The organism is Advenella mandrilli, from assembly GCF_016595155.1.
GTDB lineage: Bacteria > Pseudomonadota > Gammaproteobacteria > Burkholderiales > Burkholderiaceae_B > Advenella > Advenella mandrilli.
In genome coordinates, this window is the sequence record NZ_JAENGP010000015.1 from 56,869 (window position 1) to 106,743 (window position 49,875).

Consider the following 49,875-nt stretch of genomic DNA (forward strand, 5'->3'; position numbering starts at 1 on the left):
GGCTGTTCTGTTCGACCTTGGCGCCCGAAAATTTTATCTTTTTGGTATGGTATTGTGGCCGCAAGATGTATTTTATATGGCCGTCATACTTATTATTTCCGCTTACGGCCTGTTCCTGTTTACGGCACTGGCCGGACGCCTGTTTTGTGGATATGCCTGTCCGCAAACGGTCTATACCGAAATTTTCATGTGGATAGAACGCAAGGTAGAAGGTGATCGGGTAGCCCGTATTCGCCTCGACGAAGCGCCTTGGTCGTTCCGTAAATTTCGTATCAAGGCAACCAAACATATTTTATGGATCGCTATCGCCTGGTGGACAGGTTCCACCTTTATTGGTTACTTTGCGCCTATCCGTGAATTGGGCTCCGACCTTATCAATTTGGAACTGGGTCCATGGCAATGGTTCTGGATAATTTTTTATTCAGTGGCAACCTGGGGTAATGCGGGTTTTCTGCGCGAAGCAGTCTGCAAGTACATGTGTCCTTATGCCCGCTTCCAAAGCGTAATGGTAGACGCCGATACCTTTGTGGTTACCTATGACAAAATCCGTGGTGAACCTCGTGGCGGACGTTCACGCAAAGTAGATCACCATGAACTTGGTCTCGGAGACTGTATCGACTGTACGGTCTGTGTACAGGTCTGTCCAACCGGTATTGATATCCGTAACGGCCTGCAGTATATGTGTATTGGCTGTGGCGCCTGTATTGATGCCTGTGACCAGATTATGGATAAAATGAATTATCCCAAAGGCCTTATTCGTTATACGTCTGAAAACGGCATGCTTGAGGGCCTTGATAACAAACAGGCTAGAAAGCGTCTGTTCAAGCCTCGTGTTTATGTTTACCTCACATTATTGGCGTTTTTTGTCATCGCCTTTGTGGTGTCTGTAGCGATGCGTACGCCATTGCGTATGGATATCATGCGTGATCGCGGGGCATTGGGCCGTGAAGTGCCGGGGGGCTTAATTGAAAACGTGTACCGTATACAAATTATCAATATGACCGAAGGGCCACTTGAGCTCGAAATTACTGCTAAAGGCAAAGATATTGAACATGCCCGGGTACGTGTTGGTGATGCCGATAAGGCAGTGGTCAATGTTGACGCATTTGCCAATGAATGGGTACCGCTGGTTATCCAGGTTCCACTTGAAGAAGTCAAGCCGGGGCTGTACGATCTTGAGCTAAAAGCCGAGACGCTGGAAAATGAGAATGTTAAGCTTAAAGCAGATGGTAAAACAAGCTTTTATGTTCCTAATTAATTTTTAAGCTGGAAATTTACATGTCTACTTACAATGATGATGATCTGGATGTCAACCCTTGGTATAAGGAGCCTTGGCCATGGATTTTAATGGCCGGGCCGGCACTGGCAATAATTGGTTGCATCATTACAATTGTGCTGGCATTATCAACAAATGTAGATCAGCAAATCAAGTTGGATGGCGTCAAACAAGGGCTTTTTGTTAGTAAAGATGGCAAAGATATTCCCGGGTTTGACGCAAGGAAAGACGTGGAAGAAAGAAAGCTCAAATAACAACGGGGGTGATATGCGTACCATAATGTGGATTTTATGGCCGTCATTTTTGGCGGCCGGGCTGTTAAGCGGTGTGGTGTTCGCGTTAGTAGAGCCTGCGGATATAAGTATTTTTGGATATATCCCGGTTAGTATTGAATGGGTCTATGCTGGCGGTTTTTTTCTGTTCTGGATGATGGCCGCATTTTCCAGTGTTTTAAGTTTGTTCATGGTTAATTCACGGGGAAACAACAAACTGTTTGGAAATGAAGAAGAACTCTAGTTTTTATTATTAATGTCTGGCAATAAAAAGTACGAAAGAAATTTCGTGCTTTTTTTATTTTTTCTTGCTGTTTTGTTCGTGTTTGATCAGGTCATTTAAGCCCGATTTGCTTAATAATTGAACCTGGCGCTGATGGATGCGAATTAATCCTTCTTTGGCAAAGCGTGAAAGCAGGCGACTGACGGTTTCAAGTGTAAGTCCCAGATAGTTGCCGATTTCTTCCCGGCTCATGCGCAGAATAAATTCGTTGGGTGAATAACCCAGATTTGTGAATCGTGTTGATAAATTCAACAGGAATGAAGCCACCCGCTGTTCTGAGCGCATGGCACCCAAAGATAGCACCAGATTGTGTGAGCGTGAAATTTCTTTACTGAGGATTTTCCAGAATTGATGCTGCAGGGCAGGGATTTCATGGGTTAGGGCATCAAGATCGCTAAGTTTTAGAACGCAAACTTCGGTATCTTCCAGTGCAATGGCATTAGATAAGTGTGCGCCTTCGCTAAATCCATCAAGACCCAGTAATTCTCCGGCAAGAAAAAAGCCGGTAATTTGTACGTGTCCACTTTCATTTTCGAGTTGTGTTTTCATGGAGCCCGAACGAATACTGTAAATGGCCGTCAGCGGATCGCCAACCTTGAAAAAAAGCGTGCCTTTAGGGATGCGTATGCGTTCTTTGATCAGTTCGGTCAGCCTGTGTGTTTCAGAGGGTGTTAAGCCGCCAGGGACACATAGATGTCCCAGCATACAGGTTGAACAGTGAATTGATTCTTTATTTAATAAAAGGTGTTTGAGCATCCAATCTTTTCCTTATTGCTATGCTCAAGTAGCAGAGATAGCAGCGTACATTGTAGCCGTTAAAACATATTAAAATTGTTATTGTTTGGCATATATCAATTATTTTCTTAAGTCATTTATTTACTGTTTAAATAAAAAGACTTGAATATTGTTTCTTTTTTCGAGGGTGTAAATAATTCTGTGTAACCGTCTGGATTATACATAATCGCTGATGCGATCTTCGAACTCAATAATAAACCGATTCAGTGCAAGCTTCCAGTTGCGAATTGGCATGGTCCATTTTTTGGACGCATCCATGATGGCAAGGTAAATAACTTTTCTGGCTGAATCGTCTGTCGGGAACAACTTGCGCTTGCTGATGGCCTTGCGAATGACACTGTTCAGGGATTCGATGGCATTGGTGGTGTAAATGGCTTTTCGAATGTCCTCCGGATAGCGAAACAGGGTATTCAGGTTCGGCCAGTGGGTACGCCAGCTACGGCTGATCTGTGGATATTTGTCATCCCATTGCTGAGCAAACAGCTCCAGTTCCCGCAAGGCTTCCTGCTCGGTGGCAGACTGGTAAATACGCTTGAGTCCAGCAGCAACTGCCTTGTAGTCCTTGTAGGGCACATACTTCATCGCGTTGCGTACCATATGAACAATGCACAGCTGGATTTGGGTCTGCGGATACGCGGCACTGATCGCATCCGGGAAGCCTTTGAGCCCATCAACGCAGGCAATGAGGATGTCTTTGACGCCACGGTTTTGCAACTCCGTGAGCACGCCTAACCAGAACTTGGCGCCCTCGTTCTCAGACAGCCACATGCCCAACAGTTCCTTATGGCCTTCTAAATTGACCCCCAGCGCTAGATAGAGGGCTTTGTTGATGACTTGCCTGTCCTGTCGGATCTTGACCACAATGCAGTCCAGATAGACGATCGGGTAAACCGATTCCAGCGGGCGCGATTGCCACTCATCAACCTTGTCGATCACTGCTTCGGTGACTTTGGAGATCAGGGTGGGTGAAATGTCGGCACCGTACATTTCCTTGAAGGTTGCCACGATTTCGCGGGTCGTCATGCCTTTGGCGTAAAGGCTCAGGATCTTGTCATCCATTGAGGTAAAACGTGTCTGGCCCTTTTTAACCAGCCTGGGCTCAAAGCTGCCGTCACGATCCCGAGGCGTGTTCAGCTCGAATTGTCCATCTTCTGTCTTGACCGTCTTGGCAGTGTAACCATTGCGGTTGTTGGTGTTGTCCGAAGACTGATGCCGCTCGTAGCCCAGATGCTCATCAAGTTCGGCATTCAGGGCAGCCTCTACCGTAATCTTGGTTAGCATCTGGCTGAATTCATTCAGGTCCTTTTCAGTCTTCAAGCCTTTGGCTGCCTCGCGAGCAAACGCTTCCAGTTTCTTTTTGTCCATGTGATCTATCCTTTACCCTGTATGGGTGTAATGATAGACGGTTTACACAGTTTAATTTACAGGCTCCTTTTTCTTCTAATTGATATGTATAGCTATGTTGAAAATATTGTAATCATAATGTTACAGCATTAATGTATCATTATTTCCAGTATTTTTTTTGTGTATACGTGTTTTTAAGCAATTCAATAAAACTCCTGGTTCTTTGGGGTAAATGTTTTCTGTCGGGTAACATCGCATATATTCCATTTGCAGGTGTATTGTATACATCCAGTATAGTGACTAATGTCCCCTTTTCAATCTCACTGCGTACTTCCCACATAGAACGCCACGACAAACCAAAACCGCTTAAAGTCCATTTAAGCAGTACTGAACCGTCTGAGCAAGATAATCGTGCTCTTGGCTTAAAAGCAATAATCTGGTTGTTTTCCTTGAAAAGCCAGCCCTTATGCTGGTTACCCTGGGTACCAAAGGACAGGCATTCATGATGCTGGAGTTCGTCAGGATGTTGTGGTGTGCCGTGTATTTTCAGGTATTCCGGAGAGGCCACAACAACCCGGTGGTTTTCAGCCAACCTGATGGCAATGAGTTGTGAGTTTTCCAGGTCACCAATGCGTATGGCGCAATCATATTGTTCTTCCACCAGGTCAACGACCCGGTCGGTCAGGTCAAGCGAGACCTGGATGTCCGGGTATTGTTCGCAAAATACGGGAATAAGTGGGGCAACATGCTTTCTCCCGAAACCGGCCGGCGCCGTAATGCGCAAAGGGCCACTGATTTTGACCTTTCCTTGGGTAATCAGGCTTTCGGTATCGGCCAGGTCTTTCAGGATTCTTTGTGCCTCTTCCAGAAAAATATGTCCTTCCGGAGTCAGCGACAGTTTTCGGGTTGATCGTATGATTAATTTTACGCCCAGGCGTTCCTCCAGGGCATCAATGCGCCTGCCCATCATGGCCGGGGCAACATTTGCCTGTCGGGCTGCGGCAGACAAGGTACCTAACGTTGCCACCGCTACAAAACTTTCAAGTTGAGTAAATCTGCCCATTAAAACCCTCTTGTAAAGTACTTAAGATTTAAACTGCCTATTGTCCAGGCAGTGAGTGCTTTTTTTGTCTACTTTCGTCTGCCCGCTAGATGACAGGATCAAGCTGCCGTTCCTGTTCCTGCAGAACCAGTTTGTTAAGCCGGAACAGCCTCTCGCGCTTAAGCACGGTTTCCAAAGGTTCAGCCGCGCGTCCTATTGTGAGGGCGTCTTTTGGAATTAGCTCAAACAGGGTCTGCATGCAGGGTTGATGGTGTTCCCAGCACATAACCAGAAACTGGTCGGGATCATACAGGTATAGTCCCAGGTTCCTGATTTCGGCTCGATGAAAATCCTTGATATTGCGGGTTAGAATACAGACCGTGCTTTCGGGATGTTTTTGCTGTACGGCCCGCGCTGCCGCAATAACATGCCAGTCTTTTTTATCACTGCGTTTAAGGCCTTCCTCAAAAACGGCCACATCGCCCATATTGGCCAGCGGGAACTGCTCTTGCAGTATCTGCCATTCGGTATCCAGTATTTCGGGGGCAACGTTCCAGATGCGGCTGGCATTGCGTCTCCATTCCACGCCTATGTATTCTGCCCAGACTGGCTGAAAATGGCCGGCCTGCGCCATGCGCAGCAGCAAGTGCCGTAGTATATTGGACATCAGGACACAGGTGTCAATCACAATATGGCGGGGAAATCGTGTGGGAAGGGAAGCTGACATTGAAAACCGGTAATGAAACAAGACAATTTGCCTGCGACAATTGTTTTGTCTTGTTGAATGGGTAAACTGCCATTTTAACATCTGAATTTATATCTTGAAATTTGATGGTTCCAGCACTATATAAGTAGTATTGAAAAATAACCCGAGCAGATACGCTCAACCATTTTATGGGAAAGAATGATGCGATTTGATAAGTTAACAACAAAGTTCCAGCAGGCTTTAGCTGATGCGCAAAGTCTGGCAACCAGAAACGACAACCCTTATATAGAACCCGTCCATGTGCTGTCTGCCTTGCTAGCTGATGCCGAAAGTGGTTCTGGCAGTTTGCTGGCACGCTCAGGCGTGGCGGTTAACCGTGTGTTGCCGGCGCTTGAAAAGGCAATCAAGGAAATTCCGCAAGTGCAGGGTGCCGATGCCAATATCCAGATTGGCCGGGAGCTGAATGGGCTGCTGAATAAAACCGACAAAGAAGCGGCAAAGCGTGGTGATGCTTTTATTGCCAGTGAATTATTTTTGCTTGCATTGGCTGATGATAATGGTGCGGCCGGCCGTATTTTACGTGAAGCCGGCTTGCAGAAAAAAGCCCTCGAGGCAGCGATTGAAGCTGTGCGTGGCGGAGAATCCCTAACCGACCAAGAGGGCGAGTCCAATCGCCAGGCACTTGAAAAGTACACGACTGACCTGACCGAGCGCGCGCGCCAGGGCAAACTGGATCCGGTCATTGGTCGCGATGATGAAATCCGTCGGGCCATCCAGATTTTGCAGCGCCGTACCAAAAACAACCCCGTGCTTATTGGTGAACCCGGTGTGGGTAAAACCGCGATTGTCGAGGGGCTGGCCCAGCGTATTATTAATGATGAAGTCCCAGAGTCATTGCGTGGCAAACGGGTACTTTCACTGGACTTGGCCGCTTTGCTGGCGGGTGCCAAATATCGGGGCGAATTTGAAGAGCGCCTGAAAGCGGTCTTGAAAGAGTTGGCCCAGGATGATGGCAATAATATTGTCTTTATTGATGAGATCCACACCATGGTGGGGGCCGGCAAGGCAGAAGGTGCGATGGATGCCGGCAATATGCTTAAACCGGCCCTGTCACGCGGCGAGCTGCATTGCATTGGTGCAACCACGCTTGATGAGTACCGCAAATACATTGAAAAAGATGCCGCGCTTGAACGACGCTTCCAGAAAGTAATTATTGATGAACCGGATGTTGAGTCTACCATTGCCATTTTGCGTGGTTTGCAAGAGCGTTATGAAATTCACCATGGGGTGGATATTACCGACCCGGCCATTGTGGCGGCTGCTGAACTTTCCAATCGTTATATTACCGACCGCTTCCTGCCCGACAAGGCGATTGACCTGATCGACGAAGCCGCGGCCCGCATCCGGATGGAAATCGACTCCAAGCCTGAAGTGATGGACCGGCTTGATCGGCGTATTATTCAACTGAAAATTGAACGTGAAGCCGTGATCAAGGAAACGGACGAGGCCTCCCAGCGTCGTTTGAAATTAATTGAAGAGGAAATGGAACAGCTTCAGCGTGAGTATAACGATTACGAAGAAGTCTGGAAGGCAGAGAAAGCCGCCGTGCAGGGTTCAAAAGCCATCAAGGAAGAAATTGATCGCTTGCGGGCGCAAATGGCTGAGTTCCAGCGCAAGGGGCAATTTGATAAACTGGCAGAGTTGCAATATAGCAAATTGCCCGAGCTGGAAGGTCGCTTGAAAGCCGCCGAAGCAGGGGCGGAGCAGGCTGAAAAACCTAAATTGCTACGCACCAAGGTAGGTACAGAGGAAATTGCGGAAGTGGTTTCCCGTGCCACTGGCATACCCGTTTCTAAAATGATGCAAGGCGAGCGTGCCAAATTGTTGGCCATGGAAGATGAGTTGCACAAACGGGTGGTTGGCCAGGATGAAGCGGTTACGCTGGTTGCCGATGCGATTCGCCGTTCACGGGCCGGTTTGTCTGATCCCTCCCGGCCGTATGGGTCTTTCCTGTTCCTGGGGTCAACTGGGGTGGGTAAAACTGAATTAACCAAGGCGCTGGCCGGATTTCTGTTTGATTCTGATGAACATATGGTCAGGATTGACATGAGTGAGTTCATGGAAAAACATTCGGTTGCCCGTCTGATTGGCGCGCCTCCGGGGTATGTGGGCTATGAAGAAGGGGGTTACCTGACTGAAGCGGTACGCCGTAAGCCTTATAGCGTGATTTTGCTTGATGAGGTTGAAAAAGCGCATCCGGATGTTTTCAATGTGCTGTTGCAGGTACTTGATGATGGCCGGTTGACTGATGGCCAGGGCCGTACGGTTGATTTTCGCAATACGGTCATTATTATGACTTCCAACCTGGGGTCGCATCATATTCAAAGTATGGTGGGGCAGTCTTATGAGGCCATTAAAGAAGTGGTGTGGGAAGATGTTAAACAGGCCTTCCGCCCAGAGTTTCTGAACCGGATTGATGAAGTGGTTGTATTCCATGCCCTGAGTAGCAAGCATATTGCATCGATTGCAAATATCCAGTTGAAGCGTCTTGCGCAAAGACTGGAGGAACAGGAAATGAAATTGGAAGTATCCGAAGCAGCCCTGGCCTTAATTGCCGAGAGTGGATATGATCCGGTTTTTGGTGCTAGACCTTTAAAACGTGCTATTCAACAACACATTGAGAACTCGATTGCAAAACAGATTCTTGAAGGAAAGCTGGGGCCAAAAGATACTATTTTGGTAGGTTTACAAGACGGCAAGTTTTCATTTTCAAAGAAGTAAGCGCTTAAATCCTTAATATATAAAGGTAAATGCCTGATATTACAGTCTTTTTGCATGTCATAAAAGATTTGTGTTTCAGGCATTTTTTTTTACATTTAAGGAATTTACATATAAATTAGGGTAAATGCCCGGTAAATTTTTGTTGACACGATTGTCAATAGTCGTCATAGTACGTACATAAGATTTTCAAGTTCGTTGATTTTTGCTAGATTCTTTGCTCATGCAGTATCGTTGTGCTTTTGTCTACTCCTTGATGGTCTTGTGTTTTTTTGGTCTATAAAGACCGTAATTTTAAGGAAATTCAAATGTCAACAGAATCTGGCATCGTTAAATGGTTTAACAACGAAAAAGGCTTCGGCTTTATCAAGCCCGCTTCAGGTGGTAAAGACCTGTTTGTACACCACACCGACATCATCGGTTCAGGTTACAAATCTCTGCAAGAAAACCAGGAAGTTACTTTCGTGGTTGCAGACGGTCCTAAAGGTCCACAAGCTAAAGAAGTATCAGCTAAGTAATTAATACTAGCTACCAAAATACCGCCGCAAGGCGGTATTTTTTTGTCCAGTGCGGTCAGCATGGACGCACTTCTGCGAACCTGCATGCCAGGTGGTGTGAGAGGGGCGCACTCTACAATAATTGTTCTCTCTCCTGATGTGAAAAGACAAGCATCCCTCTTTTAAGTTTTTTTGTCGTCAATTCTTCCAGACTAGCGGTATTGTTGGTCTGTCTTTTCTGTCTTGCTGATTCTTTTTGATCGCTATCAAAATTCGACGTTTTGACACTGTTTTTAAATGTCAGGTGATGTGTAGTGAACGGTCGATATTGTTTTTTATTGGTTATTTTTGTTTTGTTAGTTTTATATAAACTAGATTTTTAGGCGGGTTGTGTTTTAGCAACGACAGCAGATAGAGATGTTTTGTGTTGTTTTTTAATAAAAATCAATTACTTGAAAGTTTTTTCAAATTATTTTCATTTTCATGAGGTTTTATGTGATAATTACAGTTGATTTTAATAATGAGAATCATTACCATTAATCTCTTTGAGATAAAATAGCAATGCACGGGAAAATAAAACATGTGTCTATGGGCCAAGGGAAGTAAAATTGCTTGCCGAACATATGGCCGTCTATCCCGGAACCAGCTTGCATCGCGTTAATCCGGTTGCCTGTGGAGCCCGGATCAGTTCGTTTTTCTGGACTCAAAGTATGGTTCGTGAAGATGCGTAAATAGCCATGTTGCCCGAATTTGTTGCGTCGCTGGGCTAATCTTTACTATTAGTAGGTAGTTATCATGGGTCATTTGTGGCCAAGCGTTTTAAATAAACAGTATGAATAAATCTTCAAACTTAATCCCGACAGTACCTTTCTCAATTCGCCTGGCGGGTGCTGTTACTGCTGCGGGTATTCTTGCTGGTTTGGGATTTCTATCCACCTTGAATGCTTCGGTTGCCACGGTACAAGTTGAAGAAACGCCCGTGTTTGTTTCCATTCTTGATGAGCCGGTTCCCGAGGCGCCGAAAGGTGAGGCTATGCCCGAGGCTGTTCCGCCCCAGGAATCTGTCGTAGAAGAAGTGCCGCCAGAGCCAGAGCCTGTGGTTGAGCCAGAACCGGAGCCAGAGCCGGAGCCAGAACCAGAACCAGAACCAGAACCTGTGGTTGAGCCGGAGCCGGAGCCAGTCATGCCGATCAAGCCGCCAGAGCCCAAGCCAAAACCTAAGCCTGTCAAAGAGGTTAAGAAAGAAGTTAAACCCAAGAAAAAGGTTCAGCAAGATAAGCCCAAATCCCAACCGGTCCTGAAAAACCAAAAAGTTTCAGAGCTGGCGCCTCCGGTAACAAAACCCATTGGCATTGCCCAGGGTAATCCCAATGTGAAGGCAGGATCAACGGCTAATACCGGGCCCGTTAAGATTTCCCAGCCCAATTACAGGGTACGGCCCAAACCGCAGTATCCAAGAGTTGCCCAGCGCCGTGGAGAAAAAGGTACGGTTGTGGTGCGTGTCCTGATTGGTCTGGATGGAACAGCTAAAAAAGTAATACTGCAAAAGGCAACGCCTTATGCAGATTTGAATGAGGCGGCTTTAAGTGCCGTACGCCGGGCACGTTTTAAACCCTATATGGTCGATGGTGTGCCACGAGAAGCTCAGGCAGACATCCCAATTAAATTTGAATAAAAGGAAATAGCATGATTTCTTCATTGCTGACGTTAACATACGGTTCATTGGCACAAATTGTGACTGATCCGACAGGAAATATTAACCCGGCAGCGGCAGCGGTTCCCGAGTCTGCAGGTGCGGTAGCTGCCAATATGACTCCAGTAAGTACTGCGGTAGCCGGTAATGTGGCCGAAGCGACCAGCGCTGCTGCCGTGGCTGTTCCCGGTGGGGCCAGCGAGGTTGTCAGTAATATGGCTGCCAATGCGGCAACTGCAGTTGCCACCGATACCGGTGCCTCACAAATGCTGGGCTTTCTGATGCAAAGCGATATGGTTGGGAAATCTCTGTTTGGAATATTGGTTTTCATGTCTTTGCTTACCTGGTATCTTATTGTGGTCAAGGGTTTGCTTAACATGCGTGCCAGCCGGCACAGCAAGGCGTTTCTGTCCCGTTTCTGGAACTCTTCTTCACTGGAACAGGTAGACAAGGACTTGCATAAATATGGTGCCGGTGATCCGTTCTCCCGGCTGGCTAACCAGGCTTTTCATGCGCGTGAGCATCATGCCAAATACGGTGCTACCAATTTGTCGGAAGTGGGTTCAAATGCAGATTTTGTTACGCGTACCATGCGCAAGGTTATTGATGAAGAAACCGCCCATTTGGAAAATGGCCTGACTGTTTTGGGCTCGGTGGGTTCAACCGCCCCCTTTGTGGGATTGTTTGGCACGGTGTGGGGCGTTTATCATGCGCTTATCAATATTGGCATGTCCGATGGTGTCTCTATTAACAAAATTGCCGGGCCGGTGGGTGAGGCCCTTATCATGACCGGGCTGGGTCTGGCGGTTGCGATTCCTGCCGTATTGGCTTACAACGCCTTTGTGCGCCGTAATCGGGTGGTGCTGGCTTCGTTAGATGGTTTTGCTTATGATTTATTTGCTTTTGTTACCACAGGCCAGCAAGTGGAAGTGTCGTCCGGCAAGGTACGTGCCTTGCGCAGTAATGGCACACATCATTAAGGCTGCGGAGTAAATAATGGCATTTGGAAGCTTCGACCAGAAAAACAATTCCAATCATATGGTGTCGGAAATCAATATGGTTCCGTTAATTGATGTGATGCTGGTTTTGTTGGTTATATTTATTATTACTGCGCCCTTGCTGGCGCACTCTATTAAAATTGACATACCCCAGGTAAGCAGCACCCCTGTGACAGAAGACCCCAAATCGATTGATTTGGCCATTGATGCCAATGGGGGCATTTTTTGGAATGAGTCACCCATTGCCGAGGGGGATTTGCGTGAAATGTTTGTTTCGCATGGAAAAGAGGTTCCTCAACCGGAAATCAGGATTCGTGCCGATGCCAATACACGCTATGAGCAGCTGGCCCGGATCATGGCAATGGCCAAAGGGTCGGGTTTGAAAAAACTGGGTTTCATCACGGCTCCCGGTTCGCAAAACCAGGCAGATACGGGGGCGCCTGCCCAGGCGGATCCGGCACCTGCGCCTGCCTCTGTTTCCGGTCAGGCACCGGCGCTGTAAGCAAACAAGATACAAGGTAAAAGGCCTGATCCGTATTGGTCAGGCCTTTTCTTGTCTTGCGATTAACTTAATTTTTCTCTTCGTTGCTGTAATAATTGACGCCAATTTTAATTCGTTCGCGTCCTTGGTTTTGACGGTGGCGGTTGGTGTCTCGCAGTGAATACACACAGCCGCAATACTCCTGCTGGTAAAACTCTTCGCGCTTGCTGATTTCAATCATGCGGGCCGAACCGCCGCCTTTGCGCCAGTTGTAGGTCCAGTAAACCAGTTCAGGGTAACGGGCCGCTGCACGTTCTCCGCAACCGTTAATCTGGTTCATGTCTTTCCAGCGGGAAATACCCAGCGAGCTGGTAATGGTGTCAAACCCGTGTTCGTGCGCGTACAGGGCAGTACGTTCAAAGCGCATGTCGAAACAGGCAGTGCAACGTTCGCCGCGTTCGGGCTCGTTTTCCATGCCCTTGACACGTTCAAACCAGTTGTCTACGTCATAATCTACATCAATAAACGGGATGTTATGTAATTGGGCAAAGCGAATATTTTCTTCCTTGCGGATTTCGTATTCCTTGACCGGATGAATATTTGGGTTATAGAAAAAAATAGTGTAATTAATACCCGATGCGAGCATTGCTTCCATGACTTCGCCAGAGCAGGGCGCGCAACAGGAGTGCAGAAGCACTTTACGGTGTCCTTGGGGTAATTCAAGGACAGGTCTTTTGATATCGGTGACGGTAACCATGGCAGTGGAATAAATAAATATTTTAAAAGATCATTTTAGAGTATTTTTGAATGATTTTGCCCTGAACTCGGGGCTTTGGCTTATTGTATCGCATTGCTTTGCTGCGCCCGGGTACCGGGAAAGACGGTTTCCCACAGTTTATTCACCACCTCGCGTTCGGTAAGCAGCAAATGCTTGTCTATTCGTGCCTTTTCCTGGCCACGCAGTCTTACCGCATGTTGTGTTTTGCGCAACGTCCGGTAGGCATCAGCCACTTCACGGGCCAGTTCTTCGGGAATAAAACCACCTTCCGCAGCAATGTTAAGCAATGTAATATTACCAAGGTTATCCAGCAGCCTGGGGTATTGATACGAATAGGCCAGCACCAGATATTGAGTAATGAATTCAATATCCACCATACCACCGGTATCATGTTTTACGTCAAACATGCCAGAATTGTTGGGGTGACCGGCCCGCATTTTGGCTCGCATGTCGATAATATCCTGCCTGAGTTGTTCCCGGTCTCTTTCTTTAAGCAGGATATTACGGCGGATCTGTTCAAACCGTTTGCCTATAGCTTTGTCGCCCGCACAGAAGCGGGCACGGGTCAATGCCTGGTGCTCCCAGGGCCAGGCGTGCTCAAGCTGGTATTTTTCGAAAGTATCAACCGAGATGGCCAGCAGGCCGGCGTCGCCATCGGGTCGCAGGCGCAGGTCAATTTCGTACATCCGTCCTGAAGAGGTCATGCTGGAAAGCCAGGTACTTAGGCGTCGTCCCAGTTTTGCGTACACCTCAAGCGCGTAGTCGGCCGGGTCATCAAAAAGCAGCACCAAATCAAGGTCAGAGGCATAGCCCAGTTCTTTGCCCCCCAGTTTGCCATAGGCGATTACGGCAAAACGCGGATAGTCTGGCACTTCGTCAGCCGTTTTTTCCGGTTTAGGTTTAACGGCGGGCCAAATGCGTTTCAGGCTTTCTTCCAGTAACAGATCGGCCAAGGCAGACAGGTGATCGGCCAGTTTTTCTACCGACAGGCCGCCAGACAGATCCTGGGCCAGTAACTGGAAGCTGATCTGTTTTTGTATATCACGCATGATGTTCATTTGTTGTTCGACATCAGGCTGTCCGTCTTGCAATACACAGGCATCCAGGTCTTTACTTAACTGCGTGGCCACATGAGAAAAATCCACGGTTTGCATTAAGGTTTGCCAGTCGATCAGTCCATCAAGCAAAATCGGGTTGCGGATCAGGTAACCGGCCGCCCAATGACTGGCCGACATGATACGGGCCACTCTGGCCAGGGTTTCGGGATACTCGGCCAGCAGGGCAATATAGGCACTGCGTTGCGCAATTGCTTCAACCAGATCAAACAGGTTACCGCAGGTCAGTTGTGGATCATCGGTTTTGGCCGCGGTTTCCAGTAATTTGGGCAACAGTTTTTTCAATCGTGTGCGGCTTGAACCTGACAGGGTACGGATACGGCTACTGTTTAATAATGCCTTGATTCGGTTTTCAATATATTCATGGTTTTCCGGTGCGAAAAGCTGTTGGGCCAGTTCAGGTAGATCAATGCTTTCAGGGAAACCCTGGTGATTCCGCTCATGGGTAGCTGATGGGGATTCTTCGCCCATGCCGGCAATCCGGAAGGCGTTGCGAAAGGCCCGGGATACAACCTGACGGTGTTCGTTTAGCTGTAGCCTGAATGTTTCTGTCTCCATGTTCATGGCCTTGGCCAATGCAGCAAACCGTTGTGGGTCTGCCGGCAACAGGTGGGTTTGTTCGTCTTCACGGTATTGCAGCATATGCTCTACGCGTCTTAAAAAACGATAGGCATTTTCCAGCAGCAGGCCTTCTTCTTTGGTAATGAGTCCCATGCTTATTTCGGCATGAAGGGCAGGTAGCAGGCCTCTAAGTTGCAAGGATGGCATTCTGCCACCACGAATTAGCTGGGACAATTGCACGGTAAATTCAATTTCCCGAATACCACCTTCACCCAGTTTGATGTTGTGAATGCTGTCTACGCCATTGAGGTTAAGGGCCTTTCGCTGCCAGTCCTGGCGAATCTGTTCGCGTAGCTGGCGCAAAGAGGAAAGGGCGTCAAAATCAAAATATTTGCGGTAAACAAATGGTGTGCGCAGGCTTTTCAGCTGGGTAATGTCCTCTTTGGGGGCGCTTTGCTCAAAATATTTGACGGGGATGATGCGTGCCTTGAGCCAGGCATAGCGCTCCCATTCACGTCCCTGGGTAATCAGGTAGTTTTCCAACGCGTCAAGACTCCATGCCAGCGGTCCGGCGTCACCATCGGGACGCAAACGCAGGTCGGTTCGGAAAACTTGCCCATCGGCATTGATTTCTGACAGGACCGGCATCATGCGTTGGGTCAGGCGGCCATAAAATTCGTGATGGCTTAGGGGGCGTCGCCCCGTTGTCTCACCTTCCTGGGCGTATAGCATGATCAGATCGATGTCAGAAGAAACATTCAGCTCTTTGCCGCCCAGTTTTCCCATGCCCAGAATAATCATTTCCATGGGCTTGCCTGTTTCAGGATCAATGGGTTCACCATGGGTTTGTACCAACTCCTGCATGATGCTCATATAAGCTTGTTTAATGACCAGATCGGCCAGAAAACTCATGCATTGAGTGACTTCTTCAAAGCATGCCTGGCCATTGATATCCCGAACCATTAAGGTACAGAAGACCCGGTTCCTGAGTTTGCGTAAAACCTGCTTGCATTGTTCGATGCTTAGGGGTTGATTAACAGACTGGCCGCTTGCTTGCTGGGTAAACCATTGTTCAATGATGGCTGGTGTAAGGGGATGCAAAATATCCTGGCACAGTTCGGTTTCCAGCTGTTCATTCGTTTCAATTTTACGGCGCAGGTAACCGGACCATTCAAGGGCGCGGATCAAACTGTTAGTAGGTTTCATGCTTTCTCAAAAAATGTAAGGTTATGTCTAACGATTGTTTCTATGCCCTGAGGCAAGACAGGATTGGATATAATACACTGGACTGTAACCATGAGATGAGAGCCGCCCCAGTGAGCGTTGCCAGAAAAGTTTTACGTTATTGCCTAATTGCCGTTATTGTTTTTTTGATGCTGCTTGCTGCCTTGTCATTAGGGGTTCGGTACTATCTTGCTCCAAATTTACATCAATGGCTTCCCCAAATCCAGACATATATTAGTGAAACGCTTGACCTGGATGTTCGCGCTGATCAATTGTCGCTGGCCTGGGATGACAGCCCGGTCTTGCAATTAAAGGACGTAACGGTTGAAAACAGTGAGAAAAATGAATACTTGAAAATTAAATCCATTTCGGCGGGTGTCAATTGGCTGGATCTGTTGCGCATGCGTCCTTTTTTATCTGAAATCAGTATCCATAATGCAGCCCTGAATATACGCAGGGATCCAGACGGAAGCATACGTTTACTGGGGCAAACATTAACAGGGCAGGGTAAAAATACACAGCCTGGTGACGCTGCGGGAAATGATGAGTTGTCGTCATTGGCGGGTTGGCTGTCCTCCCTGTCTTCGCTTAACCTGGAAGATGCCGATTTGATCTGGCTTGATGAGCAACGTCAGGCGCCGCCCTTGGTGTTGTCGGGTGTCACGCTTAATGTAAAGCCTGAAAACAAGGCGCTTGATGTTTCATTGGTGGCCAATTTACCCGAACAACTTGGCCGCTCCCTTAGCCTTGATGCTGCTTTGAGGCCTTCTGTGGATGTGGAGGGGCAATTGAAATGGAGTGGTAAAGTCAATACAAAGTTAAATGGTTTGTCCTTGCTTGATCTTGCACCCTGGCTAAACGTGCCCGAGCAGCTTCGGTCCGGCTATCTTAATCATGCCGCTATTGTGCTGGATGTAAACAACAATAAAATCGGCAATATCTCACTAGATGTCGAGGCAAGGGATTTCAGGTTAGAAGACCATTTAAGAAAGCATGCTTTTATTGTTGCGTCCAGTTTTTTAAAATTAAAGCTGGATACCAGTTTCAACAATATTCAGGCCGAAATTAATCGGCGTTCAAGTACCGGCAATGCAGAGCAAATAACCTTTGAAGATTTGGCCAATGCCAGTCCATGGGGGTTTGATTTTGTTGCCAGACAGTTTTTTTATGACGACAAAACGTCTTTTAATGAGCCCGTCAGCCTTGATGAGGTTAATGTAACGGGCAGTTTTCAACGCGATGAACAACAGTTTCCGTGGGTAAGCATACGGCAGGGAAGCATTCAAAATGAAGATATTCATATTAAGGCCAATGGCAGCTGGCGTTTTGACCCCAATTCGGATAATGGCATTGTTGATCTTCAGGGGGATCTGCAATCCCTGAAATTGCCATATTTATATCGTTATTTACCCAATGTTATTGATGAAGAGGCCCTGGATTGGCTAACCCATGCCTTCAAGGATGGCTACCTTAATAATGCTCCTTTTACGCTTAAAGGCGTGATTGACCACTTTCCTTTTGGGCTCAGGCCACAATCGGGTGATTTTCAGGTAAAGGGTACTTATCATAATTTGGCCCTTGACTATCACCAGCATGAAATAAAGGGACGTAAATGGCCGGTTGTCTATTCGGAAAACGGCAGTTTTGACTTCCTGCGTGATCAGATTGCCCTGCAATCAGGACATGCGTATTTTTTGATTCAGCAGGATAAAAAAATTGATCTGACTGATTTTTCCGGGTTGGTTTCCAATATAGAAAAAGGAACAGAAGTAGAGCTGCAAGCCGACTCAATGGCGCAAGCCGAAAATTTTCTTGAATTTACTCGAACCACGCCATTGGGTTATCTGATTAATAATGCCCTGGATACCGCCAGCGTGACAGGGACCTGGCAGATTCCGCTGCGTCTGTTTATTCCGGTTAATGATGCGGATAATGCCAAGGTAAGCGGAACCATTAATATTCAGGATGCCGACTTTCAATTTGAGCCCGACTATCCATGGTTGCGAAAAATGAATGGTTCATTGCGGTTTGATGAAACAGAGCTGCTTGTGCAAAAACTCGAAGGGACCATGCTGGGTGGGCCTGTTGCCCTGGAAGGCAATATCGGTTCGGCCGGTAAAGCCTTGAATATGAATGGCACGTTTACCAGCGAAGGGCTTAAGGAGGTATTGGCGGTTAAAGGCATGGGCCGGCTAAAGGGGCAAGCCAATTACAAGGCACGCTTTGATTTTCTTGCCGGTGGCAAAGTCAATGTACAGGTCAATTCTTCCTTGCAGGGGCTGGCTTTGGATTTTCCGCCAGACGTGGGGAAATCCGCCGCTGTGTCAAAACCATTGGTGGCACACTGGTTAAGTAATGCCAGTAAAAATAACGATCATGCCCGGGTGCTTGAGCTGGATCTGGGGCAAGGTACCGTCAAGGCGGTTTTTGAGCGGGATACTCGCTTAACCGCCGGGGCTTTCTTTTTCAAGGGTGGCATAGGCGTGCTGGCTGCTCCTTCAATACCCGCCAATGGTTTGAAAATATCCGGCAAACCGGCGTATATAGATGTTCAGCAATGGCTGGATATTGTTGATGAGTTTGAAACGGGCAAAACCCCTGGTAAACAGGTGCAGGTGTTTCCTGATGTGACGGCATTGGAGCTGGATGCCGCCTCTTTGCGCTATCTATCGCAAACCATTGCACAGGCCAGGGTGTCAGGCATGAAAAAAGCCAAATCCTCAACCTGGGGTTTCAGGATTGATTCTGAAGCGGTAGCCGGAGATATTGAGTGGGTGCCAGGCAAGGTTCCCCATGAGGATGTTGTGGCGGCCCGATTTGACCGTCTGGCCTTAAATTCGGGGTCTGGGCATGAAGGGGAAAGCAAGGCCCAGGAAAATAAAAACAATCAAAAAATATTGGATTTGCCAAGGCTTGATATTAACGCTCAACGGTTTTCGGTCTTTGACAGGGCATTAGGTTCGTTGGCCCTTCAAGGACGGAAAAGAACCCGACAGGGCAATTGGCAGATTGACAATCTGGCCATCAGTAATTCTGCCGGCTCCCTTTATGGTACGGGTGTGCTTAAAACAGAAAACAAAAGTACGGGGCTGGATCTTAAACTAAACCTGAATTTTCTGGATTTGGGTAAGTTGCTATCAGCTCTGCTAGAAAAAACAGTGGTTGCCGGTGGTAAAGGATATATAAATGGTGCGTTGAAATGGCCCGATATTACCGATCTGGACCTGAATCAGATAAGCCTTAATCTTGATAGTCAGATTACAGAAGGCAGATTGCTGAGTATTGATTCGAAAGTGGCCAAGGCGCTGGAGCTGCTTGCCCTGCAATCAATAGGCAGGATTCCCGAGTTTGGCAGCACACTGGGTAATTCCTTCAAGGATGGTGTCAGTTTTGATACGGTCAGGTCCAAACTGGAGATGGCGCGGGGTGACGTGCAGGTTTCTGATTTTCGTCTTAATGGTCCGGCTGTGGCAATGGTGGCTTCCGGTACGACCAATATAAACACCGAAACCCTTGATTTTCAGGCAGTGGTGGTGCCTAATCTGGATATTAGCGGTGCCGCCATTTTGACGGGGGTAATTGTTAATCCGGTAGTTGGGGTAAGTGCTTTTCTTTCCCAATGGTTATTACAGGCACCGTTGCAACGTTCGTTAACAGCAAGATATTTTGTGCGGGGAACTTGGAGTGAGCCTATAATTAACGATGCCGTTTTACCAACCGAAGAAGAGTTGAAAGAGAAAGAAGCGAGCAAAAAAATTGATGATTTATATAGAAGTAATTGAGTAATTAATTGAACAGGTTAGAAATGAAAAAAACAGGATTGCTGGCGATAACCATGATGATGTTGGCTGGCTGTGCCTCACAGGGCGGTAATTTGGCGCAGGATTCAAGTGTTACCCGTTATATGTGTAACAAGGTAACCGCAGGGGCCGACATGCAGAACGGGACCCAAGCCCCGTCTGAGCAAACCTATCCGTGCACCCAGGAAGAGTTTGAATCCATGAATAAGGTTTATCACTCCCTGGATGCACTGAAAAAAAGCCTGTAAAATTATTTATCGGCAAATAACATTATTTTTTGAACAGGACTTTGTCAAACACTAAACCTGCAAATGCGGCAAGCGTTGCCACGGCAGCCCATGGCGTGTCGCTTGATGTACCCATGATAACGATGACATAGGCGGCGGTGCCAAATAGGGTGCCAAAAATGGCTCTTATGGCAAAATAGGCCCAGTTTTCGTCTTCGATGGTTTTGCTGTTGGTGGGGGCGGAAGTAAAACGGCAATGTTGATGGTCAAAAAGACGCGTTGCTATTGAAATAATAGAGCCCAGGGCGCCGAAGAACATGGCGATAAAACTGACGGACCAGGTAATGAGCACGGTAAACAGGCCGAAAATAATCAGGCCAATGACGAAACCCCCGTTTGAAAAACGTGGTTTGTGAAATTCTTGAGTTTGATCTGGTGTTTCTGTGGAAGTGTTTTGATGATCAAAATCAGTCATGAGTTCATACCCCTTGAAAAGTAATAAAGTGTGTACATATAAATATTGGCTAATGGTTTTAAGTACGTATTAAAGTGTATTGATTTAATGCCCGAGGTGCAACAATGAAACGGAATATTCTACTAATCCTTGCGATTTCTTTAACATTATCTGCTTGTGTATATGGCGTTGGTGCTGCCGGCGGAAGCGGTGGTGTGGCCGTTGGTGTCGGTACAGGCGTTGCATTTTGAGTATTTTTGACAAATTAAACATAAAAAAATGATGGTTGTCCGGTTTTTTGGGTAAAATGACTGGTTATACTATTAATTTTTCCGCAATATAAAAGGTTTATTTACATGCAGGCAACGGTAGAAACTCTTGAAGGCCTTGAGCGCCAGGTAAATCTAGTCATATCGTTAGACGATATTGAAAAGGATGTTAAAACACAGCTGCAACGTGTAGCCCGTACTGCCAAAGTACAGGGTTTTCGTCCAGGCAAGGCGCCCATTTCTGTCATAGAACGCAGTCATGGACCTGGCATCCGCTACGATGTTATTAATCAAAAAGTGGGTCAGGAATTCGACAAAATCATCAAGGAAGCCGATTTGCGTGTTGCAGGTATGCCTTCCATCGAGCCCAAAGCAGAAGGTGTTGAAGAAGGCCAGGTTGGTTTTGTGGCTAAATTCGAAATCTACCCTGAAGTGACCCTGCCCGATCTTTCCTCACTGGAAGTGGTGCGCTTTACGGCCGACGTTGGCGATGAAGAAATCAACCGTACCGTTGATATTCTGCGTAAACAGCGTGCGACTTACGAAGCCCGTGAAGACCGTGCTGCACAAAATGATGACCGCATTACACTGGATTTCGTTGGCACCATTGACGGTGTTGAATTTGAAGGCGGAAAAGCTGAAAACTTCCCGTTCCTGCTGGGTCAGGGACGCATGTTGCCCGAGTTCGAAGAAGCGGCAACCGGCCTGAAAGCGGGCGAAAGCAAAACTTTCTCCCTGTCTTTCCCTGAAGATTACGCAGGCAAGGAAGTTGCTGGCAAAACGGCAGAATTTACCATTACGGTTAAAGAAGTGGCCGAACCGGTATTGCCCGAAGTTAACGAAGAATTTGCCAAATCATTGGGTCAGCCAGAAGGCGACACCGAAAAACTGCTTGCCGAAATCCGCAGCAACATCGAACGTGAAGTCAAAAACCGTATCCAGGGCCGCACTAAAGGCAGCGTCATGGATGCCCTGGCCAATGCAGCCGCTTTTGATATTCCCAAAGCTTTGGTGGAAAACGATGTGCAAGCCCGTGTAGCAGCCGCTCGCGAAGAGCTCAAGCAACGTGGTGTACCTAACGCAGACCAAATGCCTATCCCTGCCGAAACCTTTGCACCGGAATCCGAGCGCCGCGTACGTTTGGGCCTGTTGGTTGGAGAATTGGTTGAGCAGGCTAAATTGCAGGTAACACCTGAACAGGTTCGTACCCGCATCGAAGAGTTTTCACAAAACTACGAAAAACCCGAGCAGGTTATCAGCTACTATCTGTCTGATCGCCAGCGTCGTGCCGAAATTGAAGCGGTTGTGCTTGAAGATAACGTGGTTGATCATGTTTTGTCTTTGGCAAACGTGGCTGAAGAAACCATCGATTTTGATGATTTAATGGGAACAATGTAATGATGCACCGTTTTACCGATTTTTATGCGTCCATGCATGGGAGCGAGTCGGTGACACCGACCGGACTTGGCTATATCCCCATGGTTATAGAGCAGTCTGGTCGCGGTGAAAGATCATATGATATTTATTCCCGTCTTCTGAAAGAACGCGTTATCTTCCTGGTGGGACCGGTTAATGATCAGTCGGCCAATCTCGTGGTTGCGCAATTGCTGTTCCTCGAGTCGGAAAATCCTGACAAGGATATCTCCCTGTATATCAACTCGCCTGGTGGTGGTGTTTATGCAGGTCTGGCCATTTACGACACCATGCAGTTCATCAAGCCTGATGTCTCTACGTTGTGCACGGGTATGGCTGCCAGTATGGGGGCTTTCCTGTTAAGTTCGGGGGCCAAAGGCAAGCGTTACAGCCTGCCTAACTCACGCATCATGATTCACCAGCCTTTGGGGGGTGCGCAGGGCCAGGCAACCGATATCGAAATTCAAGCCCGCGAGATTCTCAGTCTACGTGATCGCCTGAACCAGATTCTGTCCAGCAATACCGGGCAGCCTATTGAAAGAATCCGTGAGCATACCGAGCGTGATAATTACATGGCGCCCGAAGATGCTCTGGCTTACGGTTTAATTGATAAAGTACTTACCACAAGGGCTGCAGGAGTATAGTTTTGCTATACTATCCTTAAAGGTAATATTCATGGCCGACCTTTTATACGGTCGGCCTTTTTTGCGAGATATATATACTTAATATGGCAGATAAAAACAGTTCTTCCGATGGCAAAGTTTTGCATTGTTCTTTTTGCAATAAAAGTCAGGATGATGTTCGCAAGTTAATTTCAGGGCCCGGTTCGATTTTTATTTGTGATGAATGTATTGCGCTGTGCAATGAAATTATCCGGGACAGTGCACATGAAGATGCTCGCGAGCTTATCAAAACAGAGTTGCCAACCCCGGCACAAATCAAGGAATTCCTTGATCAGTACGTGATTGGGCAAGATAAGCCCAAGCGCAGTTTGGCGGTGGCCGTTTACAACCATTACAAACGCATCCGTCACGGCGAGCTGAACAAAGATGAAGAAGTAGAGTTGTCCAAGAGTAATATTTTGCTCATTGGGCCTACCGGTTCAGGTAAAACCCTGCTGGCCCAAACGCTTGCCCGTCAGCTTGATGTTCCGTTTGTCATGGCCGATGCCACCACGCTTACCGAGGCCGGTTACGTTGGTGAAGACGTTGAAAATATCGTTCAGAAATTGTTGCAAAGCTGCGATTATGACGTTGAAAAAGCCCAGCGTGCCATCATCTATATTGATGAAATAGACAAAATTTCACGTAAATCCGATAACCCGTCCATCACTCGTGATGTGTCCGGTGAGGGTGTACAGCAGGCACTGCTGAAATTAATCGAAGGAACGGTTGCTTCTGTGCCTCCGCAAGGTGGGCGCAAGCATCCCAACCAGGATTTTGTCCAGGTCGACACCACCAATATCCTCTTCATTGTAGGTGGTGCTTTTGACGGCCTTGAAAAAGTTATTCAAAACCGCACCGAAAAATCCGGTATTGGTTTTGGTGCGCAGGTCCAGTCAAAATCAGAAAAAGGCGTAGGAGAGGTCTTTTCTGCGGTAGAGCCCGAGGATATCATCAAGTTTGGCCTGATCCCCGAATTGGTGGGGCGTTTGCCAGTTGTGGCAACCCTGGAAGAATTGAATGAAGAGGCGATGGTCAAAATCCTGACTGAACCCAAAAATGCGCTGGCCAAGCAGTTCCAGAAATTGTTTGCCATGGAAGACGTAGAGCTGGAAATTCGTCCTCAGGCACTGGTTGCCATTGCTAAAAAAGCACTGAAACGTAAAACTGGTGCCCGTGGTCTTCGTTCTATCCTTGAAGCGGCACTCATGTCAACCATGTTTGATCTTCCATCCTGCAAAAATGTCAGTAAAGTGGTTCTCGATGAAGCCGCTGTTAATGGCACCGGCACCCCTTTACTGATTTTCAGTGATGATGCCGAAGTAGAAAAAGCATCTTCTTCCAGCACCAAACCCCGTAATTTAAAAAACGCAGCAGCATAAACAACATTTGTGTAGCATATGGAGACAAGCCTTGAAATCCTGGGTTTGGTCTCCATATTCCTATCATTATTATTAATTACAGATTGTTTTCAAGGAAATTGCTTATGTCTGCGAGTCAAATTTTGCCTGCAGAATCAATTGAGTTGCCGTTGTTGCCTTTGCGCGACGTCGTGGTATTCCCCCACATGGTTATTCCTTTGTTTGTAGGTAGGCCCCGTTCCATTCGTGCCCTGGAGGCCGCTATGGAAGCTGGTAAGCAAATCATGCTGGTTGCCCAAAAATCGGCAAGCAAAGATGAACCGGCGCCTGAAGATATTTATGAAATTGGCAGTGTTGCCACTATATTACAAATGTTGAAGCTTCCCGACGGTACCGTCAAGGTATTGGTGGAAGGGCTTCAGCGTGCGCACATTGAAGAAATTCGCGATACAGAGTCCAATTTTATTGGCAAGGTAATGCCTATCGTTCCCTCAAGCGAAGATAGCGCAGAACTGGAAGCGTTGCGCCGTACTGTCGTTTCCCAGTTTGATCAATACGTCAAACTTAATAAAAAAATACCGCAGGAAATCCTTTCTTCTTTAAACAACATAGAAGAAACCGATCGTCTGGCCGATACCATTGCCGCGCATTTACCTTTAAAGCTGGAGCAAAAACAAAACCTGCTTGATGAGTTGGATGTGACTGCTCGTCTTGAAGCATTGCTGGGCCAAATAGAGGCTGAGATTGATATCCTCCAGGTTGAAAGACGCATTCGTGGTCGCGTTAAAAAGCAAATGGAAAAAAGCCAACGCGACTATTACCTTAACGAACAGGTAAAAGCGATCCAGAAAGAGCTGGGCGAAGGCGAAGAAGGGGCAGACCTTGAAGAGCTTGAAAAGAAAATCGAAGCCGCCCAAATGCCCAAGGAAGCCCGTACCAAGGCTGATGCCGAGCTTAAAAAGCTTAAAATGATGTCTCCCATGTCGGCTGAAGCAACGGTTGTCAGAAATTATATTGACACCCTGATTGGCTTGCCATGGAAAAAGAAAAGCCGCATTAATACTTCTCTTGAAAATGCCGAAAAGATTCTTAATGCAGATCATAACGGGCTGGAAAAAGTCAAAGAACGGATTATCGAATATTTGGCAGTTCAGCAGCGCGTTGATAAAGTCAAGGCACCGATCCTTTGTCTGGTAGGTCCTCCTGGTGTGGGTAAAACTTCATTGGGTCAATCCATCGCGCGTGCAACCAACCGCAAATATATTCGCATGGCACTGGGTGGTGTTCGTGACGAGGCCGAAATTCGTGGTCACCGCCGCACTTATATCGGCGCAATGCCCGGCAAGATTTTGCAAAACATGTCTAAGGTAGAAGTACGCAATCCCTTGTTCCTGTTAGATGAAATCGATAAACTTGGCATGGACTTTCGTGGTGATCCATCTTCTGCCTTGCTCGAAGTGCTGGATCCAGAGCAAAACCATACGTTCCAGGACCATTACGTTGAAGTTGACTACGACTTGTCTGATGTCATGTTCGTGGCAACCAGTAACTCCCTGAATATTCCGCCGGCTTTGCTTGATCGGATGGAAGTCATTCATCTGTCGGGTTATACCGAAGACGAGAAAGTGCGCATTGCGCTTGATCACCTGATTCCAAAGTTGATGAAAAACAATGGCGTCAAAGAGGGTGAGCTTACAATTGAGGAAAGCGCGGTACGTGATATTGTTCGCTATTACACGCGGGAAGCGGGTGTGCGGGCATTGGAACGCGAACTGGGTAAAATTTGCCGTAAAATCATCAAGGCAATCCTTATGGGGGCCAAGTCTGCATCCAGAACAGCGGCCAGTAAAGTTACTGCACCAACCATTACGGTCACCAATGAAAACCTGGGTGAGTACCTGGGGGTACGCAAATACACCTTTGGCATGGCCGAAAAAGAAAACCAGGTTGGTCAGGTAACCGGTCTGGCCTGGACAGAAGTGGGCGGAGACTTGTTAACCATCGAGGTAGCTGCAGTCACCGGTAAAGGGCTTATTCAGCATACCGGTTCTTTGGGTGATGTCATGAAAGAATCCATGCAGGCTGCGCGTACGGTGGTAAGGTCGCGTGCGCACCGGCTTGGTTTTGTCGATAGCATTTTCGAGAAAAAGGATATTCATATTCACGTTCCCGAAGGTGCCACGCCTAAAGACGGTCCTTCTGCAGGTATTGCCATTACTACCGCTTTGGTTTCTGCCCTGTCTGGTATTCCCGTGCGGGCAGATGTCGCCATGACCGGTGAAATTACCCTGCGTGGTGAAGTCCTGGCGATTGGCGGGCTGAAAGAAAAACTGTTAGCTGCCCACCGTGGTGGTATTAAAACGGTGCTTATTCCCGAGGAAAACGTCAAGGATTTGTCTGAGATCCCTGATAACGTCAAAAATCATCTGGAAATTATACCGGTGCGTTGGATTGATCGGGTTCTAGAGGTTGCCCTGGAGCGTTTGCCAACCCCACTGTCAGAAGCGGAAATTGCCAAGCTGGCCCAAGAGGCGCTGGCTGCAGGCAAAACCGCGGCCGGTGTTGACAGTCCGGTAAAACATTAAGCTATTAAATATATTATTTAAGCTTTAATTTTAGCCAGACATAAAAAATCCAGATGAAAATCTGGATTTTTTATTGCCTGACAGTTTCAGGGCTCAAAAACCAAGGTCGTTCCGGAGGCGTTCTTTTTGCAGTTGCAGGTTTTGTAGTTGCTCAAACTCGGGATTCGATGAGTTGATGTTGCCGGGATGGGTATTGCTGTTATTGACAGGGGCTGGGAAATTGGAAAATGGCGAACCTTCTCCGGTTTCGAAGGGAGCGGGTTCAGGGCTTATTCCCGGTGTTGTACCCGGTGCCGGAAAATTGGGCTGCGGCGCAGGGAAACCGTTGCCAATGTTGTCATTGTAGGTGGTTTGACTGCTATCAAGATTGTCGGTGGCTTCAAATAGCTGCTTATCGGAAGCAGGTGCAACAGGTGTTGGGAACGGGCTGGGTGGGGCCAGCGGCACTGGAGGAATGGCTTGCCTGAGATCCGGGTTGATTTTAAGTGCATGAGGTTCGTCCGTCTCTTCAGTCGTTGGCTCTGCTTCAGTGACAGGTGATTGTGGTGCTGAAGAAGGAGCGACAACGGCCGGTTCCGGTGGTTGGGGCTGGATAGTAGGCTGGTTCTGGCTTGCAGGGGCGTTGTTGGATACGGCAGGCAAGATGCCAGAGGGGTCTGTTGGTTCGGGGGTGAGTTCAGCGGGTAGCTGGATGGTGCCCGAGACAGTAGGTGCCGATTGGCTGCTGTTGTCCTGGACCTGATGGTTCTGAATGTCCCTGACGGGGGCACGAGTAAAAACATCATAAACTGATCGCCCAATGAAAAACAGGACGCCAGCAGCCACAATGGCAAGAATAGTATTTGAAATAATTGGTTTAGCCATATTTAAATAATGAAAACTTGAGTGGGTTAATAGGACAGTCAGGGCCAAGCCTGATTAATTGAATATATTATTGCCAAACTTATAGATGCCATCAAAGAAACGTTCTATGGCACTGACGTTCATCTCACTGGTGCTTTCACCCAGAATAATGATTTTGGTTTTGTATTGGCTGCCATCATTGCTGCCCGTTTGGCCAGTATAAGCAGTGGGGGACGTGTAGGCTAGCCGATTTTTATCAATGCCACGGTCAGTTAGGGCTTTCATGATTGTTAGTGAACGTACTTCCTGCAATGTCTGATTCAATTCGGCAGAGCCGGCATTTTCAGAAATGCTGTCGATGAGTATTTTGCGGTGGTGGCGGTCTTTCAGTAACTCGGCCACTTTGTTCAGATAGGCAGTGGCATTGGAAGACAGGCTGGCCGAACCGGGCAGAAACAAATCGCTGTCGCGAGAGGTAAGTGCGACGCCGCGGGCGTCTTGGCTTATTTGAAGGTGACTCATTTCATTATTGCCAGTGCTTAAGCTTGAGCATGCGCTTAGCAGACAAAAAAATGCAAGAGCGAAACCAATACGAATGGATTTGAATGGTTGCATGAGCCTAAATATTGAGAATAAACAAAGGGTTAGATTGTAACCCAGATTGCTGTCGTAATTGTTTTGACAGCTTTGCAAGTTGATCATTTTTGTAACCAAGGCGGTGGCTGGCTAAGGGTTTTGCTGATAAAAGAAAGGAATAGCGATAAAGGTGAAGGGAAATAATGAAAGTTTGGTCTGTTTTACAACATTTAGGGATGTTTTTTTCATGTAAGCACGGCTTTTATTATGTCAAAAGACAGAAAATGTTAGAATCGAACAATTATTGTATTTGGTAGAGACTGGAATAAATGAAATTTTTAACTGCACGAACTACGGGAACGGAAAGCAAAAGTTCCTAGTCGCGATCGTGAGAGTTCATTGTAGTAAAACTTTCTTGCAGTCTCATCATTAGCGCGACTAAAAACTAGTCGCGCTTTTATTTTTTATTAAGGCATTTAAATGATTCAGATTACCTTACCAGATGGTTCTCAGCGCCAGTTCACTAACCCGGTCAGTGTGGGTGAAGTGGCCACGACTATCGCGCCTAGCCTGGGTAAGGCCGCCCTGGCGGGTAAGGTGGCTGTAGGCTCTGAAGAAGCCAGTCTGGTGGATACCAGTTTTGTCATTACACAAGATGCGCGCCTGTCCATCGTGACTGCAAAAGACCCGGAAGGCCTGGATCTCATCCGTCACTCTACCGCTCATTTGCTGGCCTATGCCGTAAAGTCGCTTTTTCCCGATGCACAAGTTACCATTGGTCCGGTCATTGATAACGGTTTTTACTACGACTTCTCTTACAAACGTGCTTTTACGCCAGAAGATCTGCAAAAAATTGAAAAGAAAATGCATGAGCTGGCCAAAAAAGATGAAGTGGTTACCCGCGAAGAATGGCTGCGTGATGATGCAGTTGCTTTTTTCAAGGAACAGGGCGAACACTACAAGGCTGAAATTATTGCTTCCATCCCGTCTAATGAACCCATTAGCCTGTATCGTGAAGGCGATTTTATTGACTTGTGCCGTGGCCCTCACGTGCCTTCAACGGGCAAGCTTAAAGTTTTCAAGCTAATGAAAGTGGCCGGTGCTTACTGGCGTGGCAATAGCAACAATGAAATGCTCCAGCGTATTTATGGGACTGCCTGGGCGAACAAAGATGAGCAGGCGCAATATTTGCACATGCTTGAAGAAGCTGAAAAGCGCGATCACCGCAAACTTGGCAAAGAACTCGACCTGTTCCACTTTCAGGATGAAGGTCCGGGACTGGTATTCTGGCATCCCAAGGGTTGGAGAATCTGGCAGCAGGTAGAGCAGTATATGCGTGATGTCTATAACGACAACGGTTACCAGGAAGTCAAGGCGCCTCAAATTCTGGATATTTCCTTATGGAAAAAAACCGGTCACTGGGACAACTACAAAGAAAATATGTTCACGACCGAATCCGAAAATCGGGTTTATGGTCTTAAGCCAATGAATTGTCCTGGTCATGTCCAGATATTCAATTCAGGCTTGCACTCTTATCGTGAACTGCCCATCCGTTACGGAGAATTCGGCCAGTGCCATCGTAATGAACCTTCAGGTTCCTTGCATGGCATGATGCGGGTTCGTGGCTTTACCCAGGATGACGGGCATATTTTCTGTACCGAAGACCAGTTGCAAGATGAATGTACGAATTTTACGGCTCTGTTGCAAAAAGTTTATCGTGATTTTGGCTTTACCGATGTCCTTTACAAGGTTGCCACCCGCCCTGAAAAACGCATTGGCGATGACGCTGTGTGGGACAAGGCCGAAGAGGCACTGATGGAAAGCCTGCGTCGTTCTGGCTGCGAGTTTGAAATCTCTCCCGGGGAAGGCGCTTTTTATGGTCCCAAAATTGAATACACCCTGAAGGATGCCATTGGCCGCCATTGGCAGTGTGGTACGGTTCAGGTGGACTTTTCCATGCCGGTACGCCTGGGCGCCGAATATGTCGATGCTTCCGATCAGCGTCGTGCACCTGTGATGGTGCACAGGGCCATTCTGGGTTCACTGGAACGCTTTATCGGCATGTTAATTGAAAACTACGCGGGTGCATTGCCACCATGGCTGGCTCCCGAACAAGTGGTTGTATGCCCGATTTCCGAGGTTTTTTCCGAATACGCCAATAAAGTGGTAGATATTTTAAGCAAGCAGGGCTTCCGTGCTTCGGCCGATTTGCGTAATGAGAAAATCACTCGTAAAATCAGGGAAAACAGTATGCAAAAAGTGCCTTATATTCTGGTCGTTGGCGAAAAAGAACAGCAAAATGGTGCTGTGGCTGTTCGTGGTCGCGGCAACCTTGATTTGGGTGTATTATCTGTCGATGATTTCGTCGCACGTCTTCGCACTGATGTGGCTTTACGTCAGGATGTCAAGGCGTAATTTATTATTTTTTTAAGGAGTTGTTAACATCGCAACCGAAAAATCCCACCGTACAAATGCTGAAATACGCATTCCTGAAGTTCGTCTGATTGGTCTTGATGGAGAGCAGTTGGGCGTTGTGAAAACACTTGAAGCCATTCGCATGGCTGAACAGGCAGAAGTGGATCTCGTCGAGATCGCACCTAATGCATCGCCTCCGGTTTGCCGTTTAATGGATTACGGCAAGTTTAAATACCAGGAGCAAAAGCGTTTGCATGAAGCCAAGGCCAAGCAGAAAGTGATTCAGGTCAAGGAAGTCAAGTTCCGTCCTGCCACCGACGAAGGTGATTATCAGGTCAAGCTTCGTAATGTACGTCGCTTTATCGATGATGGTGACAAAGCCAAGGTAACGCTTCGTTTCCGTGGACGTGAAATGGCTCACCAGGAACTGGGTATGCGTGTGTTAGAACGAATTCGGGAAGATCTGGGCGATACGGTCCAGGTTGAGGCAATGCCCAAGCTCGAAGGACGTCAAATGGTAATGGTGCTTTCCCCACGCAAAAAAGCCGTGGGTGGCAAGACTGAGCCTACCAAGTAATTCAGTTTTTATGACTCAATATATCCCGCTTTAACCGGCGGGAGTTTCTTTGGAAGTATAGCAATGCACGTATTATTCATCGTAGACCCATTGCCCTTGTTAAAAGCATATAAAGATACATCGGTCGCCATGATGCGTGCATTGATAAAGCGCGGCCATTCCATCAGTATTGCCCTGCAGGGTGATCTGTTTATTGAAACCGGCCGGGTTTTCGTCCGTTCACGTACCATCCAAATTGAAGAAAATGCCAATTTGCATGGCCATGCCTGGTGGACCTATACCTCCGAAGACAATGAGCTCCCTGTGGTGCATTTTGATGCAACCATTATGCGCAAAGACCCGCCATTTGATATGGAATACGTGTATTCCACCCATCTGCTGGAGTATGCCGGGCAGCAAGGGGCTAAAGTATTCAACTCGGGAGCGGCTATCCGCAACCATCCCGAAAAATTATCGATTACCGAATTTGCCGAATTTACCGCGCCAACCCTGGTTACCCGTGATATGGCGCGAATCAGGCAGTTTCACGCCCAGCACCAGGATATCGTTGTCAAGCCGCTTGATGGCATGGGCGGCAGTGGCGTTTTTCGTGTCCTTCAAAATGAGGGCAATTTAAACGCGATCCTCGAGTTACTGACCCAGGAAGGAAACAGAACCATTATGGCGCAGCGTTACATTCCTGAAATCACCAATGGCGACAAGCGCATCCTGCTTATCGACGGAGCGCCTGTTCCTTATGCGCTTGCACGGATTCCGCTGGCGGGTGAAACCCGGGGTAATCTGGCAGCAGGCGGACGCGGCGTGGCCCAAAAGCTTACCGAACGTGACCAGCAGATTGCGCAAGCCATTGCGCCTGTATTAAGGCAAAGAGGCCTGCTATTGGTGGGGCTTGATGTCATTGGTGATTACGTGACCGAAATAAATGTGACCAGCCCTACCTGCTTTGTTGAAATTACAGAGCAAACCGGTTTTGATGTGGCTGATCACTTTGCCCAAGCGCTTGAAAAAGCAGTTTTATCAGCATAAGGTTGTTTTATGACTGCGATTGCAATAATTGCTCACATCCCTTTGGCGTCTGCATTGCATGATTGCGCAACTCATGTGTATGGAAATATAGAAAACTTTGTTTTTTTTGATATTGCGCCTGATGTGAATCCGGATCAAAAGGTAAATGAAATTGCCGGGCAGTTAAGCAATATGGTGGGCAATAACAATGCGGTGTTGGTGCTGGCCGATTTGGGCGGCGCAACGCCTGCCAATATTGGCGCAAGGGCGGTGCAGGTTTTGCAAGGCAGCGGTGTCAAGGCACATATTCTTTCTGGGACCAATGCATGCATGATTTTAAATGCCATTCGTTACCGTGACAAACCCCTGGAAGAATTATGTGAATCTGTTTTCGAGGGTGGGAAAAAAGGCATGAAATGCATTGACCTTGCTAAAGATCAATGACTTCCGGTTATTAACGTATAAGATGAATTATGGCTTCAGTAGATATTATTATTAGCAACAAATTGGGATTGCACGCCAGGGCGGCCGCAAAATTAACGCAATTGGCAAGTTCATTCAGCAGTGAAATTTTTATCAATCGAGCATCACAGCGGGTCAATGCTAAAAGCATCATGGGTGTCATGATGTTGGCAGCAGGCAAGGGTAGCGCGATCACGCTTGAAGCAATGGGTGATGACGCCTCAGAGGCCCTGCAGCAAATCGAGGCCTTATTCAATAGCAAGTTTGGTGAGCCAGAGTAAACATTAAGATTGGGCCTGCATATGAGAGAGTCAAAGGATACCCCCCCTTCAACCGCCGTTTTGCTCATGCGTGGCAAGGGTGTAGCCCGGGGGGTTGCTATCGGTCGTGCGGTTATTATGGGCGCAGCCACCCTAGAGGTCGCTCACTACCGCATTACCGCCGAGGATGTTCCTCAGGAATGTGCCCGCCTTGATGCCGCCCTTGAAACGGTTTACAAAGATCTGCAGCATATTATTAAAAGCCTGCCGGCTGACGCACCCAAAGAGCTGGCCCCTTTATTAAATGTTCACAGCCTGCTGGTTTCCGATCCCATGCTGTCAGAACAAACCCGTGAAATTATTGCCAGCCGCCAATATAATGCCGAATGGGCTTTAAGTACCCAGGGGCAATTGCTGGCAGATCAATTCTCGCTCATGGAAGATGAATATATTCGTGAGCGTGCCGCCGATGTAAATCAGGTTATAGAAAGGGTGCTACGGGTTTTATCAGGGATGGGTTCTTCCCTGTTGCCTGATATGTCCTTCGACATGGATATTAATTCTTCCATTGTTGTGGCACATGATATTTCACCCGCAGACATGCTTAAATTGCGTGGTGCCCGTTTTGCCGCTTTTGTTACCGATTTGGGGGGGGCTACCTCGCACACGGCAATTGTTGCCCGCAGCATGAATGTGCCGGCCGTGGTCGGAATGGGTAATATACGCAGCCTGGTCCGGGACAAAGACGTGTTAATTGTCGATGGAGAAACAGGCATTGTTATTGTTAATCCGTCTGCGTTTATCCTGGCAGAATACCACAAGAAACAGGACGCTTATATCCGCGAGCGCGCCGAGCTGATTGTTCATAAAGATGAGCCGGCTATTACCCTTGATGGCAAAAAAATCAAACTTGAAGCGAATATAGAATTACCGCACGAGGTCGATGAGGTAATGAATCTGGGTGCTGATGGTATTGGCTTGTTTCGTAGCGAATTCCTGTTTATGGGGCGAGAAACCCTGCCCGATGAGCAAGAGCAATATGAAGCGTATTCGTATGTCCTGAAAACCATGCAGGGCAAGCCGGTTACCATTCGCACGCTGGATATCGGTTCAGATAAAACCCTTGATGGTGAAGCCACGGTGGCGGCCAATCCGGCATTGGGTTTACGGGCTGTCAGGTATTGTTTGTCGCGCCCTGAAATGTTCCAGACTCAATTAAGAGCCTTGCTCCGGGCTTCGGTGCATGGGAAATTAAGAATCCTGATCCCCATGCTGTCTCATCTGCATGAGTTGCACTCGGTTAAGCAGGCCATTGAATTTGCCAAAAAACAGCTTTCTGAAGAAGGTTATGTTTACGCCGATAATATTGAATTGGGCGCCATGGTTGAAATACCGGCTATTGCGATTGCCATAGAACCGTTCATAAAGCATCTTGATTTTGTTTCAATTGGCACTAACGACCTTATTCAGTATACGCTGGCTATCGACCGGGTCGATAACGAAGTGTCCGACTTGTACGACCCTTTGCATCCGGCGGTTTTGCGCCTTATTTCCCAAACCATACAGGCCGGAGAACGGGCCGGCAAAGAAGTGGCAGTGTGTGGCGAGATGGCAGGTGAGTCCCGTTACACGCGTTTGTTGCTGGGTTTGGGCCTTACCGAATTTTCCATGCATCCGCAGCAATTGCTTGATGTCAAGAAAATAGTGCGCACTTCTCACACCAATGCCTTAAGAAGCAAAATTGCCACGGCACTGAATCATGCTGAATACATAGACCTGGATGCGCTTGAGGTTTAAGTGAGAAAAAAAGACCGGTTAAAAACCGGTCTGAATGTTGAACACTGAGGAAGGAAGGGCCGGTCTGTGCCGGTTAGATAAATAGGGTTAACCTGGTATGACGGGTTTTTGCCCGGTTACAAAATACTGAATGGTTTCATAAACGGTGCGGATCTGGTCACCAAACGGCAGTGGGTCTTTGCTGCGGAAGAAAAGACCTTTACGGACGTCGCCATTATAGGCATCTGAAAGGCGTTGATCGATGCAGAACTGGCCAATTTTACTGATGCCATCGCGTAGCCCGCACACACTAAGGCAGTTCATGCTTTGTACGCAACGGCGAGGATCTGCTTTGGCATTGTCCTGTAGTTTTTGTTCGTTACTTAGGTATTTTTTCAGGAAAGGCGTCAGGACACCACGGGCTGGCAGGCCTGCAACCGACATGAATTCAACAATGTCTTCTTCTTTGGCTTCGGAAAGCGTTTTCTTGAAATTGATATGGGCATCGCCTTCTTGGGTAACGGCAAAAGCGGTGCCAATCTGAACCGCGTTGGCGCCCCAGTCTTTAAGGGCGGTTTGGATTTTCTTGAAGTTGGCCATGCCACCAGCAAGAATAAGTGGAATTTTTTCGTTTTCAAGTCCCAACTGTTTGAAAACCTGCGAAGTTTCTTCAAGAACCCTTCTGAAACTGAAGCGGTCATTGTTGAGGTCTGTCATGCTGGGAGAGCCCAGGTGGCCGCCGGCATGATTGGGATGCTCAATAATGATGGCATCGGGCAGGCGGTTTTTTTTCATCCAGCGTTTAAGCACAATGTTGATGCCGCGCGATTCTGACAGGATGGGGAACAGGGCCACATCGGGGTGATCGGCGGTCAGATCGGGTAATTCAAGGGGAAGGCCGGCACCCATGACGATGGCGTCTGCGCCTGATTCGCAGGCTTGGGTAATAAGGGCAGAGTAGTCGGCTACCGCTTTCATGACATTAACCGCAATCATGCCCTGACCATTGGTTTGGGCCTTGGCTGCCTTGATTTCACGGTCAAGGGCAATGCGATTGAGTTTGTCGTAATTTTCTTGCTGGGGGATTTCTTTTGATTTTGCTAAAAGATCTGGGTGCAAGTGACGTAAATCAATGCTGGCAATGGTGCCAATGGCATTTTCGCGAGCAACAGCGCTGGCCAGTTTGTTGGCAGAAATGCCAACGCCCATCCCGCCTTGTACGATGGGAAGCAGCTTGCGATTTTTAATAAGAAGGGGATTAAGGTTTTGTGTCATGCTTTGCAGTATAAGGCGATATCAATAAGATATATTTTATATGTATCTTTAATGATTTCAATCAATTTATGTATATTGCCTTTTATTTGAATCTCTTCCTTGATTCATATCAATAAATGTTTCACTTGCAGGGTTTGATGATTGGATCTTTGCTATTAATCAAATTAAATAAGGAATACGCCATTTATTTGTTTAATAAATGGCGTATAGGGAATCGCAATTGGGGATCACAATGACGTTAGTTAAAAGTGATATCCCTGTTCTCCATGGTGGGTAATGTCCAGGCCTTGGCGTTCGGCATCTTTTTCAACCCGGATTCCGCCTGTTAACAGACCGGCAATTTTCAGGGCAATGAAGGTAACTATTGCGCACCACGCAGCGGTAATCAGCATGCCTTCAAGCTGGAGCCATACTTGCCAGGGAATGTCACCAACGGTCTCCAGTCCGGGACCACCCAGGGGTTTGGCATTGAAAATGCCGGTTAGCAGTCCGCCCACAATGCCTCCCACGCCGTGAATGCCAAACACATCCAGGGAATCATCTGCACGAAGAAGGCGTTTCAGGCCATTAACCCCCCACAGGCAGAAAAGACTGGTCATAAAACCAATTATCAGGGCACCTGCCGGACCAACCAGGCCTGCGGCAGGGGTAATGCCAACCAGGCCGGCAACGGCACCGGATGCGGCACCCAGCAAAGAGGGATTTCCTTTCATTTTCCATTCAGCCAGTACCCAGGCAATAATAGCGCCCGAGGTGGCAAGCAAGGTATTAAAGAAGGCAAGGGCGGCTTGTGTATTGGCCCCCAAGGCAGAGCCGGCATTAAAGCCAAACCAGCCGACCCACAACAAGGCGGCACCAGTCATGGTCATGGTTAAATTATGGGGCTGCATGGCTTCTTTGCCATAACCCAGGCGGGGGCCAATCATATAGGCGGCAACCAGGGCGGCCACACCTGCGTTGATATGCACCACGGTACCACCAGCAAAATCCAATGCTGCACCGCTAAGCAGGCCGGTGGATGACCAGATCATGTGGGCCACTGGAATATAGGAAAAAGTCAGCCAGATGGCCATAAAAACAAGCACGGCGGAAAACTTGATCCTTTCGGCAAATCCGCCAATAATCAGGGCGCAGGTAATGCCGGCGAAGGTGGCCTGGAAAGCGGCAAAGCTCAGCTCGGGAATACTGCCGCTTAATTCGAAGGTGTCATTGCCTATGTCATACATGCCAGAGAAAAACAAGCGACTTAAACCACCGAAAAATGCATTGCCATCGCTAAAGGCCAATGAATACCCATAGGCAAACCATAAAATAATGACAAGGGCGAAAGTAACCAGAACATGGCTCATGACAGACAGAATGTTTTTGCTGCGCACCAGTCCGCCATAAAACATGGCCAGGCCAGGAATAACCATTAACAGAACCAGTATGGTAGAGATACTGACCCAGACGAGATCGGCTTTATCCATGATGAAATCCTTTAAAGGCAAATAATGAGTGTTGTTTGGGATAGGTCATTATTTTTATTGATGAAATTTGGTTCAGAGTGCGGCCTCACCAGCCTCACCGGTGCGAATGCGGATAGCCTGTGCGAGATCGGTGATGAAAATTTTTCCGTCCCCGATTTTTCCTGTTGTGCCAGCTTGGCAAATGGCTTCAATAGCCTGTTCAATCATGGCGTCAGGAATGGCGGTTTCCAGCTTGATTTTGGGAAGAAAATCAATCACATATTCGGCGCCCCGATAGAGTTCGGTATGGCCTTTCTGGCGTCCAAAGCCTTTTACTTCGGTGATAGTCATTCCTTGAATGCCGATATCGGCCAAGGCGGTGCGCACGTCATCCAGCTTGAACGGTTTAATAATGGCGGTTAGCAATTTCACGATGGTCTCCATGAGGGGGAAATTTGATCATTCCAAAATGATGGAATATCTGCTCATCGTTTACACAGCAAAAACCATGCCAAAAAAATAAGGATAAAATAGGCCTGTTATGATTCATAATGGTGCAAAGGCCTTAAATTGTTGATGGATTTGTCAATAATGGTTAAAGCGTCAAAAAAACATCACGAAATGAAATGAGATAGAGGGGAATCATTGTTTTTTCTTCCGTGTTGGTCGATACTGTTTGATATTTATTTTTTTAGGAGCATGTATGAAATATTCTTTGTCAAAATTAAGTATGCTGGCGATCTTTTCTTCAGCCTTTGTATTGGCTGGATGCGATCAAGAGTCAAAAACAGAACCGGATTCAGTGGCTAGTAAAGTGACAGAGGCTACTAATATCGCTATTGACGCTGCCCAGCAAGCCGGACAAGAGGCGGCAGATGTCGTCAAGGCCGCTACCGAAAGTGCAGGAGAAGCCATCAAGAAAACCACTGACAGCGTGGTTGAAACAGTCAAGTCAGCAACAGAAAATCTGAAAAAAGATGAAGCGGCAACGGCAGAAGGCCTGTCAGACGCTACCCAGGTAGCTGAACAGGAAGCCAAGGCAAGCACCCAGAGTGTGACTGAGTCTGTCAAGGAAGAGACGGCAAAAGCCGAAGAAGACGCCAAGGCTGCCACCGAAAGTGTGGTTGAATCTGCCAAGGAAGAGGCTGCGAATGTTGAAGAGCAAGCCAAGAGCGCTACTGAAAGTGTCGTTGAGTCCACCAAGGAAGAAGCAACAAGTGCTGAAGGTGAAGCCAAAAGCGTAACCGAGAGTGTGGTTGAGTCTGTCAAGGACGCAGCGGTTAGCGCCGAAGAAAAAGCGGCAGGCATCGCTGAGCAAATTTCTGAAACCACGGCCAATGCGAAAGCAGTCGTTGAAAGCGCCACAACCGATGCTGTCAATTCAGTTAAAGAGGCCGCATCCAATGTTATGGGTACGTCCTCGGGTGCAGAGAGCACGGCAGCCGATGCAGTGAAGGAAGTTGCCAATCCGGCCCCGTAATCAAGGCTGGTGGGCAGAAGATCAAAACGGACATTCCAAAAATGTGAATGTCCGTTTTTTATCTGGAAAAAGGCTGGTTAATTAAGCCAGGCCGGTATATTCTTATCTATAATAAGCTTTCTTTCAGACTATATATATTTTTGCTTAAGGGTGTGCCATGAAACGCGGTAATCAAATTTTTGAAGAATTTCAGAAGAACATGCAGGAGCTTATTTCCAAAAGCCCGGCTGCCGATATTGAAAAAAATGTAAAGGCATTCATGTCACAAGGCTTCTCAAAGCTGGATCTGGTTACCCGCGAAGAGTTTGACATTCAAGTGGCTATGGTTGACAAATTGCGTGAACGCATTGAAGCAATGGAAACCCAAATCAAGGCGCTTGAAGAAAAAAACCAGTAATCGTATTTTTAACGATTGATAAAAAGGCCCCATAGGGGCTTTTTTAATGCCTGCTGCCTTGCATAATACAGCGCTGTTGCAGGAGTGTTTATGACGTTAGCTGTATTAAAAAGCTGTGCCATTGCCGGCATGCATGCCCCAGAGGTACGGGTAGAAGTCCATGTGGCACCGGGTTTGCCGGCCTTTAATATTGTGGGTTTGCCAGGCACTGGCGTTAAGGAAAGTCGTGAGCGAGTGCGTTCGGCCTTGTTCAGTAGTGGTTATCAGTTTCCGGCCGGCCGTCTTACGGCTAATTTGTCACCGGCTGATCTGCCAAAAGACTCGGGCCGCTTTGATTTACCCATTGCCTTGGGTGTTTTGCTGGCTAGCGGGCAAATAACCATGCCTGCCGAACAGGCCGTTACAGTATTGTCTAAAACGGTTTTTGCCGGAGAGCTTTCATTAACCGGCACCTTAATCCCCGTTGCCGCGCCTTTGGTAATAGGGCTGTCGGTGTATCGGCAAAAAATCAAGAATGCGGTGCTGGTTCTGCCTAAAGAAAATGCAGCGGTTGCTGCTCATATTCAGGGTTTGAATGTGTTGGGGGCCAGTACCCTGAAAGAAGTCGCCGATTTTCTGGCGGGTACGGCCAATCCCAAGTATGAAACCGCTAGGGCAATCGCCAGTAAAGAAAAAATGGATTATCCCTGCCTGTCAGATATCAAGGGGCAGCCAATTGCCTGTCGTGCGCTTGAAATTGCTGCTTCGGGTGGTCATGGGCTGCTTATGTCAGGTTCGCCTGGGGTGGGTAAAAGCATGTTGGCGCAGCGCTTGCCCGGTTTGTTACCCGCGCTTTCCAGTCAGCAGTTGCTGGAAGTAACCGCCGTGCAAAGCCTGTCGCAACGTGAAATGCGCATGTCCATGCAAAGGCCATTCAGGTCCCCGCATCATTCTGCCTCTATGGTTTCCCTGATTGGGGGTGGGGCCCAGGCAAAACCCGGTGAAATCAGCATGGCCCATCATGGTGTGCTGTTTCTGGATGAATTGCCTGAATTTGACCGAAAAGCACTGGAGTCCTTGCGCGAACCAATGGAAAAAGGGGAAATTTGCATCACCCGGTCCAGCCGTTCGGTGGTTTATCCGGCGCAATTTCAATTGATTTCCGCCATGAATCCTTGTCCTTGCGGGTATCTGGGGCATGCCAGCAAACCCTGCGTTTGTAGCCCTGAAAAAATCAACCGTTACCAGGGCAAGTTGTCGGGGCCCTTGCTGGACCGGATTGATATGCAAATTACAGTGCACCCTTTTCGGGGTGACTGGGAAACGGCACAGGCGGCCGAGCCATCAGTGCTTGTCAAAGAAAGGGTAGCGCGTTGCCAGGCTCTTCAGCAAGCACGGCAAGGCAAGCTGAATGCGCACCTTGACGCTGGTGATATGGGGCAATATTGCCAGTTGGACAGTGTCAGCAACAAGCTCATACAGCAAGCCTGCAATCGGTTTAGCTGGTCTGTCAGGGTCATGCACCGGGTATTGCGGGTCGCCCGCACCATTGCTGATATGACGGGTAAAGAAGCCATTGATAGCGCTGCGTTATCAGAAGCCATCAGCTATCGCCAGCAAATGGATTAACCGTATTGGGAATACTGATTAATGCCGGTAAAAATACTTGAGTTGATTTTTGCCTACACAATCGGGTTTATTTTCGATATATATTAGACAATAAAACAAAAACCATCGTATAATCAATGGTTTCCTGCAACCTCTTAGGTTTGCCTTGTAGAAAACGTAAGCAAGCTGGCTTAAAACAAGCCTTTAATGGTGGTCTTTAAAACCCGCCTTTAAAGCCATTGGCACCCTTGTGGGTAGCCGGCATTGTTGTTTACCAGTTTTTTATGGGCTAAATTCGAACGAAGTCTTGCATGGGAATTGATTAGGGTTTTGCAAGTTCCGGTATCTCATTGGGCACCTTTAATCAGCATTATTGGGTTATATCATGCCAAAAATGAAAACCAAAAAAGGCGCTGCCAAGCGCTTTAAGGTTCGCGCTGGTGGAACTATCAAGCGTGGTCAGGCGTTTAAACGTCACATTCTGACCAAAAAAACAACTAAGAACAAACGCCAGTTGCGTGGTTCTACTGCAGTTCACGACGCAGACGTGGCTTCAGTCAAGGCAATGTTGCCTTTCGCTTGATAGGAGAATAATATGCCTCGCGTAAAACGCGGTGTTACCGCACGTGCTCGTCACAAAAAAGTTATTGCTGCAGCTAAAGGCTATCGTGGCCGCCGCGGTAATGTATTCCGTATTGCCAAACAGGCAGTAATGAAAGCCGGTCAGTATGCTTATCGTGACCGTCGCAACAAAAAACGCACATTCCGTGCACTCTGGATTACTCGTATCAATGCTGCTGTTCGTGAACATGGCGTTACATACAGTGTCTTTATTGCTGGCCTTAAAAAAGCGGCAATCGAATTGGATCGTAAAGTTCTGGCCGACATGGCTGTTAACGACAAAGCCGGTTTTGCCGCTGTTGTTAACCAAGCTAAATCTGCCCTGGAAGCCTAAGATCCAACAGTTGTAAATTAATTGCTGTACCCAACAGGCGGGGCTCAATATGGGTCCCGTTTGTTTTTTTTAACGAATGGTAATTTCATGACACAGTCGCTCGATGAACTTATAAGCCAAGCCCAGGAAAAATTCGCAGAAGCGGCCGACGCAGCCGCCCTGGAAAATGAGAAAGCTAAATTTTTAGGTAAAAACGGTGTAATTACCGGCCTTATGAAAGGTTTGGCAAAGTTGGCGCCCGACCAAAAACGAGCAGAAGGTGCCCGTATCAACCAGGCCAAGCAACAAGTTGAAGCTTTGCTTAACGAGCGTCGTGATGAATTTGCCAAAGCTGAACTGAATCAACGTTTGGCCGCAGAAACCATTGACGTGAGCCTGCCCGGCAGAGGGCGTTCAAAAGGCGGCATTCACCCCGTTATCCAGACCTGGCAGCGTATTGAAGAAATTTTCCGCTCCATTGGTTTTGAAGTGGCTGATGGTCCTGAGATTGAAAATGACTGGACCAACTTTACCGCCCTGAACAACCCCGAGAACCATCCGGCCCGTTCAATGCAAGATACCTTCTATGTCGACATGGAAGATGCTGACGGCCTGCCTTTGCTGTTGCGTACCCATACCAGTCCCATGCAGGTGCGCTATGCCCGCATGCATAAACCGCCCATTAAAGTTATTGCCCCCGGTCGCACCTATCGTGTTGATAGCGATGCCACTCACTCTCCCATGTTCCATCAGGTAGAAGGGTTGTGGATTGCCGAAGATATTTCTTTTGCTGACCTGAAAGGGGTGTACACCAATTTCCTGCGTGCTTTCTTTGAAACCGAAGACCTGTGCGTGCGTTTTCGCCCTTCATTTTTCCCGTTCACGGAACCTTCTGCCGAAATTGACATGATGTTCACTTCCGGGCCCAATCAGGGACGTTGGCTGGAGATTTCCGGCTCGGGTCAGGTGCATCCCACCGTCGTGAAAAATTACGGGCTGGACCCTGAAAAATACATTGGCTTCGCCTTTGGTTCAGGCATCGAACGCCTGACCATGTTGCGTTATGGCGTTAACGACCTGCGCCAGTTTTACGAAGGTGATCTCCGCTTCCTGAGCCAGTTCAACCGCTAAGTTGGCGGGCAGTTCAGGCAGTCATCCCATTCATTGCAAAGAAACGAATTATTATGTTATTTCCAGAATCCTGGCTCAGATCATTGGTTAATCCGGCCATCAACACAGAAGAATTATCCCACCGCCTGACCATGGCCGGTCTAGAAATTGAAGATACCGCACCGGTTGCGCCGCCATTTACAGGCGTGGTGGTTGCCCAGATTGTTGAAATTGCTCCCCATCCCAATGCCGACAAACTTCGTATTTGCCAGGTTGATGACGGCTCTGGCGAGTTGTTGCAGATTGTTTGTGGCGCACCCAATGCCGCAAAAGGCATTAAAGTGCCATTGGCCAAAATAGGGGCCGTGTTACCAGGTAATTTCAAGATCAGCAAAGGCAAGCTGCGGGGTGAGGTGTCTTTTGGCATGTTGTGTTCTGCACGGGAACTGGGGCTGTCCCAGGATCATGATGGTTTGCTGGAACTGGATGCATCTGCCATTGTTGGTCAGGATATTCGCCAAACCCTGGATCTTGATGATACCGTTTTTGAAATCAAGCTAACGCCCAACCGTGCAGATTGTCTTTCCTTGCATGGGATTGCCCGTGAAGTGTCGGCACTTACCGGTGCGCCCGTCAAGCCTTATGACTTTTCTCCGGTAGCGGTTTCCCTTGAAGACAGGCTGGCTGTTACTGTGCAGGCCCCCGATTTATGTGGGCGCTTTGCCGGTCGTGTCATTAAAGGCGTTAATGCCAAAGCGGCAACACCCGCCTGGATGAAATCCCGCCTTGAAAGGGCAGGGCAGCGTTCGGTTTCCATCTTGGTGGATATTTCCAACTACGTCATGCTTGAGTTGGGGCGTCCCACTCACGTTTTTGACCTGAATAAAATCAACAGTGACCTGGTGGTCCGCTGGGCCAAAAAAGGTGAATCACTTAAACTGCTTAATGGCCAGACGGTAGCGCTGGACGAAGAAGTGGGTATTATTGCTGCTGGCAATACGATTGAAAGCCTGGCCGGTATCATGGGGGGCGATGCGACAGCGGTTAGCCTGGAAACTACGGATATCTTCGTTGAAGCTGCCTTTTGGTTCCCGGAAGCGATTGCCGGTCGCAGCCGCCGCTTTAAATTCAGTTCAGAAGCCAGCCATCGTTTTGAACGCGGTGTAGACTTCCAGAACGTGGTTGAGCACCTGGAATATATCTCTCGTCTTATTCTTGACATATGCGGTGGCCAGGCAGGTCCGGTAGAAGATCAAATTATCAATCTGCCGCAGCGCAATCCGGTATCCATGCGGGTTGCCCGCTGTCGTAAAATTCTTGGTATTCAGGTAGATACTGCCGAAATTGAAAAAATCTTTACGCAGTTGCAATTGCCTCACACCTTTGATAGCGAGGTATTCACCGTCACTCCGCCTTCATACCGCTTTGATATTGAAATTGAAGAAGACCTGATTGAAGAGGTGGCCCGCATTTATGGTTTCGAGCGGATTCCCGATAATCCTCCCAAAGCTTTGGCGGCCATGCTGCCAAGCAACGAAACCCGCCGCAGCGAGCATGATATGCGTTATGTCATGGCCGATCTTGACTACCAGGAAGTGGTTAACTTCAGCTTTGTTGAAACAGACTGGGAAAGCAATTACATGGGTAATCAAAACCCCATTAAACTGCTTAACCCGATTGCCAGCCAGTTGGCCGTTATGCGTTCTGGCCTGATTGGTGGTTTGATTGCCAATATTTGTCATAATGCCAAGCACAAGCAAAGCCGTGTACGGGTGTTTGAGTTGGGTCGCGTATTTCGTCGGGATGCATCGGTAAAAGATGGTGACCTGACGGTGGCCAATATCAGCCAGCCTTTGCACCTGGCGGGTGCGGCATGGGGCCCTGCGGTTCCCGAGCAATGGGCAGAGCCGGTGCGTCAGGTTGATTTTTTCGATGTCAAGAATGATGTTGAAAACCTGTTTGGAAAAAAAGCAAAACTGTTAAGGTTTGTGGCGCAATCGCATCCTGCCCTGCATCCTGGCCGCAGTGCGGCTATTTTGCTGGACGGCAAACAGATTGGCTTTATTGGTGAATTGCATCCGCAGTGGGTACAGGACAACGAGCTGGTGCATGCACCCGTGGTCTTTGAAGTCGCGCTTGATGCGCTGACCCATGTGGCTTTGCCCGAAGTGAATAACCTGTCTCGTCAACCGCTGGTGATTCGCGACCTGGCTGTGTGGGCGCCGGTTGATTTACCTGTTCAGGCAATTTTGGATACGCTTGCTTTGCACCAGAAAGAATTGCAAGAACTTGATATCATTAAAGAAGTTTCTTTATTTGATGTCTGGCGTGATGTAAAATCCGAATCTGGCGATCGCAGTCTTGCTTTCCGTTTTGTGCTTCAGGATCCGCAGGCAACGCTGGAAGAAACACGGGTTGAACAATGCATGGCATCTGTTCTGAATGTTTTGGTCAAAGCACACAATGTGCGTCAACGCTAAGGCAGAATTAAAATGGCAGAAGTAAACACTACCCTTACCAAGGCTGAACTGGCCGAAATGTTATTTGATCGTGTTGGACTGAACAAGCGCGAAGCCAAAGATATTGTCGATACTTTTTTTGAGGAGATCCGCGAGTCTCTGGCAAAGGGTGAGCCTGTAAAATTATCCGGTTTTGGCAACTTTCAGGTGCGCGACAAACCGGCCCGTCCGGGGCGTAACCCGAAAACCGGAGAAGTGATTCCTATTGCTGCGCGCCGTGTGGTGACATTCCATGCAAGTCAAAAGCTTAAGGCAATTGTTGAACAGGGTGACGCGTACAATCCCAATTCTGAATATGCACTTCAGGACTAAGGTGTATTCCATAAAAAATCATTTGGGTTTACAATCAAGCGATGAATCAAAAAGCCAATACCACTTCGACCATCTTGCCACCCATTCCGGCAAAACGTTACTTCACCATTGGTGAGGTTTCCGAATTATGTTTGGTAAAACCACACGTTTTACGCTATTGGGAACAAGAATTCACCCAATTGAATCCTGTTAAAAGACGTGGCAACCGCCGCTATTACCAGCATCACGAAGTGCTGTTAATTCGTAAAATCCGTGATTTGCTGTACGAGCAGGGTTTTACCATCAATGGCGCACGTAATCGTCTGGGCGATGCACGCGATATCCCGCGCGACCAGGATGCCGCGGTGCGTCTTTCTGGTGCAGAGCTTCAGTCGTTGCGTACTGAATTGGGTAATATTGTAGGTATGTTCAATAATTTGCTTAACGATCGGGTTTGACCAGGTAAAACCACACATTAAAAAAACGGGCATATGCCCGTTTTTTTGTTTCAGCATCAATTTTTTATTTAATAGGCTGAAGGTGTGCAAGCCTTGCCAGCCAAGCGCAGAAAACGACCTGCCTAGCGGTCCATAATCAGGATATCCTTGTTTACATGATTAATATTGGTATGACCGCAGAATGCCATGCTGATATCCAGCTCATTGGCAATAATTTCCAGTGAGCGGGTAACGCCATCAAGACCATAGGCACCCAAACCATACAGGAAAGAGCGACCAATTAATGTGCCTTTGGCACCCAGGGCAATGGCACGCAACACATCTTGTCCCGAACGGATGCCGCCATCCAGCCAGACTTCGGTTTGGCCGCCATGGTTTTTAACGGCTTCAACAATATCGGGCAGGGCGGTAATGGTAGAGGGCGCGCCATCCAGCTGGCGTCCGCCATGATTGGAAACCACAATGGAATCAGCGCCACTATCTGCTGCATGCAAAGCATCTTCCTTATCCATGATACCTTTAATAATAAGCTTGCCGCCCCATTTCTTTTTAATCCATTCCACATCGTCCCAGCTTAAGCTGGGGTCAAATTGCTCGGCCGTCCAGGAAGCCAGCGAAGACATATCGCCCACCCCTTTGGCGTGACCCACAATGTTGCCAAAGGTGCGGCGTTTGGTTTGCAACATATGCCAGCACCACTCTGGCTTAAGGGCCAGATTCAGTAAATTTGCCAAGGTGGGTTTGGGGGGGGTAGATAAACCGTTCTTGATGTCTTTATGGCGTTGGCCCAAGACCTGCAGGTCTAGCGTTAGCATCAGGGCAGAACAATTAGCCGCCTTGGCCCGGTCAATCAGGCGTTCTATGTAGTCTTTGTCGCGCATGACATACAGTTGAAACCAGAAAGGGGCTGATGTATGGGCGGCCACATCTTCAATAGAGCAAATGCTCATGGTGGATAGCGTGAAAGGAATGCCGAAGCGTTCTGCCGCCTTGGCGGCCAGGATCTCGCCATCGGCACGTTGCATGCCGGTTAAACCGGTTGGGGCGATGGCCACGGGCATGGCGCTATTAATGCCAATCATTTTGGTTTTCAGGCTGCGGCCTTCCATATTCACGGCAACACGCTGGCGGAATTTTATTTTCTGAAAATCGCTTTCATTGCTGCGATAGGTGGATTCTGTCCAGGATCCGGAGTCGCAGTAATCGTAAAACATTTTGGGGACTTTGATTTTGGCAATGCGTTTAAGGTCTTCAATACACGTTATTTTTGCTAGATTTGCCATTAATAATACCTATGGAAGAGTCAACTTTAAAGAGTCAATTTTATACTGTTCTGCCTGAACCGTCATACAAGGTCCATCAAAATGAAACATCCTGCTATATTTGGCAGGATGCGGACAAGTACGGGTATGTGTGGGGATGTATAAAGGCACTTCCCGTTATGGCGGATGTGGCTGGTGCCTAAGGCACCTAGTTGCCAGCTGCCCAGCGCATGACATTGCTGACCCGGGCATTGCCTTTAAGGCTAAAAGCGCTGCTGTGAGTCTGGTTGTTATAAGTTGCCTTCAGGTTATAGGCGCCATCTGGCAATTTAATATAAAGCAGCGGGCCGGTATTGTTGGCTTCAAATACCATTTGCTTGTTCTGGTTGGTAATGACCACATGTACGGCGCCCAGATAAGCGCCATCATTAGCGGCAAAAGTTAAGTGCACATTGTAATTATTGGATTGTGCCTTAAATTCGTTTTGTTCGCTATTGCCAAAACCACCCGTAATATATTGGGTTGTCTGGTTGTAGGTTTGTGGTTGTACCTGGGCTTGCACCATATTTTGTGTACCGGCATATAGCCCGAAAGCAATGGCAGATGTGAGCAGAAATTGCTTGATGATCGCGGGTTCAAAATGATAGGTTTTTTGCATGGTACTTCCTTTTTTGAGTTTACAACTATATAAAAGGGTGCCGATGTAATGCGGCAGGCAGATTAACCTTTTAGATGCGTTTTATTGTACAGGTCCTGGGTACCCTTACTTTTTTCTGAATGTCATTGAAATATTTAAGCAGAAAAGGACACTTCTATCAATAGATTAAGTGTATTGGATTTTTACGCTTATGACTCAGGGTGTAACGCTGGATGGTGGTATCTGATATTTCAGTTAGTAAATTCAAGGCTTCAATTGGATTATTAAATGCTTTAACCGGGCATGTGATGAAACGCTGGCGCTTATTCTTGCATCTAACGGTTAGATATTTCCAAACAATGGGGATATTTGGCTATTGAACAGGAGAAAAGCCATGAATAAGATAATATTACCTTTGCTGGTAGGGGCACTTTCGCTGGGGTCTTCTTTTGCGGTTCAGGCGCATACGGTTAGCGATGCGGTTGCAAAATCTCCGCCCGAGGCGCCTTACAAAGCGGTTAGTTCCCTGGTTAAACTGCCTGACTTCATTCCAGGCATGGGGCAACTGTTTGTTGATCCTGCCACCTTGCCAGCCGGGCCATTTCTGGCCTATGATCGCGACGGCAAACTGGTTAGCACGATTTACATGATTCCCATTCAGGATATGGTGCCCGAAAAATCATTTTCAGATCTGAAAGTACCGGGTATTGCTGTGGATCATACCGATATCATGTATAACGCCGGTCACCCTGGTGTAGAAGTGCCTCATGTTCACATTGTATTGTGGCATATCCCTGCCGGGGAAGAAAGCAGAGTGGCAAAATGAACAGGCAACGCAGACAATTCATGTTGCATGGCAGCGGGTTATTATTTGCTGCCGGCTTTTACCCCGGGCTGATTTTGTCTGAAGGTGTGGTAAATATTGTCATGGCGGGAACGGTTGGCGGGGCACATGTCTGGTATGACCCGTATGGCTTGTATATTCAACCGGGACAAACGGTCAGGTGGCTGAACAAAGACCTGGGCAACACCCACACCGCAACGGCCTACCACCCCGACAATTACGGACGATCCCGCCGGATTCCGATTGGGGCACCTGCCTGGGACTCCGGCTTTCTCTTGCCCAATGAATCCTTTTCGGTAACTTTTGAAAAGGACGGCATTTATGATTTTTATTGCCTGCCCCATGAGCACGCGGGTATGGTAGGGAGGATTATTGTTGGAAACCCGGACTTGCAAGATTGGTTTAGCCAGGAAGAGGCCAATAAAGGCATCCCCCAGGTTGCTTTAAAGGCTTTTCCGGCAGTCGATAAAATCCTGAAAGAAAAAATAGTCCGGGTTTGATTGTTAATTAGTAATGCTTTGACATCCTCCCCTCCCTCTCGCTAATGCTCGGCCCCAAGGGGCCAAGGAAGGGGATTCCTACCGTGTTCAGCCCACAGAGGCCAACTCACCTCGGTGGGTTCCTGCTGCTGGCGACCTGACTGCATCACTCACTTCACAGGCGAACCGGGCGTGTCCCGCCCTTAAAACATTAATCGCACCGACTATATCGGCATTGTCTTTAAAATCGCACTCAACGCAATGAAATTGGGCTTGTGTCTGGCGATTATCTTTGGAGACATGACCGCAACAAGGGCAAGTCTGGCTGGTATGATGCGGTGGTACGGCAATCAGCCAGCCACCATTCCATGCCGTCTTGTATTCAAGCTGTCGCCTGAATTCTCCCCAGCCTTGATCTAGAATGCTTTTGTTCAGGCCCGATTTGGCCTTAACGTTGTTGCCCGGCTGCTCGCGGGTGCCGGATGCCGACCTGGACATATTATGTACCTGCAAATCTTCAATCACGATCATGGCGTGGTTTTGGCTGATCTGGCTTGAAGCCTTATGCAGAAAGTCCTTGCGGGCATTAGCAATACCGGTATGTAGCTTCTGAATTTTGGCCCTGG

The 49,875-nt window shown here is 47.8% G+C and carries 46 protein-coding genes and 1 pseudogene (1 of these 47 only partly in view); 32 read left to right on the top strand and 15 right to left on the bottom strand.

Annotated elements, in window-relative coordinates:
• The 3 genes in view from ccoG to JHL22_RS13050 are tightly spaced (at most 20 nt apart) and all read left to right on the top strand, a layout consistent with a single transcriptional unit that may run on beyond the window.
• Nucleotides 1-1,258, top strand: partial view of a cytochrome c oxidase accessory protein CcoG gene (gene ccoG, locus JHL22_RS13040; protein ID WP_200238294.1) — the 3' portion only. The gene continues 260 nt to the left of window position 1, outside the view; 1,258 of the gene's 1,518 nt are visible here — the last part of the coding sequence; the start codon falls outside the window, past its left edge; it ends in the stop codon at nucleotides 1,256-1,258.
• Between the two features lie 20 nt (nucleotides 1,259-1,278).
• Nucleotides 1,279-1,530 (top strand): FixH family protein, encoded by a 252-nt coding sequence (locus JHL22_RS13045; RefSeq protein WP_200238297.1) that lies wholly within the window; start codon nucleotides 1,279-1,281, stop codon nucleotides 1,528-1,530.
• A gap of 13 nt (nucleotides 1,531-1,543) precedes the next feature.
• Nucleotides 1,544-1,792 carry a hypothetical protein gene (locus JHL22_RS13050; protein ID WP_200238300.1) on the top strand — a complete coding sequence of 83 codons (249 nt, stop codon included), beginning with the start codon at nucleotides 1,544-1,546 and terminating at the stop codon, nucleotides 1,790-1,792.
• Nucleotides 1,793-1,846: 54 nt separating this feature from the next.
• Here the strand turns inward: JHL22_RS13050 and JHL22_RS13055 are convergent, their stop codons facing one another.
• The 4 genes from JHL22_RS13055 to JHL22_RS13070 all read right to left on the bottom strand — a co-directional run bounded on the left by JHL22_RS13055 (nucleotide 1,847) and on the right by JHL22_RS13070 (nucleotide 5,739).
• The gene (locus tag JHL22_RS13055; protein WP_200238304.1) at nucleotides 1,847-2,587 is read right to left on the bottom strand and encodes a helix-turn-helix domain-containing protein; all 741 of its coding nucleotides are present in this window, start codon (nucleotides 2,585-2,587) and stop codon (nucleotides 1,847-1,849) included.
• A gap of 195 nt (nucleotides 2,588-2,782) precedes the next feature.
• Nucleotides 2,783-3,991: an IS256 family transposase gene (locus JHL22_RS13060; protein WP_200238306.1), complete on the bottom strand. Its 1,209-nt coding sequence runs from the start codon at nucleotides 3,989-3,991 to the stop codon at nucleotides 2,783-2,785.
• A 139-nt stretch (nucleotides 3,992-4,130) separates the two neighbouring features.
• Entirely contained in the window at nucleotides 4,131-5,033 is a 903-nt protein-coding gene (locus JHL22_RS13065) for a LysR family transcriptional regulator (protein WP_200238309.1), read from the bottom strand.
• Between the two features lie 85 nt (nucleotides 5,034-5,118).
• Nucleotides 5,119-5,739 (bottom strand): PIN domain-containing protein, encoded by a 621-nt coding sequence (locus JHL22_RS13070; RefSeq protein ID WP_200238312.1) that lies wholly within the window; start codon nucleotides 5,737-5,739, stop codon nucleotides 5,119-5,121.
• A gap of 180 nt (nucleotides 5,740-5,919) precedes the next feature.
• On the opposite strand from JHL22_RS13070, the gene clpB reads away from it, so the two are divergent.
• From clpB to JHL22_RS13100, 6 genes and pseudogenes are all read left to right on the top strand, one after another.
• Complete coding sequence (clpB, locus tag JHL22_RS13075) at nucleotides 5,920-8,499, top strand: ATP-dependent chaperone ClpB (RefSeq protein WP_200238414.1); 2,580 nt, start codon at nucleotides 5,920-5,922, stop codon at nucleotides 8,497-8,499.
• Between the two features lie 305 nt (nucleotides 8,500-8,804).
• Nucleotides 8,805-9,014 (top strand): cold-shock protein, encoded by a 210-nt coding sequence (locus JHL22_RS13080; protein WP_189383560.1) that lies wholly within the window; start codon nucleotides 8,805-8,807, stop codon nucleotides 9,012-9,014.
• A 566-nt stretch (nucleotides 9,015-9,580) separates the two neighbouring features.
• Nucleotides 9,581-9,721 (top strand): annotated as a pseudogene (locus JHL22_RS13085) (PKHD-type hydroxylase); the annotation flags it as partial.
• Between the two features lie 104 nt (nucleotides 9,722-9,825).
• Nucleotides 9,826-10,668: an energy transducer TonB gene (locus JHL22_RS13090; protein ID WP_200238315.1), complete on the top strand. Its 843-nt coding sequence runs from the start codon at nucleotides 9,826-9,828 to the stop codon at nucleotides 10,666-10,668.
• Between the two features lie 134 nt (nucleotides 10,669-10,802).
• The gene (locus JHL22_RS13095; RefSeq protein WP_407926778.1) at nucleotides 10,803-11,666 is read left to right on the top strand and encodes a MotA/TolQ/ExbB proton channel family protein; all 864 of its coding nucleotides are present in this window, start codon (nucleotides 10,803-10,805) and stop codon (nucleotides 11,664-11,666) included.
• A 16-nt stretch (nucleotides 11,667-11,682) separates the two neighbouring features.
• Nucleotides 11,683-12,186, top strand: coding sequence for an ExbD/TolR family protein (locus JHL22_RS13100; protein ID WP_200238321.1), 504 nt, complete (start codon nucleotides 11,683-11,685; stop codon nucleotides 12,184-12,186).
• 67 nt (nucleotides 12,187-12,253) lie between these two features.
• Here JHL22_RS13100 and JHL22_RS13105 read toward each other — a convergent pair whose 3' ends face one another.
• Both JHL22_RS13105 and glnE read right to left on the bottom strand, forming a co-directional pair.
• Complete coding sequence (locus JHL22_RS13105; RefSeq protein ID WP_200238324.1) at nucleotides 12,254-12,922, bottom strand: epoxyqueuosine reductase QueH; 669 nt, start codon at nucleotides 12,920-12,922, stop codon at nucleotides 12,254-12,256.
• Between the two features lie 80 nt (nucleotides 12,923-13,002).
• On the bottom strand, nucleotides 13,003-15,825 hold the full coding sequence (gene glnE / locus JHL22_RS13110; RefSeq protein WP_200238327.1) for a bifunctional [glutamate--ammonia ligase]-adenylyl-L-tyrosine phosphorylase/[glutamate--ammonia-ligase] adenylyltransferase: 2,823 nt from the start codon (nucleotides 15,823-15,825) through the stop codon (nucleotides 13,003-13,005).
• Between the two features lie 110 nt (nucleotides 15,826-15,935).
• Between glnE and JHL22_RS13115 the strand changes: the two genes are divergently transcribed.
• Nucleotides 15,936-19,625, top strand: a complete 3,690-nt coding sequence (locus JHL22_RS13115; protein WP_200238330.1) for a YhdP family phospholipid transporter — start codon at nucleotides 15,936-15,938, stop codon at nucleotides 19,623-19,625.
• A 23-nt stretch (nucleotides 19,626-19,648) separates the two neighbouring features.
• The gene (locus tag JHL22_RS13120) at nucleotides 19,649-19,891 is read left to right on the top strand and encodes a putative periplasmic lipoprotein (RefSeq protein WP_200238333.1); all 243 of its coding nucleotides are present in this window, start codon (nucleotides 19,649-19,651) and stop codon (nucleotides 19,889-19,891) included.
• A 22-nt stretch (nucleotides 19,892-19,913) separates the two neighbouring features.
• Here the strand turns inward: JHL22_RS13120 and JHL22_RS13125 are convergent, their stop codons facing one another.
• Entirely contained in the window at nucleotides 19,914-20,345 is a 432-nt protein-coding gene (locus tag JHL22_RS13125) for a hypothetical protein (protein ID WP_200238336.1), read from the bottom strand.
• A 335-nt stretch (nucleotides 20,346-20,680) separates the two neighbouring features.
• Between JHL22_RS13125 and tig the strand changes: the two genes are divergently transcribed.
• From tig to lon, 4 genes are all read left to right on the top strand, one after another.
• Nucleotides 20,681-21,991, top strand: a complete 1,311-nt coding sequence (tig, locus tag JHL22_RS13130; RefSeq protein ID WP_200238339.1) for a trigger factor — start codon at nucleotides 20,681-20,683, stop codon at nucleotides 21,989-21,991.
• Nucleotides 21,992-21,993: 2 nt separating this feature from the next.
• Complete coding sequence (gene clpP, locus JHL22_RS13135) at nucleotides 21,994-22,650, top strand: ATP-dependent Clp endopeptidase proteolytic subunit ClpP (protein WP_200238418.1); 657 nt, start codon at nucleotides 21,994-21,996, stop codon at nucleotides 22,648-22,650.
• An 83-nt stretch (nucleotides 22,651-22,733) separates the two neighbouring features.
• On the top strand, nucleotides 22,734-24,050 hold the full coding sequence (clpX, locus tag JHL22_RS13140) for an ATP-dependent Clp protease ATP-binding subunit ClpX (protein ID WP_200238342.1): 1,317 nt from the start codon (nucleotides 22,734-22,736) through the stop codon (nucleotides 24,048-24,050).
• Between the two features lie 104 nt (nucleotides 24,051-24,154).
• Nucleotides 24,155-26,614: an endopeptidase La gene (gene lon, locus JHL22_RS13145; protein WP_200238344.1), complete on the top strand. Its 2,460-nt coding sequence runs from the start codon at nucleotides 24,155-24,157 to the stop codon at nucleotides 26,612-26,614.
• A 93-nt stretch (nucleotides 26,615-26,707) separates the two neighbouring features.
• Here lon and JHL22_RS13150 read toward each other — a convergent pair whose 3' ends face one another.
• A complete protein-coding gene (locus tag JHL22_RS13150; protein ID WP_200238347.1) occupies nucleotides 26,708-27,478 on the bottom strand; it encodes a RodZ family helix-turn-helix domain-containing protein in 771 nt (256 codons plus the stop codon).
• Nucleotides 27,479-27,532: 54 nt separating this feature from the next.
• Complete coding sequence (locus JHL22_RS13155) at nucleotides 27,533-27,979, bottom strand: OmpA family protein (RefSeq protein ID WP_200238349.1); 447 nt, start codon at nucleotides 27,977-27,979, stop codon at nucleotides 27,533-27,535.
• Nucleotides 27,980-28,513: 534 nt separating this feature from the next.
• On the opposite strand from JHL22_RS13155, the gene thrS reads away from it, so the two are divergent.
• The 6 genes from thrS to ptsP all read left to right on the top strand — a co-directional run bounded on the left by thrS (nucleotide 28,514) and on the right by ptsP (nucleotide 34,549).
• Nucleotides 28,514-30,448, top strand: coding sequence for a threonine--tRNA ligase (gene thrS, locus JHL22_RS13160; protein ID WP_200238352.1), 1,935 nt, complete (start codon nucleotides 28,514-28,516; stop codon nucleotides 30,446-30,448).
• A gap of 28 nt (nucleotides 30,449-30,476) precedes the next feature.
• A complete protein-coding gene (gene infC / locus JHL22_RS13165) occupies nucleotides 30,477-31,025 on the top strand; it encodes a translation initiation factor IF-3 (RefSeq protein WP_200238422.1) in 549 nt (182 codons plus the stop codon).
• Nucleotides 31,026-31,088: 63 nt separating this feature from the next.
• Nucleotides 31,089-32,051 carry a glutathione synthase gene (gene gshB / locus JHL22_RS13170; RefSeq protein ID WP_200238357.1) on the top strand — a complete coding sequence of 321 codons (963 nt, stop codon included), beginning with the start codon at nucleotides 31,089-31,091 and terminating at the stop codon, nucleotides 32,049-32,051.
• 9 nt (nucleotides 32,052-32,060) lie between these two features.
• Entirely contained in the window at nucleotides 32,061-32,474 is a 414-nt protein-coding gene (locus JHL22_RS13175) for a PTS sugar transporter subunit IIA (protein ID WP_200238359.1), read from the top strand.
• Nucleotides 32,475-32,503: 29 nt separating this feature from the next.
• Nucleotides 32,504-32,773, top strand: a complete 270-nt coding sequence (locus JHL22_RS13180; RefSeq protein ID WP_200238361.1) for an HPr family phosphocarrier protein — start codon at nucleotides 32,504-32,506, stop codon at nucleotides 32,771-32,773.
• A 21-nt stretch (nucleotides 32,774-32,794) separates the two neighbouring features.
• A complete protein-coding gene (gene ptsP, locus JHL22_RS13185; protein WP_234041283.1) occupies nucleotides 32,795-34,549 on the top strand; it encodes a phosphoenolpyruvate--protein phosphotransferase in 1,755 nt (584 codons plus the stop codon).
• 87 nt (nucleotides 34,550-34,636) lie between these two features.
• Here ptsP and JHL22_RS13190 read toward each other — a convergent pair whose 3' ends face one another.
• The 3 genes from JHL22_RS13190 to JHL22_RS13200 all read right to left on the bottom strand — a co-directional run bounded on the left by JHL22_RS13190 (nucleotide 34,637) and on the right by JHL22_RS13200 (nucleotide 37,683).
• Nucleotides 34,637-35,803 carry an NAD(P)H-dependent flavin oxidoreductase gene (locus tag JHL22_RS13190; protein WP_200238364.1) on the bottom strand — a complete coding sequence of 389 codons (1,167 nt, stop codon included), beginning with the start codon at nucleotides 35,801-35,803 and terminating at the stop codon, nucleotides 34,637-34,639.
• Nucleotides 35,804-36,045: 242 nt separating this feature from the next.
• Nucleotides 36,046-37,272: an ammonium transporter gene (locus JHL22_RS13195; RefSeq protein WP_200238366.1), complete on the bottom strand. Its 1,227-nt coding sequence runs from the start codon at nucleotides 37,270-37,272 to the stop codon at nucleotides 36,046-36,048.
• Between the two features lie 72 nt (nucleotides 37,273-37,344).
• The gene (locus JHL22_RS13200) at nucleotides 37,345-37,683 is read right to left on the bottom strand and encodes a P-II family nitrogen regulator (protein ID WP_200238369.1); all 339 of its coding nucleotides are present in this window, start codon (nucleotides 37,681-37,683) and stop codon (nucleotides 37,345-37,347) included.
• 271 nt (nucleotides 37,684-37,954) lie between these two features.
• Here JHL22_RS13200 and JHL22_RS13205 point away from each other — a divergent pair, with 271 nt between their 5' ends.
• From JHL22_RS13205 to JHL22_RS13245, 9 genes are all read left to right on the top strand, one after another.
• Nucleotides 37,955-38,731: a hypothetical protein gene (locus JHL22_RS13205; protein ID WP_200238371.1), complete on the top strand. Its 777-nt coding sequence runs from the start codon at nucleotides 37,955-37,957 to the stop codon at nucleotides 38,729-38,731.
• A gap of 157 nt (nucleotides 38,732-38,888) precedes the next feature.
• On the top strand, nucleotides 38,889-39,128 hold the full coding sequence (locus JHL22_RS13210) for an accessory factor UbiK family protein (RefSeq protein ID WP_200238374.1): 240 nt from the start codon (nucleotides 38,889-38,891) through the stop codon (nucleotides 39,126-39,128).
• A gap of 90 nt (nucleotides 39,129-39,218) precedes the next feature.
• Nucleotides 39,219-40,736: a YifB family Mg chelatase-like AAA ATPase gene (locus tag JHL22_RS13215; RefSeq protein WP_200238376.1), complete on the top strand. Its 1,518-nt coding sequence runs from the start codon at nucleotides 39,219-39,221 to the stop codon at nucleotides 40,734-40,736.
• Nucleotides 40,737-41,100: 364 nt separating this feature from the next.
• Nucleotides 41,101-41,298: a 50S ribosomal protein L35 gene (rpmI, locus tag JHL22_RS13220; RefSeq protein ID WP_200238378.1), complete on the top strand. Its 198-nt coding sequence runs from the start codon at nucleotides 41,101-41,103 to the stop codon at nucleotides 41,296-41,298.
• 12 nt (nucleotides 41,299-41,310) lie between these two features.
• Nucleotides 41,311-41,670 carry a 50S ribosomal protein L20 gene (gene rplT, locus JHL22_RS13225; protein WP_200238381.1) on the top strand — a complete coding sequence of 120 codons (360 nt, stop codon included), beginning with the start codon at nucleotides 41,311-41,313 and terminating at the stop codon, nucleotides 41,668-41,670.
• Between the two features lie 87 nt (nucleotides 41,671-41,757).
• Complete coding sequence (gene pheS, locus JHL22_RS13230; RefSeq protein ID WP_200238383.1) at nucleotides 41,758-42,780, top strand: phenylalanine--tRNA ligase subunit alpha; 1,023 nt, start codon at nucleotides 41,758-41,760, stop codon at nucleotides 42,778-42,780.
• Nucleotides 42,781-42,833: 53 nt separating this feature from the next.
• Nucleotides 42,834-45,239, top strand: coding sequence for a phenylalanine--tRNA ligase subunit beta (gene pheT, locus JHL22_RS13235; protein ID WP_200238386.1), 2,406 nt, complete (start codon nucleotides 42,834-42,836; stop codon nucleotides 45,237-45,239).
• Nucleotides 45,240-45,251: 12 nt separating this feature from the next.
• Nucleotides 45,252-45,590: an integration host factor subunit alpha gene (locus tag JHL22_RS13240; protein WP_200238389.1), complete on the top strand. Its 339-nt coding sequence runs from the start codon at nucleotides 45,252-45,254 to the stop codon at nucleotides 45,588-45,590.
• Between the two features lie 41 nt (nucleotides 45,591-45,631).
• Nucleotides 45,632-46,027, top strand: a complete 396-nt coding sequence (locus JHL22_RS13245) for a MerR family transcriptional regulator (protein WP_200238391.1) — start codon at nucleotides 45,632-45,634, stop codon at nucleotides 46,025-46,027.
• 122 nt (nucleotides 46,028-46,149) lie between these two features.
• Here the strand turns inward: JHL22_RS13245 and JHL22_RS13250 are convergent, their stop codons facing one another.
• A complete protein-coding gene (locus JHL22_RS13250) occupies nucleotides 46,150-47,310 on the bottom strand; it encodes an alpha-hydroxy acid oxidase (protein WP_200238394.1) in 1,161 nt (386 codons plus the stop codon).
• Between the two features lie 187 nt (nucleotides 47,311-47,497).
• Complete coding sequence (locus tag JHL22_RS13255; protein ID WP_200238396.1) at nucleotides 47,498-47,947, bottom strand: carboxypeptidase regulatory-like domain-containing protein; 450 nt, start codon at nucleotides 47,945-47,947, stop codon at nucleotides 47,498-47,500.
• A 373-nt stretch (nucleotides 47,948-48,320) separates the two neighbouring features.
• Between JHL22_RS13255 and JHL22_RS13260 the strand changes: the two genes are divergently transcribed.
• Nucleotides 48,321-48,752, top strand: a complete 432-nt coding sequence (locus JHL22_RS13260; RefSeq protein ID WP_234041284.1) for a DUF5602 domain-containing protein — start codon at nucleotides 48,321-48,323, stop codon at nucleotides 48,750-48,752.
• A complete protein-coding gene (locus tag JHL22_RS13265; protein ID WP_200238399.1) occupies nucleotides 48,749-49,270 on the top strand; it encodes a plastocyanin/azurin family copper-binding protein in 522 nt (173 codons plus the stop codon). Before JHL22_RS13260 ends, JHL22_RS13265 begins: the two co-directional genes overlap by 4 nt.
• Nucleotides 49,271-49,357: 87 nt before the next feature.
• Here the strand turns inward: JHL22_RS13265 and JHL22_RS13270 are convergent.
• On the bottom strand, nucleotides 49,358-49,875 hold a 518-nt coding region (locus JHL22_RS13270), incomplete at its 5' end, for an RNA-guided endonuclease InsQ/TnpB family protein (RefSeq protein ID WP_200238403.1).

Coding starts and splice junctions, on each gene's coding strand:
- JHL22_RS13045 (WP_200238297.1), top strand. CDS start 1,279: ATGTCTACTTACAATGATGATGATCTGGATGTCAACCCTTGGTATAAG.
- JHL22_RS13050 (WP_200238300.1), top strand. CDS start 1,544: ATGCGTACCATAATGTGGATTTTATGGCCGTCATTTTTGGCGGCCGGG.
- JHL22_RS13055 (WP_200238304.1), bottom strand. CDS start 2,587: ATGCTCAAACACCTTTTATTAAATAAAGAATCAATTCACTGTTCAACC.
- JHL22_RS13060 (WP_200238306.1), bottom strand. CDS start 3,991: ATGGACAAAAAGAAACTGGAAGCGTTTGCTCGCGAGGCAGCCAAAGGC.
- JHL22_RS13065 (WP_200238309.1), bottom strand. CDS start 5,033: ATGGGCAGATTTACTCAACTTGAAAGTTTTGTAGCGGTGGCAACGTTA.
- JHL22_RS13070 (WP_200238312.1), bottom strand. CDS start 5,739: ATGTCAGCTTCCCTTCCCACACGATTTCCCCGCCATATTGTGATTGAC.
- clpB (WP_200238414.1), top strand. CDS start 5,920: ATGCGATTTGATAAGTTAACAACAAAGTTCCAGCAGGCTTTAGCTGAT.
- JHL22_RS13080 (WP_189383560.1), top strand. CDS start 8,805: ATGTCAACAGAATCTGGCATCGTTAAATGGTTTAACAACGAAAAAGGC.
- JHL22_RS13090 (WP_200238315.1), top strand. CDS start 9,826: ATGAATAAATCTTCAAACTTAATCCCGACAGTACCTTTCTCAATTCGC.
- JHL22_RS13095 (WP_407926778.1), top strand. CDS start 10,803: ATGACTCCAGTAAGTACTGCGGTAGCCGGTAATGTGGCCGAAGCGACC.
- JHL22_RS13100 (WP_200238321.1), top strand. CDS start 11,683: ATGGCATTTGGAAGCTTCGACCAGAAAAACAATTCCAATCATATGGTG.
- JHL22_RS13105 (WP_200238324.1), bottom strand. CDS start 12,922: ATGGTTACCGTCACCGATATCAAAAGACCTGTCCTTGAATTACCCCAA.
- glnE (WP_200238327.1), bottom strand. CDS start 15,825: ATGAAACCTACTAACAGTTTGATCCGCGCCCTTGAATGGTCCGGTTAC.
- JHL22_RS13120 (WP_200238333.1), top strand. CDS start 19,649: ATGAAAAAAACAGGATTGCTGGCGATAACCATGATGATGTTGGCTGGC.
- JHL22_RS13125 (WP_200238336.1), bottom strand. CDS start 20,345: ATGACTGATTTTGATCATCAAAACACTTCCACAGAAACACCAGATCAA.
- tig (WP_200238339.1), top strand. CDS start 20,681: ATGCAGGCAACGGTAGAAACTCTTGAAGGCCTTGAGCGCCAGGTAAAT.
- clpP (WP_200238418.1), top strand. CDS start 21,994: ATGCACCGTTTTACCGATTTTTATGCGTCCATGCATGGGAGCGAGTCG.
- clpX (WP_200238342.1), top strand. CDS start 22,734: ATGGCAGATAAAAACAGTTCTTCCGATGGCAAAGTTTTGCATTGTTCT.
- lon (WP_200238344.1), top strand. CDS start 24,155: ATGTCTGCGAGTCAAATTTTGCCTGCAGAATCAATTGAGTTGCCGTTG.
- JHL22_RS13150 (WP_200238347.1), bottom strand. CDS start 27,478: ATGGCTAAACCAATTATTTCAAATACTATTCTTGCCATTGTGGCTGCT.
- JHL22_RS13155 (WP_200238349.1), bottom strand. CDS start 27,979: ATGAGTCACCTTCAAATAAGCCAAGACGCCCGCGGCGTCGCACTTACC.
- thrS (WP_200238352.1), top strand. CDS start 28,514: ATGATTCAGATTACCTTACCAGATGGTTCTCAGCGCCAGTTCACTAAC.
- gshB (WP_200238357.1), top strand. CDS start 31,089: ATGCACGTATTATTCATCGTAGACCCATTGCCCTTGTTAAAAGCATAT.
- JHL22_RS13175 (WP_200238359.1), top strand. CDS start 32,061: ATGACTGCGATTGCAATAATTGCTCACATCCCTTTGGCGTCTGCATTG.
- JHL22_RS13180 (WP_200238361.1), top strand. CDS start 32,504: ATGGCTTCAGTAGATATTATTATTAGCAACAAATTGGGATTGCACGCC.
- ptsP (WP_234041283.1), top strand. CDS start 32,795: ATGAGAGAGTCAAAGGATACCCCCCCTTCAACCGCCGTTTTGCTCATG.
- JHL22_RS13190 (WP_200238364.1), bottom strand. CDS start 35,803: ATGACACAAAACCTTAATCCCCTTCTTATTAAAAATCGCAAGCTGCTT.
- JHL22_RS13195 (WP_200238366.1), bottom strand. CDS start 37,272: ATGGATAAAGCCGATCTCGTCTGGGTCAGTATCTCTACCATACTGGTT.
- JHL22_RS13205 (WP_200238371.1), top strand. CDS start 37,955: ATGAAATATTCTTTGTCAAAATTAAGTATGCTGGCGATCTTTTCTTCA.
- JHL22_RS13210 (WP_200238374.1), top strand. CDS start 38,889: ATGAAACGCGGTAATCAAATTTTTGAAGAATTTCAGAAGAACATGCAG.
- JHL22_RS13215 (WP_200238376.1), top strand. CDS start 39,219: ATGACGTTAGCTGTATTAAAAAGCTGTGCCATTGCCGGCATGCATGCC.
- rpmI (WP_200238378.1), top strand. CDS start 41,101: ATGCCAAAAATGAAAACCAAAAAAGGCGCTGCCAAGCGCTTTAAGGTT.
- rplT (WP_200238381.1), top strand. CDS start 41,311: ATGCCTCGCGTAAAACGCGGTGTTACCGCACGTGCTCGTCACAAAAAA.
- pheS (WP_200238383.1), top strand. CDS start 41,758: ATGACACAGTCGCTCGATGAACTTATAAGCCAAGCCCAGGAAAAATTC.
- pheT (WP_200238386.1), top strand. CDS start 42,834: ATGTTATTTCCAGAATCCTGGCTCAGATCATTGGTTAATCCGGCCATC.
- JHL22_RS13240 (WP_200238389.1), top strand. CDS start 45,252: ATGGCAGAAGTAAACACTACCCTTACCAAGGCTGAACTGGCCGAAATG.
- JHL22_RS13245 (WP_200238391.1), top strand. CDS start 45,632: ATGAATCAAAAAGCCAATACCACTTCGACCATCTTGCCACCCATTCCG.
- JHL22_RS13250 (WP_200238394.1), bottom strand. CDS start 47,310: ATGGCAAATCTAGCAAAAATAACGTGTATTGAAGACCTTAAACGCATT.
- JHL22_RS13255 (WP_200238396.1), bottom strand. CDS start 47,947: ATGCAAAAAACCTATCATTTTGAACCCGCGATCATCAAGCAATTTCTG.
- JHL22_RS13260 (WP_234041284.1), top strand. CDS start 48,321: ATGAATAAGATAATATTACCTTTGCTGGTAGGGGCACTTTCGCTGGGG.
- JHL22_RS13265 (WP_200238399.1), top strand. CDS start 48,749: ATGAACAGGCAACGCAGACAATTCATGTTGCATGGCAGCGGGTTATTA.